The sequence below is a fragment of the Bacillus sp. NPDC093026 genome, from assembly GCF_044754665.1.
GTDB classification, from domain to species: Bacteria; Bacillota; Bacilli; order Bacillales; family Bacillaceae; genus Bacillus; species Bacillus maqinnsis.
Window position 1 is genome coordinate 1 of record NZ_JBIVPN010000007.1, and the last position, 57,671, is coordinate 57,671.

Here is a 57,671-nt window from a genome sequence, read left to right on the forward strand (position 1 = left end):
CATATATTCTGGTAATGTTCGTTTTAAGCTTTCTTGCAAGGTGCTCGTTTCTTCATCTGTGACAACGTATGCGGCAAGTGCGGTCTGACCGCCTGCATTTTGAACGGTCGTCACCACCGCTTCTTTCACTGAATCAAGTGCAAGTAGGTGGGCTTCAATTTCAGACAACTCAATACGGAATCCGCGAATTTTCACTTGATGGTCTTTCCTGCCGATATAGATCAGTTCGCCATCCTCTGTCCATTTGACAAGGTCACCTGTTCGGTACATGCGCTCTCCTGGATAAAATGGATCTGCCACAAATCGTTTGTCCGTTTCCTCTGGGAGATGCCAATAACCTCTCGCCAGTCCTTTCCCCGCAACGACCAACTCTCCAGGTACGCCTGACGGCGAGAGATCATATAAAGAACTCATGATGTAAAAGCGGGTATTGGCAATCGCTGTTCCGATAGGAAGCGTGCCTTGATTTGGTTCAATGATACCGCTTGTCGCCACAACGGTATTCTCAGTTGGTCCATAGTTATTCACAAGTGTGTAACGGACTGGCTTCACCTGCTTGAGCTTGTCACCGCCTGTGAGTAAATAGCGCAAGGAATCGTTCTCAAGCGTCATAAATTGCTCACAAAGCTGTGTCGGCAGGAATGCAATGGTGATGCCTTCTTCATTGAAATACGTATTGAGCTTGACAATATCGAGTCGAATGGCTTCATCAATGATGTGTAGCTCTGCACCGGCGATCCATGTCGGGAATATCTCCCATATGGAGGCATCAAAGCCAAAGCCGGCATATTTTGCGGTTCGATCTGCACTCGTCACCTCAAAGGCATTTTTGTGCCAGAAACAGAGATTGACAAGTGACTGATGTTCGATCATGACACCTTTCGGCTTTCCAGTCGTACCGGATGTGTAAATGATATAAGCGAGATCGGTCGGTTTGACATGGACGTGAACGTCCTGCGCTTCTCCTTCAAACGCCTCTTCCAAATAAAGTACGCAACCTGTGAACGGCAGTGGAACCGGCAAGTCTTTTTGTATCAAAAGCACCTCTGCCCCGCAGTCCTCCAGCATATATGCAATCCGCTGTTTAGGGTAATCGGCATCCATTGGCACAAAGACCGCACCTGCTTTCAAAACGCCAAGTAAAGCGGCTGACATCTCAAGTGATGGACGGGTGAGAATGCCTACCCGATCTCCTGGCTTTGTGCCAAGGGAGATTAGTTTCTCGGCAAGAATATTCGCTCGGCTGTTCAGTTCCTCATAAGTCCAGCTTGCGTGGCAGAAGGTCACCGCCTTTTGATGAGGTGTACTGTTTGCTTGTTGTTCAATCAGGGCATGAATGGTTTGATCTTCTGGGACTTCAAGGATAGGTCCTGACCAATCAGCAAGAAGTGTCTGTTGTTGTTTATTTGATAACAATTGCAATTGATCTAACGGTTGATCAGGTGCTAAAATCACCTGTTCAATTAGGTAAAGAAAATACTCCTTCCATTTCACTACCGATTCCTTTTGGAAGATAGACGTATTAAAATCAAAAACAAGCTCAATTTGATCGGCTGATTCTTTTCCTGTTAAGGTCAAATCAAATTTTGCCGTTTTCTCTTCAAATGACTGCGGCACAATGTGTATGCCGTCCATATTCAAATTACGTATATCGGCATTTTCCATTGAGAACACGACATCAAAGAGTGGATGACGGCTTGTATCTCGTACCGTTTGTACTTGATCGACCAAATCTTCAAATGGATAGAGTTGATGTTCGTGCGCCTCTAACACAAGGTGATGAACACTTGACGCAAAATCAGCAAATGGCTGATGTCCTGCTGGCTTTGTTCTCAGTGCCAATGTATTTACAAACATACCGATCACTGATTGAATATCAGGATGGGTTCTACCAACAATAGGTGAGCCAATAATGATATCTTCTTGTCTAGCCAGCTTACTTAAAAGTGTACTGTAGCATGCAAGTAGCAGTGTATAGGTTGTACAGTTGATTGACCTGACAACCTCATCCAGCCGCTTTTTGAATTCTCCATCAATCGTAAATGTAATACGATCTCCTTCAAATGTTCGCACTTTCGGTCTTGGTAGATCTTCAGGCAATATCAGCACAGGCAGCTCCCCATGTAATTGTTGGAGCCAAAACGCCTCTTCTTTGCTTTTTTGTGCAAGCTGATCTTCACTTTTTGACCAAACAGCATAATCTTTATATTGAATGGTTAAGTCCTCTAGTTGATCTCCTCGGTACAGTTTCGAAAGTTCATTGATAAGAATATTGACAGACGCACCGTCTGAAATAATATGGTGCATATCAATCAGTAAATAATGGAGATCGGATGAGACAGGAACGAGACCAACTCTTAGTAATGGTGCTTTTTCTAAATCAAATGGACGAATAAAATCCCTCATCAATTGATGAATCTCTTGACCGTCTTCTTCTATTCTTTCAATATTTACAGTGACATCTTTTTCAATTCGTTGAACAGGTTCATTTTGAACAAAACCAAAGCTCGTCCGGAATGCCTCGTGACGTTGAACAAGTTGGTCAACCGCATCAGCAAATCGTTTTTCATCAAATAATCCTTCAAGCTTCAGAACAGCAGGCATATGATAGCTTTGATCGGCATTTGTTATTTTCTGAAGAACGTACAATCTTTTCTGACCAGATGTGACTGGGTAATATGCCGCCTCTGATGCTTTTTCGATCAATTTGACCTCGGTTCGATCAGCTTGATCAACTGCAAGTGCAAATGCCTCTAATGTTGGTGATTCGAATAAAGATTTTAACGTTAATTCCACTTGCATCTCTTCATACAGCATATGCAGCATCTTCATGCCTCGTAACGAGTGTCCCCCGCACTCAAAGAAATGATCGTACCTGCCGATTCTCGGAATCTCAAGCACTTCCTCCCAAATACCTGCTAGTATACGCTCTGTTTCAGATTGAGGGGCCACATATTCGTTTGTCACTCGCTCACTCACATTAGGTGCTGGTAAAGCCCGTCTATCCACTTTGCCATTACCGGTCAGCGGAAGCTCATTCAATTGCATGAAGAACGTCGGGACCATATATGCAGGTAATTCACGTGCCACTTGTTCACGTAAATCTGCTAAAGAGACAGATTCTTTTGCTGTAAAGTATGCACACAATGTATCATTTGATTTTGCTACAACAACGGCTTCCTTCAATTGAGGATGTCGCAACAATTGGTGTTCAATTTCTCCAAGTTCAATCCGTTGTCCTCGAATCTTCACTTGATGATCCATTCGCCCAATAAATTCAACTTCCCCATTTGATAACCACCTTGCCAGATCGCCCGTTTTGTACATTTTTTCACCATGTCTGAAAGGATTCTCTACAAACTTCTCGCTTGTCAATTCAGGCTGACCATAATATCCTTTCACCAGTCCATCTCCGGCGACACACAGCTCTCCAGCAACGCATGGCGGCTGTAAGTGTCCAGACTCATCTAAAATGTAAACAGCGGTTTGACTCACTGGCTTTCCGATTGGGACAGATCGTGCTTGTTCTTCTATTTGATTCACAGGATAATAGGTTGTGAAAATTGTATTTTCAGATGGTCCATACAGATGAACGAGCTTGTCTTTCCCGATCGTTTCAAGTGCTGATACGACATGAGGTACAGAAGCACGCTCTCCGCCAAAAAGAACCTTTCTCACGTGTTTAAGACTGTCCTTTTTCACATCAATCAGTAAATTAAAAAGTGCTGTTGTCATCATCAAAATACTGACATCTTCCTTCTCAATTGCTTGAGAAAGCTCATTCATGTTTAAGATCTTGTCCTTTGGCAGAACAATGAGTTTCGCCCCATTTAATAAAGCCCCAAACACATCAAACATAAAGGCATCAAATACATAGTTTGATAGACTCATCACCGTGTCTTGATTGTGAATCGTGAGATAATTCGACTGCTTCACTGTTCTCAAAATGTTACGATGTGTCACCATATTTCCTTTAGGCAGGCCTGTTGTACCAGACGTATAAGTAAGATTCGCCAAGTCCTCGGGCGAAATGTGTACGGCTACATTGGTTTCTGGCTGCTGCTCAATTGTCAGATTTTCTGTTTCAATGATTGTTCCTTCAAAGGCTGTAAGCACAGAACGTTGTCGCAACACCTGATGGGTAAGTAAAAATTGTGCATCACTATCGAATAAGAAGTGCTTTATACGCTCATCTGGGAAGTCAGGGTCTATTGGCACATAGACTCCACCCGCTTTTAATACCGCCAGAACAGAGATGACCATTTCAGTTGACCGTTCAAAGAATAATGCAGCATTCATTCCTTTTTCAAAGCCATTTTCTTGCAAGTCATGAGCAAGCTGATTCACACGTCTATTCAGCTCCTGATAGGAAAGAACCGTGTCTCTAAATTGCAGCGCAGGCTCTTGACCGTATAGCTGAACCTGAGCTTCAAATTGTGTCACAATCGTTTCTTCCGCAGGATATGGTGCAGGTAACGGGTTCCACATTTGTAGCTGAACCTCTGTCTCATGATCTGACAGCAAACGATACGAACGAATGACTTCGTGAGGTGCATCGACCATCTGTTCAAGAAGATAAACGTAATGCTTCACCATTTGCTCCGCTGTACTTCGTTTAAATAACGCCGTACTATAGTCGAGGACAAAAGATAAACCATCACTTGAATCAACCGCCTGCAACGTCAAATCAAATTTGGCGATATGAAAATTGGTTTCCTCTACCTCCACTTTCATATCTCCAATTTGCTGTATAGACGAATGATCAGGCGTAAACGTAAAGACTGTATCAAAGAGTGGATGACGGCTAAAATCCCTTTGTAAATTCAGTTTCTCAAGCAAACGCTCAAATGGATATTGCTGATGCTCAAACGCCTGTACTGTCTTTTCCTTCACATGCTCGATCAACTGCGTCATTGTGGCATTCGATTCAACCTCTGACCGCAAAGGGATGGTCTGTACAAACATGCCGATCATCTCGTGCAGATCTGCATGCCCCCGACCGGCCACAGGTGTTCCTACCACGAATTCCTTTTGCCCCGTGTATTTCGCAAGCAATGTATAGTAAGCAGAAAGCAGTACCGTATACAGTGTCGTATGATGTTTCGTAGCAAGCTCCTGTAACTGATTTCTTAATGTATCATCTACTACTTTTGTGACACGATCCCCAATAAAGGATTGAACAGCCGGACGCTGATAATCTGTCAGTAGCTGTAAAGCCGGTATGTCACCGGAAAATTCCCGAAGCCAGAATGCTTCTTCCTTTTGAAAACCTTGATCTGATAGATGCTTTTGCCAAACAGCATAGTCTTGGTATTGGAGTGGCAATGGTTCTTTGACCAACTCCTCGTAATCATCCGACAGCTCGCGCAGGATTAAATCAATCGAAAGCCCGTCTGAAATCAGATGATGCATATCGAAGAACAAAAGATGTTCCCGATCATGTAATGGCTTCAATCCGATACGAAGAAGCGGTGCACGCTCAAGGTCAAACGGTCTGACAAAATGCTTCATGTTCTCTTCCATCGTACCGTCCGGCAACTTTTCTATTTGAAATTGAACCGACGAGGCTACTCGCTGACGAGGGACGCCTTTAATTGAATGGAAAGAAGTGCGCAAAATATCATGACGTGTCATTAGCCTTTCAAACGCTTTAGTCAGCCTCTTTACTTGCAGCTCCCCCTTCAATCTCACTACAGCCGGCATATGATACGCTGTACTTTGCTCCAATTGACTCACCATATACACCCGCATTTGCGATGGTGACAACGGATAATCGTCAGAAACAGGCGCTTTTGGAATGCTCGTTTTAAGCGATTCATCCGCTTGCGCAATAAACGCTGCCAATGCTACAATCGTCTGTTGCTCAAACAAAACAGACAACGGAACCTCTACATGAAATGCTCGCTGAATTTGTGTCAGCAAAGTCATTGCCTTGAGAGAATGCCCCCCTCGCTCAAAGAACGAATCGTACACACCCATTTTCTCTTGATCAAGTACCTCTTCCCATAAGCGTACAAGCTCCGCTTCCAGATCATTTCTAGGTGCAACATATACAGCACTAATAGCTTTGTCTCCTTTTAAAGCAGCAAGCGCACGTCGATCGACTTTCCCACTCACTGTGAGTGGGAACACATCAATTTCTTTAAAATAGAGAGGAACCATGTAAGCAGGAAGCTGATTTTTAATCCTAGCTTGCAGCGTTTCTACTGACACGCCTTCGCGAGTGGCTTGATAATAAGCACTCAATACCTTTTCACCGTCTGCTTCATTGACGACTAGTACCACTGCCTTATCAACACCATCTACCTGCTCAATCACTGCTTCAATTTCGCCTGTTTCTATGCGGTATCCTCTCAATTTCACTTGATCGTCCATTCTTCCAAGATAATCAATCGTGCCATCTGGAAGCCACCTGACGAGATCCCCTGTTCGATACATTGTCTCATGGGAAGAAAACGGGTCCGGCGTAAACACTTTTTTCGTCAACTCAGGCTGATTCAAATATCCCCGTCCAACCCCTATACCGGCAATGCATAACTCTCCGGCAGCACCATGCATTTGTAATTGCTGGTGTTCATTTAAAATATAAATACGATGATGACCAAGCGGTTTCCCAATCGAGACAGACCGCTGTTCAGATGCCGCTTGAAGTTCATTGAGATCAATTCGATGCACAGTCGCATCCACACACGTCTCCGTAGGACCATACACATTCCATAGTGTGAAGTCAGGCTGGCTCACACGAACTGCTTCAATGAGGGACTGAGCCGCTTTTTTCGGTAACGCTTCCCCGCCAATCAGCATGTGAGTCAGCGAAAGACCGTTTAAATCCTCCGCCGCCAGTAAAAGCTGCACATGTGCCGGTGTCCCGTCTGTCGCCTCTATTTGGTACTCTCTATAATAGGCTGCTAGCTGCATTCCATTTCGGGTTATTTCTCTTGGAACGATATGAAGCGTATACCCGAATAAAAGTGCGGCAAAGATTTGTTTCACCGAAGCATCGAAGTGAAACGGTGCCAAGAGCGCCATTTGAAGCTGACTTGCCCCTTGATAGATTTCATCATGCAAAGCATGGACTAAATGATGTAGCTGAAGATGCTCAATCATGACGCCCTTCGGTTTTCCAGTCGTCCCTGATGTATAAATCATATAAGCTAAATCCTGCGGTAACGCCTCATCCAGCAACTTAGGCAGCAAGCTGTCATCTGACAGAACATCCTTTTGCACCACCATTTTCTCTGTCAGATGCGGGCATCGCTCTACTAATGACTTCTCTGTTAAAATAATCGGAGCACCTGAATCTTCTACAATATATTGAATACGCTCATCAGGTAATGCTGGATCAATCGGTACATAGGCCCCGCCGGCCTTTAAAATGCCGAAAATAGCAGATATCGCATCCGCTGTTCGCTCCATTAAAACAGCGACAGGCACGTCACGCGAAACACCTTTCATCTGTAAATATCTTGCGATTTTTACCGCCTCTTGGTGCAGTTCGCCATATGTCCGTGTTCCATTCTCCGCTACAACGGCTAATTGCTTTGAATAAACCTCTGCGGCAACATCAAACAAGTGATGAATCGGTTTCGCTTCCGGCAGTTGAAACGATTTACCTTCCGACAATTGAAGCAGATACTTTTGTTCCTTCATTGTCAGAAGAGGCAATTCCCCAATCAACTGATCAGGCTGAGAGACAGCAGCTTCTAGTAAAACGGCGAGCCGCTCAAACATCAGGCTCATTTCATCTTCGCTGAACAGCTCTGTACGGTAATCCAAATCAATAGTCAATGTATCAGTATCCCAGCGATCCTTTACATGAATAGAGATATCATTCATTCCGCTTCCGCTAAAAATTGGCTCTGTGATGAAAGAGATATTCTCTTTTTTCTGCCACTGCATAACCTGATATTCTATCGAAATATCAAAAAGGCGCCCTGTAAATCCCTCTCTCTCACGCAAATCATTCATCAACAGATTGTAAGGGTATTTTTGGTGACGCAAGACTTTCATCTGATCAGCCATGACATGTTTCACGAAGTCAATAAAAGAATGAGACGCATGGACAGTTGCCCGCATAGGAATGGTCGACACAAACATGCCAATCATCTTTTTCTCTTTGGCATTTGTCCGGTTGCCCATAAAGGTCCCCAGTACAACATCCTCAATGCCGCTAAATCGACGTAAATAAATATATACTGCGGACAAAAACAGAGATAACATACTTACTTTTTGTTCTTCACAAAAAGCACGCAATTTCTCTTTTAAAGAATCAGGAATATCCCTAGAAAACCGTTCCGCATTTAAGCTCACATGATAACCCTGATGCTGCTTTAAAGAAGCAAATGCTGGGATATGTGCAAATTGCTTGTTCCAAAAAACTTGATCCTTTTGAAATCGTTTAGAAGATTCATAGGTTTGTTCACTCATGATGTGATCAACGAAGGAAATGTCCTCAACTTGGCAAACCTCTGCCCCATGCAGCATGTCATGATATAAATCCATCATGCGATTGCCCATCAGGATAATGGAAATACCATCGGCGATAATATGATGGGCTTTGCAGAAAAGCCAGCATTCTTCTTCACTGATTTGAAAGACTGTAAACTCAATCAGAGGACTGTCAATCATCGCCATCGGCTTGCGAATTTGTTCTTTCGCCCACGCCCTTACAGCCTCTTCACTCCAACCGTTCACAATGCGAATCGGGTATTTCTCATATGGTTTGATATATTGAACAGGCTCCTCCTGCTCATTTTGATAAACAAGCCTTAAACGAAGAGAGTCAGTTTGGCGAATGTATTCTTGAAGAACATCAACGACCAAAGAAGGTTTTATACCTGATACTGATCTTAATCTGGCGAACCCACCTAAATTAGAAATACTTGTACCTGGATAAAACCTTTCCGTGTAGAATACTCGTTTTTGCGCATGTGTTAACGGGTAATATACTGTATTCATTCTCATCCTCCGTCTCTTCTCTGTTTTCTCCACCAATGTGACACCCTGCATCCTCTATACCAAAAGAACCAAGTCTATTTCATTAAAATAGACGGAATTAATGGAAAAAAGGAGCCCACCCCGAATAAAACGGAGGGACTCCACTTTTTCATTCGGTAGCCTGCCGACCATAGCAAAGAAGCGTTTCACCTTAGGACATGGCTTTGCGTCTCTACGTTTCCATAGATTTGCCTTTTTCTTCTTTTCTTTTAGATATTTTCTATTTACGTACACTTTATATGAAATGATTGTTTTTTTCACCGAAAAATGGGTGTAAAGATTCATGCGTTTTGCCGAAAGTAGAGCACATGAATTTATGATATTTACCGAAAATAACTAATAATAGTTGCGTTTTGCCGAAAATAAATGAATGAACACCGCAAAAATATCATGTTTTTCCTTAATTTTCTTTATGTTCCCCATGAATGTAGGAGGGAAAACTCCTTTTATCCCTCCCATTTCCTTAAATCTTAAGTACTATATTTCTTAAAGTATTGAGTATTTTAAACATGAGAATGACAAAAAAAGAGCTGCTTTTTAAAAAGGCAGCTCCTTGTTTCTTCATTATATTTACATAACCTTAGACAAACCGATCGTTTTCTCAATGATCAGCAGCGCAATGATAGAAATGATGATAAAGATGACTGATATCGCATTGACACTTGGATCAAAAGTTTGCTCAATGTAATTAAAGGTTCTCACTGGAATTGTAATGGTTTGTGGAGATGACACAAACAAACTAATGGAGATTTCACCAAATGACGTGACAGCCGAAAACACCCCGCCTGCAATAATCCCCGGCTTAATTAAAGGTAGCGTAACTCGAAGGAACGTGCGAATGGGTCCAGCACCAAGATTCATTGAAGCCAATTCAAGCCGTGGATCAAGATTGGATACACTGACCCCCACCGTTCGGACAACATACGGAAAACCTATAATGATATGACCAATGACAAGCGCCCATATCGACCCTGTAACACCCATTGCCGTAAACAGGTAGAGCATCGCAATTCCTAAAACCACCTGTGGAATCATTAAAGGTGACAAAATAAAAGCCTGAATGGCTTCCTTTCCCTTAAAGGATAGCCTGGCCAAAGCATACGAAGCCATCGTTCCTAGTAAAACAGTAAGAGGAGTGACGATCAAAAGCAGAATGACACTGATACGCAAAGACTCCATCCATTCAGGGTTTGACACCACCGCATGAAACCAGCGCACTGATAGCGAAGTAGGCGGGAATTCAGGAAAAGCATTTGGACTAAAAGCAGAAAGGACAATGACAAGAACAGGTATTGTTAAAAACAGATAAACCAATAATCCAGCAGTCCAAATCAAGATCGAGAGCAAGCGATTGCCTATTGACTGTTTACGCATGCATTCTCGCCTCCCAACGCTTTAACAGATAGCTTAATAGACTGACCACCGCTAACACACAAACTAGTAAAGTAAATGACATCGCTGCAGCAAGCGGTAAGTTATACACCTGCATGACCTGCTGGTAAATAGAAAGCGGCAGCAGCGGCTGCATTCGTCCACCTACTAAAAGCGGGGTGATATAGCTCCCTGCCGCCAGTGAAAAGACAATAATGGCTCCAGTAATCATTCCCGGAATCGTGAGCGGTAATGTCACATGAAAAAAGGTCCATATACGTCCAGCACCAAGACTCATAGATGCCTGCCTTAAATGAAGATCCATATCTGTTAAACTCGTCGCAATAGGGAGCACTGCAAACGGCAGCATAACCTGTACATAAGCAATAATGACCGCATTCATATTCCACAGCATAGATAATGGTTGCTCAATTACATGCAAATCTATTAGTATGTCATTAATCAGACCATTTTGCGAGAGAAGGACTATCCATGCAAAAGTTCGAATGACAACACTTGTAAGCAAAGGCGAAACAAGTAAGATATAAAAAAATGCCCGTAATCGTCGATTGGGAGCCTTTACTAGCACGTACGCTGCAGGATAAGCCATCAATAAACAAATGACCGTTGTCTGGAGTGCAACCCATACTGTACTTCCAATCGCCTTCACATAAGCGTCTGTAGTGAACACATGCATATATTGAGCAAGGCTATATGTTTGTAATGTATTCATCATCGAATCGACATCTCTAAAACTGACGACGAACATCATAACGAGTGGGGCAAGAAGAAACACGACGAGAAACAAAAACGCTGGCAGCAGCATAAACCAGTGAAACCGTTGATTCTTTTTTCTGATTCGCATTATATATGCACCTTCGAATCTAAGAAAACTAAATCCTCAGGCTGCCAATTGATATGGACCGTTTCTCCAATCGTTGGCAGTTGTGGAAAGGCTGAATCTGATGCATGCACAATGATTTCACCAATCTCAAGCCCCACCACTAAACGTAATGAATGACCGATATAACTCACATCTGCTAAAACACCTGTGACATGATTTGGTCGATCATCCTCTTGCGCTAATGACACTTCAATTCTCTCAGGACGCAACATGAGTAGATGCTTCTTTTGTTCTCTCTCCGCTTCATGTGCAGCAACCTGTAACTGAACGTGTTGCCCATTTGATTGTTTTAAATGTGGAACAGTCAATGTGGAACGAATCTCATCATATTCCGCTTCAAATAAATTAACTTGCCCAATAAATTCAGCGACAAATCGATTTTTCGGCTGACGATACACCTCTAAAGGCGTCCCAATTTGCTGAATTTTCCCCTCTCCCAGAATCCCAATACGGTCCGAAAGACTTAATGCTTCTTCTTGATCATGCGTTACGAGTATTGTTGTAATACCGACATTCCTTTGGATATTCCGAAGTTCAGTTTGCATATTTTTTCTTAGCTTTGCATCTAGATTACTAAGCGGTTCATCAAGGAGGAGGACCGCCGGCTGTGTAGCAAGTGCTCTTGCAATTGCCACCCGCTGCTGCTGACCGCCACTTAGCTGGTGTGGCATACGTTTCGCATATGTCTCTAATTGAACAAGGGACAAACTCTCCTTCACCTTTTTCTCTATTTCTGCTTTCTTCTTTTTTTGAACCTTCAAGCCGTAAGCCACATTATCAAATACTGTAAGATGCGGAAAGAGCGCATAGCTTTGAAACACCATACCGGTTTTTCTTTGATAAGGAGGGAATGTCGTCACATCCTGATCCCCAATATAGACATTTCCTTTTGTAGGTTCTAAAAAGCCGCCAATAATGTTTAGTAAAGTGGATTTCCCGCAGCCGCTAGGACCAAGAAGGGAGAAAAATTCCCCCTCATTTACAGTGAGACTGATATCGTCAAGAGCAATTTGCTCGCCGAAATGCTGGCTAATGTGTTCTAAATTGATTCCGCTCATGCCATCACCTATTTTCCTCCGCCTAATACTTCGTTCCAACGATTTGTCCAATTGCCCAGCTCTGATGTAGCTGTCTCATAATCTACCCAAGTAAGCTTGTTATAATAATTCTCTCCAACCTTCACTTTGCCCTTAATCTTGTCATTGTATTTCACGTCTGAATTTGACATACCGTAATAAGATTTTTCTGAGAAATCCTCCTGAGCTTCTTTTCCACTTAAATAGTTTAATAGCTGGTAAGCAGCATCTTCATGTTGACTTCCTTTCGTTAATGCCCAGCTTGCAACCGCCGCAACCGCACCTTCCTTTGGATATGAGAAACCGATATCCATCCCTTCCTCTTCAAGCGCAAATGCACGTCCATCCCAATATGGGACTGCAACAACGTCACCACGCTCTAGTAAAGTTTGAATGGACCCTGGATTATCAGGAAAAGCCGCCACATGTCCCTTTAATTGCGCTAGGCTCTTAAATGCTTTATCAACATCCTTAGGATTTGATTCTGTCCCCCCTTGAGCGTGAACAAGCGCAGAGAAAAATTGCAGTCCGGCTGAATAGGTTGGAGAAGAAATCGCAATCTTCCCTTTTAACTCGCTGCTCCATAGATCCGTCCAGCTATTTGGTTCCTGTTTGACAAGATCTTTTCTATAAGCAATCCCTAGCTGCCCCATACTAAAACCTGCTGCATATTGCTTCCCATCAACAGTGAGTTTCTTTTGAACAGAGCGATAAAGCTTTTTCACATTAGGTGCTTTCTCTTCATCAATAGGTTCAAGGACATTTGCTGCGATTCCTCTTTGAATGGTATCAGGCTGTAAGATGAGCAAATCATACGGCGGATTTTTACCGTTTGACGCTTTTAATTTCGTGAACCATTCCGAATCTGCACCGGAGACAGTTTGAACTTTGATTCCAGTGTCTTTTTCAAACTTTTTAAGAATCGGTTTTATGTTCTTTTCCCAATCACCGCCGTATACGCCAACGATGACGGTCTGCTGCTGTTTATTTTGATCCTGTCCATTACCACCGCAGGCAGTCAGCAAAAATACCATTGATAGAACTCCTGCAAAAATGGCTGTTACCCTTCTTTTCATGATTCATTTCCCCCTTTTTGTTGACTTATTTGACGAAGTGCTTGAATTACATCTGTCTTCGTTAACGGTTCATTTCTATTACTGAAATGTGCATGAACTTTGTGTTTATAGTGCGTACGTTCATTTGCTGGATATGTACGAAGAAGAATGGCCAATTCACTGCTTGCTTCGTCTGTCCATACTTTCTCATAAGCCGCTCTTTGTTCTCCAAAATCCCAAAAGACATCAGAAGATGCAGAAGCATGAACATTTTCTCGGAGCTCACTTGTTTTTTGGTCATCGACCTTCCATTCATTGTTTGCCTTATAGACTTTGACACCATACTCTTGTAGAGCTCTTTCTTTACTTAGTAGACCTGCTTCAACTTCCTGAAGAACTTTTTCTTTCTTCCTAGTGAATGGATTTCCCCATCCCCCTCCACTTGGAGATGTCAATTGAACGATATCTCCTTTTTCAAGACGCAGGACGTCAATTTTCGGCTGGTCTATTTCTTCCCCATCTTGTGTGACGAGCTTTACCTTACCAACTGTTCCTGCTCGACCGCCCATTAAACCCCAAGGTTGGAATTTCATCCGTTCCATTCCTCGTGCTGTCACCATGGATTCTGGTTTTAGCATTTCAAATTCCAAACCAATGGCATGCCCACCTCTATTTTCCCCCGCACCTCCAGTGTCAGGTAAAATTTCATATCTATGAACATGAATATCAATGTGCTGTTCCAAACTTTCAATTGGTGTATTCTTTAAAAATCCTGATGCATGATCAATACCGTCAACTCCATCAGCATCTTTTTGAGCACCACCACCTCCGCCTAACGGTTCGACAACGGACATTTTTCTCCCACCTGTTTGATCATCAGGAACAGAGAGAACGACAATGGCTGATTGACCTGCACCAGCTGCTGGAACAGCCTCGGGCAATCGTTTACCAATTGCACCGAGCACAACATTGTACAATCTCATCGTAATAGAATGCCTGATACCAACAGACGCTGGATATTCCGGATGCACAAGCGTCCCTTTGGGGGAAATAACTTCTATCGGATAAGTTATACCACCATTGATCGGTATAAATGGATCTTTACTAATGATGTAATTAATCAGCCCTTGATATAGGAAGGAATGTTTCTGACCGTTGGTGACAAGATTAAATGCTGTCTTTACTTGCGGATCACACTCAGAAAAATCCAGCGTCAATTGTTTTCCTCTGACAGTTAGCATGACTTTTAATCGAATAGGAACGTCTGAAATCATATCATCATCCAAATAGTCAGCGAATTCACTTGTTCCATCAGGAATTGCTTCAATCACCTTCCCTGCACGATCTTCTGCTTGCTTCAGCAAATCAAACATTCCTTGCTTTACTTCATCTTTTCCAAATTTCTCAATCATTTCTTTTAAACGAATATCCGCTGTATGAACGGCTGCTATCATGGCATTGATATCGCCATCATTTAGGTGACTTGCCCGGCTATTGGCTCTTAAAAAAGATCGAACCACTTGATTCTCTTTCCCTGCTTCATAAATTTTGACGGGCGGGATTCTCAATCCTTCTTGATGAATATCGGTAGCAGTTGGTGAAATGCTTGAAGGCACAAGACCCCCAACATCACTTACATGTACGAAAGACCAAGCATAGCTAATGATTTCATCATCTACAAAAATTGGTTTAATGATATGGACATCTGGAAGGTGAGTAGCTAAACCATCTGTCGTGTAAGGATCATTTGTGATAATTATATCTCCATCCTGCAGAGGACCGCTTTCTTCAACGGCCTTTTTTATATTAAGTCCTAAAAAGATTGTCACACCGACGGTCTTCGGATAAACAAAGAAATCTCCAGATGGTGTTGCTAATGCTGTCGCAAAATCAGCAGATTCTTTTACAAAGGTTGTAAATGACGTCCGTTCGATGACATGCCCCATACCAGATGCAATGGCATTAAAATAACTACGCATCATCTCAAGCTTTGCTGGATCGGTTTTCATGTAAAGCCACCTCCCTTGAAATCACCAAGTTTCCTGAAAGATCAACCTCTCCTATCCAATTCGGCAAGATCAGTGTTGTTGTATCGTCCTGCTCAACAATGGCAGGTCCATTTACAATAGAGCCTATCTTTAAAGCACTCCGCTTGTAGATCACTGCTTCGTACTCTTTTTCTTCTATAAAAATAGGTCTATATTGATTCGGCTTTAAAGACTGCCCACTGCTTTCATCAATTGATGAGAAAGGAAGCGGCGGAGTCTCTCCTATGATTCGAACCCTTAAATGAGTAAATTCAATTTTTGCTTGATCATCTCTATGTCCGTATTGACGATTGTGTAACTCATGAAACGCTTCAATGAGATGATGAACGTCTTGTTCTTGATTTAGCCAATGAGCAGATAACGGTAATTCAATTTCAAATGCTTGCCCTTGATAACGTGCGTCAGCCAATAATAGAATGGAAGTTTTCTTGATATGATGGATGTTTTGCTGAAGGAACCAATCCGTCGCTTTTCGTGAAAGTACCTCGTAATCTTGTTTTAATTGTTCAATCGTATAATCTTGCAAGCATATCTTTTTAGATAAAACAGCGTCATGAATAAAATCAGCTGTTAGAGCTCCTAGAGCACATAATGTTCCAGGACTAGGAGGAACGACTACATTTTTCGCATGTATTTCTCTAGCAAGGAAATTTGCCAAAACAGGTCCGGCGCCGCCAAATGCTAATAAACTAAAGTCTCTTGGATCAAAGCCTTGCTGCTCCATGACATTACTTAATTCCGAGTACATATTGGCTACGGCGACTTGAATAAGCTGGTCAGCAGCCTTTTCAATCGTTTTATCCAACAGATCAGCAATTGGTTGAAACGCCTTTTTCGCAGCAGAAAGTTGCAATTGTAAATGTCCGCCGGCAAAACGGTCTTGATTGAGATAACCGCAAATGAGAAACGCATCTGTTAAAGCAGCTTTCGTACCTTTTCCGTATGATGCCGGACCAGGCTGGGAACCGACTGATTCAGGTCCTGCCTTTAACAAACCGCCTTGATCAACCCAAGCCACAGAACCACCGCCTGCACCAATTGAATACATCGCAACAGATGGAAGAATGATCGGAAAGCCTGATAACTGGTTGGACTGAGCCATTGTTGGTTGTCCATTTTGGATAATAGAAATATCTGCACTCGTACCGCCAACATCAAGAGTAATCAGGTTAGATTCGTTCGCAGATGCTGCAATTCTTGCAGCGCCGATAACGCCAGCTGCCGGACCAGAAAAAAGCGTTTTGACAGGTGAGATTGCAGCACTTTCTGCATCCATTAAACCACCATTTGATTGAGTAATGTATGGAGAAAGCGGTACACCTTCTTCTTTCAAACGAGTTTCCAAAGTTTTCAAATAATGTTTCACCTTTGGTTGAATGTACAAATTGATAACAGACATCACTGTACGCTCATATTCTCTCATTTGTGGCCATAATTCAGATGAAGTAAGCACCTCTAGCTCTGGGAATCGATTGTTTATATAGGCTTTGGCCTGTAATTCATGAACTGGGTTTTGATAACTATGTAAAAAAGAAATGATAATACCTGCTAATTTTTTAGATATGACCTGCTGTACAGCTTCATCTAACTGCTGCAAATGGAGAGTTTTTTTTATCGTACCATCATGTAATAACCTCTCTGAGATTGGAAATACATGCTTTCGTGGTATCAATGGTTGTGGCAAGCGAGAATTGAAGTCATAAGGAATTGGAAGGCGCAAACGCTGTAATGACAATATATCTTGAAAACCTTCCGTTACAAAAAGTGCTAAATTGGCCCCTTTCCGTTGTAATAAAGTATTCAGACCAATTGTCATCCCATGCACAAGATACTGGATTTTGGATAAATCAATGCCCCTTTTCTTTAGGAGATTTAAACCATTGATAACCCCTTGAGCTGGGTCATCTGTCACTGTCGGTGTTTTGAGTTCCGTGAGCTCCCCTGTTACTTCATTTATCAGCGATAAATCAGTAAATGTTCCGCCTATATCTATTCCGAGCCGATAAGAGACATCCGCCATTTGTACTCCCCTCCTGCAATGTAAATGGGATTATCATTTGTCAGATGACGACATTTCATGATATTTGACTCCATATTAATAAAGCATATCGGTCTAGTCAATTTTATTTTTCGGAATTTTCCGTATGTTAAAATCTTGAAATTAGCTCAAAAAGCGATAATAAAGCCGTTTTGTTGATCAATAAACGTTTAATATCCATCAAAATTAAAATTTTTATTATTTTATACAAACAATGAACACCTTACATGAAGAAAAAAACGTTTTTCATATTTTAAAAGACGTTTATTCAAATACAGGAGAAATTGTTAAGTCATTCTGCTATACTTCTTTTTACAAAATAAAAAGAAAGAGAGCTAGCATCTATGAAACTTCTCAAAATCATTCTCTTGCTTTTATTGATTATCATTGGCTTAGCTACAGGCTATATCCAGCTAGATCAAGGTAAACAGGAGACTCAATCATCTTATGACAAAATCATTCACTTTCCATCAGATCGATATCCAGAAACAGCTAAGCATATAGAAGAAGCAATTGATGAAGGTCATTCGTCAATTTGTACAATTGATCGTGCAAATAGCGATGAACAGAGGGATCGTTCACTTCATAGTATCCCAACAAAACGAGGATATGACCGAGACGAATGGCCAATGGCGATGTGTAAAGAAGGCGGAACAGGTGCCTCTGTGAAATATGTGAGTCCCTCAGATAACAGAGGAGCAGGTTCTTGGATTAGCCATCAATTGACAGATGATCGTGACGGCATAAGAATCAAATTTATCATTGATTAGAACCTTTATCGTTACTCAATTAAAAATTTACATATAACTGTATCACGGTAGTTCAAACACTGTTGTTGATTTTGTGGTGCATCGTGAAAATAACAAAAAATATAAAGCGATGGACACTGAAATATCTAAAAGAAGCAATTGTTGGCTCATAGCAAATAAAAAAATGGCAAGCTCTACGAAGAAAATACACAAATCAATGATCATTCAACGTTGGTTATCATTTGGTGGATCATACTAGAGATACCATCATGATTTTTTAGAAAACACTCGTGTCGCAACGAATGTCATATTAGATGGAAAAAACGCTGTTGTATAAGAGGTGACAAAAACATACAGGGAACATCATCTACTAATGAATAAAGGAGTTTTCTCATGAATGATTTGAACAATGTCTATTCTCTATCTATCTCTTATCACCAAATAACCGTTTATTCTGGAGACGATTCTCCTCCTGTCATTCATTGGACAAATGATGCCATTCGTCTAGGATTCGCAACTGGAGATAACGGTGTTTCTTTTGAAGGTGTAAACAATGGACAAGCCTCTATCATCGTGTCATTAGATCACCTTGAACATCTATCTTCTGTGGATAGGGCGGTGACAGTGACCTTTACAAATTCAAGTGATTATATTCATATCACAAGTGTCATGTCTCAAATTTTGACATATCCAATTCCAAAAGGAGATTATCAGCTTACATGCTATACCTCACTTCAATCTGATCAAGACATCTATTATTTCCATTTTCAGAGCAAATAATTTTCAGGCTGAATATTCAATTACTGTAGATCATATCAATCAAGCCACTTTACTGCAAAGTCAACAGATTCTCACATGGATAATAAATACGTATTTGCCAACCCGACTTTACCATTCTGATGGTTAGCACGCAGGACTGACAACGAATGCGAGGGTTTGTCTACACGCTAAAACCGGCATGATGATGCCGGTTAGTTTATGGGTGATGATGCTGTGGCTTTTTTAGTAATGGAACAAAGCCATTGTTTTTCAAGTGATTGTAATGTTCATCCATCCGTTTGGTGATATGTGTTCCTTGTTCCTTTGTTAATACACCATATTGCACATATTTCTCGATCACTTCTTTCCGTTTTGAAAGAATTTGTTGCTCGAGTGCCTCAATTTGCTTTTGTTGTTCAGTCGTTAATTTCACTTGATGCGTCACCGGTCGCTTTTCCATTTGAGGCGTTTCTCCATGAGCAGTTACAGCACTAAAACCAAATAACATTATCATTGATAGAACGGTGGAGCCACATATTTTTTTCATATTTGTTGTTCCCTCCTTTATTCGGCTTTATTTTTCACGCACCTTCCTTTTTTATACATTATTTTGCGCAATCAAATTGCACATAATATTCTTACTTTTTCACATTTCGTCTGAAAACGTTGTCCGAACGGAAAAAGCGTGCTATGTTTTGTTTTGTATAAAAAATAGAGGAGGATTCTTAAATGAGTCATTTTTATCATAGAAAACCTATATGGATGATGCTAGTCGTATCTGCACTCATGCTCGTCATTTCTGCATGCAGCCAATCAGGATCATCTCAATCTGACGAATCAACATGGGATCAAATGAAAAAGAAGGGGAAAATTGTGGTTGCTACCTCTGGAACACTTTATCCTACTTCTTATCATGATACATCCAACGGCAAAGATCGCTTGACTGGCTATGAAGTTGAAGTTGTCAAAGAAGCCTTCAAGCGCCTTGACGTCAAAGTGGAGTTTAAGGAAATGGGCTATGATGGCATGTTAAGCGCCATTAATTCTGGTCAAGTTGATGCTGCTGCAAACGATATCGACATCACTGATGATCGTAAGGATAAATTCGCTTTTTCTATTCCTTATAAATATTCTTACGGAACCGCTATTGTACGTAAAGATGATTTATCCGGAATTAAAACCTTGAAAGATTTAAAAGGGAAAAAAGCGGCTGGTGCCGCAACAACCATTTATATGGATGTCGCTCGTAAGTATGGTGCAAAGGAAATCATTTATGATAATGCCACCAACGAACAATACTTAAAGGATGTTGCCAATGGCAGAACCGATGTCATTCTCAATGACTATTACTTGCAAAAGCTGGCTCTTGCTGCATTTCCTAAATTGAATATTACCATCCATCCTGATTTAAAATACATGCCGAATAAACAAGGTTTTGTAATGAAGAAAGACAACACAGCGCTTCAAAAAGAATTGAATCGTGTGTTAAAAGAAATGAAAAAAGACGGAACAATGAAAAAGATTTCCGAGAAATTTTTTAATCATGCGGATGTTTCAAAGAAAATTGATACAGATGTCGCAGATGTCGACATTTCCAAATAAGGAGCCTCGAAGTGGGAGATATTCATTTAGAATATATATTTAACCCTGCACTGGCAAAGGCGTCGTTTCCGTTTGTCATGAAAGGCATCTGGCTGACGCTACTCATTTCCTTTGCCAGCATGTTTTTTGGCACGATTCTCGGTTTTTTTATTGCATTAGCAAGAATGGCGAATACGTGGGTTCTTCAGCTGCCTGCACGGCTGTATATTTCATTCATGAGAGGGGTTCCTATCCTTGTGATCTTATTTATCCTGTACTTCGGATTTCCTTATATCGGCATTGAGTTTACAGCTGTCACCGCTGCTATTATTGGGTTCAGCTTCAATAGTGCCGCTTATATCGCAGAAATCAATCGTGCGGCCCTCTCCTCTGTACCGAGCGGTCAGGTGGAAGCTGCTAAATCACTAGGTCTTAGCTATTGGCAAACCATGCGTGGTGTCATCCTACCTCAATCAGTACGAATTGCACTGCCGCCATTGGCCAATGTCATGCTTGATTTAATCAAAGCCTCTTCTTTGGCAGCGATGATTACGGTCCCGGAGCTCTTCCAGCAAGCAAAAATCGTCGGCGGACGCGAATTCGACTACATGACAATGTATATTTTGGTTGCAGTGATTTACTGGGGCATTTGCAGTGTTGTTTCATTGGTGCAAAACGTTTTAGAAAAACGTTTTGCGATATATCTTTAACAAAAAAGAGCAGATCCAATGAGTCTGCTCTTTTTTATATTCAGCGTAGATAAGATCTGCACTTTCTCTTTAATGTATCAGCCATAACCACACATATAGCCCCAATAAAGTGAGGATCAATGTTGGGATGGTCAGAATAATTCCAGCTTTCATATATGCGCCCCAAGAGATATGGACACCTTTTTTCTTTAAGACATGCAGCCATAGCAATGTCGCCAATGAACCGATTGGGGTCATTTTAGGACCAAGGTTTGAACCAATGACATTGGCATAAATCAGTCCATCTCTCATGACACCTGTTGTGTTCGTATGACCAATTGCGATCGCATCAATTAAGACGGTGGGAAGGTTGTTCATCACAGAGGACAACACAGCGGCAAGCACGCCCATAAACATTGTCCCTGCAAGTAAACCATGTGATGCTCCTTGTTCAATCCAAGCAGCCAAGATTTCTGTCAAACCGACATTCTTCAGTCCATACACCACCACATACATGCCAATAGAGAAGAAAACAATGGACCACGGTGCTTCTTTGATCACACGTTTCGTCGCCACTTGTGGGCTCTTTTTAGCTAGCCATAAGAAGATCATGGCAATGACTCCTACAATGATAGACACCGGAACACCAGATAGCTCTCCAGCAAAATACCCAACAAGCAAAAAGCCCAGCACATACCAAGACAAGCGGAACATATGGACATCTTTAATGGCAGACGCTGGTTCCTTTGCTTGTGTTACATCGTATGTTTTTGGGATGAGCTTTCGATAAAACACATATAGGACAAGGATACTTGCCCCAATAGATACGAGGTTTGGAACAAACATGTTCGCTGTATATTTTAGAAAGCCAATATGAAAATAATCTGCTGATACGATATTGACAAGATTGCTGATTACAAATGGCAATGATGTCGTATCTGCAATAAATCCACTCGCCATCACAAATGGCAGCACCATACGTTCATCCAGCTTCAGAGCTCTGACCACAGATAACACGATGGGGGTGAGAATGAGTGCAGCTCCATCATTAGCAAAGAAAGCAGCGACAACTGCGCCGAGCAGTGTTAAATAAACAAACATGCGTACACCATTGCCTCTTGCCGCTTTTGCCATATGCAGTGCAGCCCACTCAAAAAAACCAATTTCATCTAAAATTAATGAAATAATGATAATGCCAATAAAAGCAAAGGTCGCGTTCCACACAATTTGTGTCACTGCCCATACGTCGTCCAAATGAACAACACCAAAGATAAGGGCAAGAATGGCTCCACCACATGCTGACCATCCAATGGTTAAACGTCCTGGCTGCCAAATGACAAGGACGAGGGTCATGATGAAAATCAAAATGGCCAAGGTGACTGATCCCAAAGTGACCCTCCTTTCACTTTCTCATAAAATCTTTACCTATCATACAATGAAACGAATAAATTGTAATTCATTTTCGTCATGACTCATACGAAAATCCGCAGTGCCTTCACGTACCCCTGCGGCTTCAACGTTTATTGATCCTTTTTCATGAGCATCAATTCAATAAATAACTGGCACCGCTGGCTAAAATCACTTAAATCAATCGAAGTCATGTCAAGGATTTGTTTCATTCGATAGTTTAATGTATTTTGATGAATAAACAATTGCTCAGCAGCCGGCTTTAGTTTGCAATTATTCAACAAGTATACTTCAAGTGTTTTTAAAAAAGCTGTTTGGTTGTCCCGATCTTTTTCCTTCAAGAGTAACAGATCTTGATTAAAGTCATTTTTCTTCTTTTGGTGGCTATAAATTGGGTCTAAGTAACGGAATACCCCTAGATTTTCGTAATCATACGGAATCAGTTCTTGCCCTCCTACAATTTTGACGGCCTTCACCACTTCTATAGCTTCAAATCGACTTGTGCTCATTTTCATGACATCACGATATTCTCTACCCATCCCAATATATAATGGCGATTGATGTGTATGCGCTTTCGAATTGAGATGTGCAATGACATCTTCGGCGGTCGCTTTCGGTGAATGCCGATCTGACAGGCTGCCTAATATCACGACAATATCTGCTTGAACAGAATACACGTGATTGACCTTGTCTTCTAGTTGCAAGTATGTTCTAATAGTTTCCTTCACATCTTCTGCCGTCTCACTTTTGTTATCGGCGGCATGTACCACCATGACGGTAAAAACAGTTGGTAGCGGAATGTTTAAATTCTCAGCCTCCCATTTCAGTTCTTCTTCTGTATAAAAATGATCATCCATGACCTTTTTGAAAAACTCTTCAATCTTGCCTTCTTTTTTCTCCAACTGTTTTTTATTTTGATAAATGACTTTTCCAACCTGAAAGGAAGCTTCGTGCAAAAATTGCAGCTCCTCTTGAGAGAGAGATTCTTCAATGTCCTGCACCCAAATAAAGCCCACAACCTCCTGCTTATGCTTCGCACTCACAGCCACACGTTGGTTAAATCCAAGCTCATGATGACCACTGACATAAAAAGGCTCTGAATCTGTATACAGCCGTTTAATCACACCTGTTTTCTTTAACCAATCAACCACCGCCCCCGGACATTCCTTTGAGAAAATGGTTTGCTGATTGACTGGGTCAAACTGCTGAATACTGTAAGAATTATAAGCGAGCAACTGACAATCTGTGCTTTCTAAAATAACTGGCTTTTTTAAATAGCCGCTAATAAATGCAATTAATTTATCAACATCATAAAATGTGTGTAGCTTTTCTAATATCTCTTCCATCCCGATTGCTCCCTGAATTTAGTTATACATGTATCATACTGCTTTCAAGTAAGATTTGTATAGAAACAAGTAGTAGACATGCCAAAAAAGAGCAGATCACCTCTCTGCTCCTAATCGCACATGGGTCATTTTCTTTTGAGTTCTCACAGAGATAAGGATACTGAACTCATAGAGAGCAATGAGCGGACAGGTGATCATTAAATGCGTTGTGAGCTCTGGTGGCGCGATAACGCCAGCGATCACCAGTAAAAGAAAATAAGCGTACTTTCGATATTTTCGAAAGAAATGAGGCTCTATGAGCTGCAATCTTGTGAGAAACATTGTCAAAAGCGGCATTTGACAGACAAATCCGAACGGAAGTGTCGTTTGCAAAAAGAAATGTATATAATCAAACAAACCTATTGTATTTTCTACTTGAAGACCTGTATTGAATCGATAAAAAAAATGAAATGAATACGGGAACACAATGAGATATCCAAACAGAAGTCCTCCCGCAAACAGCAACAAAATCCAAGGAATGTAACGCCAAATAGCCCTCTGTTCAGATGGGTGAAGCCCTGGTTTCACAAATGCCCAAATCTGATAGCATATAAACGGGGATGCTAGGATGACACCAATCACAAAGGCAAGCTGAATAAATATCTCGAAAGCATCTGTGAGACGAAAAACATGCAACTTCATATGTGAGGACTGTGCGGCATGCTCCAAACCATGCATCAGAGGCATTGCAATGAATAAACCCATCACAAATGTCATGACCAATAAAATCAATATCCAAATCAGCCGCATCCTTAACTCCTCAACATGTAAAGCAAGACTCACTTTCTTTTCATCCATGCCTTAAGCTTCTTTGTCCTGCTGTTTCTTTTCCCCTTCATCATCCATCAATGAACCAGTTGCTTTCTTAAACTCTCTTAATGTTTCGCCAGCCGCTTTTCCTAACTCTGGCAGCTTATTCGGACCAAAAATAATCAGTGCAACTGCGCCTACAAGAATGAGACTTCCTGGACTTAACGCCATTTTTCTGCCTCCTTTTTTAATAGACCAAATATGTCACATATTCACAAAAAGTATAGGAGGGAACATGCTGAAAGTCAATCAAAAAATGAAGAGAAGAGGATCTCACGCCAATTCTCTCATTCCATCTAAAATGAGATTGACAGTAGAGAATGTGACGCTATAATAAGTTTATGTTGACATTGATAATCATTTTCAATAAGGGAGTAGGTCATCAATTGAAGGAAAAATTACCAGTCATTTTTTTGCTCTTTTTTGTTTCTTTTTCAGCTCTATTTATTCCATCTGTTCATATAATTTCAGCGAAGCAAACTAGTGAAAATGACATTCATGCTGTGATTGCCCATGTTGTCAATACAGATCAAGCACTAGATGATCATCAACTGCAAACCGCTAAGAAAGAAATAAACAAGGTCAAGAGTTGGTGGAACCAAAACAAGTCATCTATCAAAAAAAAATCTCTCTCCCTCTCGACTGAAATAGAATCCCAGCTTGCTAAGGTCTCATTAGCACTCGTCACAGATGACACAAAAGAAGCCACCAAACAGCTCGTTCAATTAAAAAGGAGCCTTGAAAACTATCGAGATGGTGCATTTGTGGACAATCAAGGAAAGACAACACTCACCTTAAAGACCTATATTCAAAAACTTGAGCATACTCGAACTCTGATTGATCAAAAGAATTGGCAAAAAGCAGAGCAAGAGGTACAATCCTTGTCTTCTCAATGGCTCAGTGTCGAAGGCGATGTTGTCAGTCAATCTCAAGTAGTCTATGACGACACTGAACGTGATTTACTGCTCCTTGTCTCTTATGTGCAAACAGAAGATAAACGTGAAAAAGCCGGAACACTCATTGATCAAATGGTCGCTGCACTTAAACCCCTTGTAGACGCAAACTATACGATGTGGGATGCTGCACTCATTCCCATCAGAGAAGGAATGGAAGCCATTTTAGTTGTTGGCGCACTATTAACACTTAGCAGAAAAGCCGAGTCAAAATATGCCGCTCGTTGGGTCATTGGAGGGTCAGCAGTAGGGATTGCCATTAGCCTGATCCTTGGTATCTTGGTCGTCATTCTTTTTACATCCAGTGCGTTTGGCACGAACAATATGCTCATTAACGGATGGTCTGGTGTTCTTGCAAGCTTCCTTCTTGTTTATGTCAGTTATTGGCTACACCGATATTCAGATATCGCCCGTTGGAATGCGTATCTCAACAGGAAATCAGCGCAAGCAATCAGTACAAAAAAAATGATCGGCTTTGCTGCCTTAGCTTGTCTTGCCATCTTAAGAGAGGGATTAGAGACGGTCTTTTTCCTTATCGGAATGGCTGGAAAAATGGAAATATCTCAGCTTGTCTCTGGCATCATCATTGGATTTGGTGTCCTGTCCATCATGACCATAATGATGATGAAATTAGGAACACGCTTGCCGTTAAAACCTTTTTTCCTCTGCTCAAGTGTGATCGTTTTTTATCTATGCTTTAAGTTTATGGGCTCAGGCATTCACAGCTTACAGCTAGCAGGCGTTTTGCCGACGAGCGTGTCAGATTATTTACCGTCCATTCAATTTATAAGTGTATATCCATCCTGGTACAGCACATTGCCACAACTTGCTTTGCTCATTGGGGCAGTCATTGTTGTCTGCATCTCAATTATTCAACAGAAACACCATTCTCAACATACGGAGGTTTCATAATGAAAAAAACCATTCTTACTTTATCAACTGCTTTCATCCTTTCAACTGGTCTGGCTGGCTGTCAATCGAATGATACAAAGAACACTGCTACAAAACAAGAAGACAGTAAGTCTGCATCCTCTTCTATTCAAAAAGACGTGACACGAATGCAAAAGGAAGCGGCCCAATTAAACACAGCTATTCAATCCAAGAACATAGATGATATCAAAAAAGCTGCTGATACATTGCATAATGATTGGTTGTCTTTTGAGAACAACGTGCGTGATTCCTTCCCGCTACTTTACACAGAAGTTGAAAAATATGAACAACCACTTTTCATGGAAGCTTACAATGAGAAACCTGATACAAGTAAAATGACTGACGATGTGAAATATCTACAAACAGCACTAAGCACATTGAAAAAAGCAAAACAGACCAAACAAAAAACATCGGCTGTTCTAACAAAAGCCGTGAAGAATTATCATACCTACGTTCAAACTCAGCTAGATGAACTCGTAAAAGAGACAACAACCTTTACCGCAGCGGTCAAAGCGAAAGACATGAAACAGGCAAAGGCTTCGTATAAAAAAGCACGTGTATATTACGAGCGTATTGAACCAATCGCAGAGAGCTTTGGGGACCTCGACCCAAAAATTGACGCTCGAATTGCCGATGTGGATTCAGAAGCAAAATGGACAGGCTTCCATCGTATTGAAAAAGCAATTTGGAAAGACAAAAATGTAGATGGTCAAGCAAAGATTGCCGATCAGTTACTCAAAAATGTAAAAGAACTCCAAGAGAAAACAAAGTCGCTTGCATTAAAACCTGAAACAATGGTTGCCGGTGCACAAGAACTCTTAAACGAAGCAGCCATTAGTAAAATTACAGGTGAAGAAGAAGCTTATTCACATATTGACCTTGTCGATCTTGCGGCAAATACAGAAGGCTCCAAAGCTGTGTATCAAGCTGTTCTACCTGCATTAGTAAAAACCAATCAAGACTTATCAGATAAACTCGATACACAATTTAACAAAATTGAAGCTACCTTACTTCAATTGAAGAAAAATGGCGAGTATGTGCCATACAACAAACTTACAAAAAAACAAATTCGCACTTTAAGTGACGAGCTTAGTCAGCTATCCAACTTAATGAAGGATACTGCCCAGATTTTATAAAACGGAGTGACGATGACATGACAGAGGAAAAACAAAATGGCTACACAAGAAGAGATATGTTGAAGTTAACTGCCGTTGCCGGTACAGGTATTGCCATTGGAGCCAGCGGTCTTGGCACACTGTTAAATGTCACGAAGTCCCTATCTCCTGAAAAAAAGACATCGGCATCTGAAGAGGCGGACACCATTTCTTTTTATGGAAATCACCAAGCTGGAATTGTCACACCACAGCAAAAATTTATTTATTTATGTGCTTTCCATATGACCACCTCAAGTCGAAAGCAGGTCATGAGCTTACTTCAAGATTGGACGAAGCTGAGTGAGGTGTTATCTAGAGGCGCTGTTCGTCAAAATACCGATAACAAGCTACTTCCTCCTAACGATACAGGGGAATCTATGGATTTACCGCCATCTAAGTTGACAATGACATTTGGGTTTGGTCCCGATTTCTTCGAAAAGAATGGCGTCGACCGTTACGGCATATTAAAACAAAAGCCCGCTTATTTAAATTCGATCCCTCATATGCCACATGATCAATTAGATTCCGCATATGTTGGTGGGGATGTATGTGTTCAAGTGTGTGCAGATGATGAACAAGTCGCCTTCCATGCACTTAGACAATTCATTAAGTCCAGTACAGGGTTAACAACTGTTCATTGGATTCAAAAAGGGTCCATTTCCTATGATGGAGGTAAAACGCCCCGTAATTTGTTCGGCTTCAAAGATGGAACAGCCAATCCTGCTCCTACCGACAAGACTTTTTACCAGAAATACGTGTGGACAAAAGAAAATGAACCTGATTGGATGAATGGCGGGACATATATGTGTTATCGTAAAATCCGTATGTTTTTAGAGGTATGGGATCGCACATCTCTTCAAGATCAAGAAGATACCTTTGGCAGAAAGAAGGACACTGGTGCTGCCTATGGAAAAGCAAAAGAACACGATACGGTCGATGTCAAAAAGCTACCGATCAATTCACATGTGAGGGTGGCAAAGGAAGCGGGACAGCCTATTTTACGAAGAGGCTATTCTTACGTCAATGGCGTGGAGGAGAAAACAGGCAATGTCGATGCCGGTCTCATGTTTATTAGCTTCCAAAAGAACCCTGAGCGACAAGTCTTGCCGATGCTCAAAGCGCTGGGTAGCATGGACGCGCTCAATGAATATACAGTGCATGTCGGCAGTGCGCTCTTTGCTTGTCCAAAAGGGATTACACAAGGTCAATATATTGGACAAGAGCTCTTTGAAGCATGATGATCTTGCCCTAAGGAAATAGTAAAGGCATGAGTCCGCTCCTACGGATTCATGCCTTTTATCATTAAAACATTTCACTAATGGTTTTTGCCTGCATGTGGAGGATTAGATAATCTGGACCGCCTGCTTTGGAATCAGTTCCAGACATTTTGAAGCCGCCGAATGGGTGATATCCAACAATCGCGCCCGTACAGTTACGGTTAAAATAGAGGTTCCCCACATGGAACTCTTGCTTTGCACGATTGATGTGATCACGGTTATTCGTAATAACAGCACCAGTTAGACCGTACTCTGTGTTGTTCGCCACTTCAAGCGCTTCATCAAAGTTTGAAACTTTTGAGAAGGCTAACACAGGTCCAAAAATTTCTTCTTGCATCAAGCGAGACGTCGGCTCAAGATCTGCAAAGATGGTTGGATGAATGAAATATCCTTCCGTATCATCACTTGTACCACCAGTGACCAAGCGCCCCTCCTGTTTACCTATCTCAATATACTCAGTGATTTTGTCAAATGAAGCTTGATCAATAACAGGTCCCATGTACACATCAGCTGAAAGCGGATTGGCTGTTGTTTTGGTTTCAGTGATCTCTTTCACACGCTCGATGACTTGGTCATACAGTTTCTCATGAACGACGGCACGAGATCCGGCTGAACATTTCTGTCCTGAAAAACCAAAAGCTGATGTGAAAATGGCATTAGCCGCTAATTCAACGTCCGCATCCTCATCTACTATGACTGTATCCTTCCCGCCCATTTCGGCAATCACACGTTTCAAGTGTTGCTGCCCCGGCTGTACCTTCGCTGCACGTTCGAAAATACGTGTTCCTACTTCTCTTGAACCAGTGAATGTAATCAGGCTTGTTTTCGGGTGATCGACTAAGTAATCTCCAACCTCTGCGCCGCTTCCCGGTACAAAGTTCACAACACCCTTTGGCAGGCCCGCTCTTTCAAGCTCTTCTACAAAACGAGCGGCGATGACTGGGGTGGCACTTGCTGGTTTTAATACCACTGTATTCCCAGTCACTATCGGAGCAACCGTTGTTCCTGCCATGATTGCAAATAAGAAATTCCAAGGCGGGATGACGAGTGTCACGCCAGTTGGTGTATACACATATTGATTACGTTCTCCCTCACGGCTGTTGACTGGCTTGCCTTTTGCCAATTCTAGCATTTGACGGGCATAATACTCTAAAAAGTCGATCGCTTCTGCTGTATCAGCATCTGCTTCATTCCAAGGTTTACCTGCCTCTTTCACTAGAAGTGCCGAGTACTCATGCTTTTTACGGCGAATGCTTGCCGCAGCACGGAATAACACGCCTGCTCTTTCTTCAGGAGAGGTATAACGCCATGTTTCAAACGCTTTTGCCGCAGCTTGGACAGCTTGTTCGGCTTCTTGCTTCCCTGCCTTTGATACAATCCCAACGACTTCATCCTTTTTCGCCGGATTGATTGATACAATCTTATCTTCTGTTTCGACTCTTTCTCCATTAATGATAAGCGGATACGTTTGACCGAGAGATTCGGTCACCTTTTTTAATGCTTGTTCAAACGCTTTGCGGTTTTCTTCATGACTAAAATCCGTGAATGGTTCATGTTTGTAAGGTGTTGTCATCTTTTCACGCTCCCAATTTAAATTATTTTCTCGTCATTCCTTTTAATGCAAATGCAATATTTGCCGGTCGTTCTGCAAGACGCCTCATGTAGTAGCCATACCACTCTCGTCCGTATGGTGTATAGACCCTCATTTGATAGCCTTCCTTGACAAGTGACTGTTGCGTTTCTGTTCTCATGCCATACAGCATTTGAAATTCAAATTGACTTGTCTGTATATTGTGTTTTTTCACAATATTTTTCGTAAATTCGATCATCTGATCGTCATGTGTCGCAATGGCTGTATAGTTCCCTGTGAGTAATTGCTTTTCGATCAGCTTTTTGTAATTCTGATCTACATCTTTTTTGTTTGGATACGCCACTTCGGCGGATTCTTTATAGGCACCCTTTACAAGCCTTAAAAAAGGCTGGAATTCATTCAGGTCATCAAGATCCTTTTCTGTTCTGTACAAATACGCCTGCAAGACCGTACTCACATACTCGTATTGAGATTTCATCTCTTTAAAAATGTCCAGCGTTTTTTGACAACGCTTTTCATCCTCCATATCAATCGTCACCATGATTCGATGCTTCTCCGCCGTATCTAAAATTTTCTTCATATTACGGTAAACGAGATCATCGTCAATATCAAGACCGAGTGAAGTCATTTTGAGTGACACGTGAGAATTGAGCTTCGCTTCGGCAATTCGCTGAATGGTTTGAACACATTCATTCGTCCGCTCATTCGCAATCTCTGTCTTTGTGACAAACTCACCAAGGTGATCAACTGTGACGGCCATTCCTTGATTATTTAATCGCTTGATCACCGGAATGGCACTCTCAAAATCTTTCCCCCCGATGATTTTCTTTGATGCAACAGCACTTCCCCAATTGCGAGCAATATGGTTCAAGAGACTGCTCTTTGACAAAAACAAGAAAAAATTTCTTGTGACCGACTCCATAAAGGGCACCTCCCACTCTTTGTAAGCTATGTCTTTATTGTAAGGCTCACAAGCTGTCCGCTACAATATTTGAAAATGACAAAAATTCAGACATTTTTTGTGATTTTATCACAATGAGGTGCAAAAAAGAGCCTGCCTTTGACCGGCTGGCTCTTCCTCACTTATGCCCACACCTCGTCAAGGGTAGACTGCAACAAATGATTCAATTCTTGATTCAGATTTTCTTTCGGCTGATTGTAGCTTTTCACCAATTCATGAAAACGGGCTAGTTCTTTAACAATAAACGGATGGACATGCGGCAGACGATTGACTATATCCATTTCTTCTCCACTTATTTTACGATTAAGTAGCTCATGGATCTCTGTTAATAGTGGTCCATGTTCTACAAGCCCGTCAAGGAGTTCATGAAAGTCCATAGGCGGAACGGTATGAAAGCGTTCAATCCACTGACAGGCAAGTAGCGGACGAAGAACATAGAAATACTTCTTCATTCGCACTTGCTCTCTCCGCAAATATTGACTTTCATTGCGCTTGGCCATATTGAGATAGTGATACATTAACGCCACTTGTGAGAACGCACGGTCCTTTAATTCTCTTAACTGCTTCGCTAACGAAAATGCTTCTGCATATATCATGTTAGAGGAAAGCCACTCCATGATTGAAGGATTCGATTTGTTGAACAACCGCAGTGCCTTTCTTAGCTCCCAGCCGCTGATGTCTAGATCGTCATCAATTGGTCGTTCAATGACATCACGCTGTTTCTCAATGGACCAATACCATTCCTTCCTAGGTACATATAAAAAACGAACATCGTAATCACTATCGGTAGAGGGAAATCCCCACGCCCTGCTTCCCGATTCAACTGCAAGGCAAATCTTTACGTCATATGTGTCTTCGATTGTTTTTAGCTCTTCCTTGATTCTCTTTCTCAACTTAGTTCAACTCTTTCTATCCGTTTTATGCATGACTTCTTCACGTTTAGGGAAAATACGAATAAGACATATATCAAAAGGAGTTGAACCTAATGTCTATATCTCGCATTATGAAATGGATCACCGGGATTTTTGAGGCATGCCTTGCCATCCCTGTGATTGGAGGACTATTTATTATCAGTAATGGCTATACCCCGCTCTTGGTGATGCTTATTCTGCATATTATCACACTTGTCTTATCAAAACGAGACGATGGACCGGTCACCGGAAGCATCATCGGGATTGTCACGTCATGCCTAGCTTGGATTCCAATTGTCGGATTTATCCTTCATATCATTACTGCCCTTGTGCTCATCATCACAGCACTAATCCCTGATGAAAAAACAAGACAAAACACCCGTTATTAAATAAAAGAGACCCTCACAGCGGTCTCTTTCAAATTTTTAACAAAGTGGTTTTCATCGCTCGAGAGCCGACAACGAGTGCGGGTGGTTTGCTACACGCTAAGAAGCCCTTACATGAACGTCTCTTCATATATTAAACAAGTAAATGCTTTCGCAAAAATGACAGCTTCTCCGTCTGAAACGCCGGTATAAACTCATGTCCAAAATAACGATAGACCTTGAGCGCTTTATCCGTTTGTAAATGATTGTACACCGCAAACACAGTAGACGGCGGTGTCACTTGATCAATGAGTCCAATCGCCATCAACGTTGGCTGTTTGACCCATCCAGCTAAGTTGATTAAATCAAAGTAGCTTAATGTCTCAAATGCTTTCTTTTCCGCCTCTGGGTCGCTGTTTCTTCTAATGTAGGAATTAATTTCTAAGTAGGGTTCCTGCAGAGCCACGTCTACTGCACGCTCAAAGTTTGATAAATAAGGGTAATCAGCGACAACAACTTTTGGAATCTCTGAAAGTGCCGCAGCTGCAATAGCTAATGCGCCGCCCTGACTCCCACCAATGACACCGATTCGGCTATGATCGATTTCAGGAAATGAACGAATGACCTCAAGTGCACGAACAGCATCTAAATAGACACCACGATAATAGTAGGTCTCCTTAGATAAAATCCCTTTCGTCATCCACCCTAATGCTTGACCACCAGGTGTCACCGTCGTATCTTCACTGCCCCCTTGACCACGAACAAGCATACCGAATGTCGCATAGCCGTGCAACGCCCAATTGACAATCTCATGAATATCGCCGTCATAGCTGTAATTATAACCATGAAATCGAACAAGTGCCGGATGCGAGCCCCCATGATCAGGGACAGCATACCAGCCTTCAATACGAGAATTCCCAAAGCTTTGATATGTGAGACGGTACACCTTTACCCCTTTTACCGGATACGAAAAAGGCTCAAGTGTTGGCTCGGCCTCAATCTTATCTAACGCTTCAAGTGACGCTCTCCAAAAGGAAGAGAAATCAGGACGTGCTGTTTTCTTTGGTTTATATACGTTGAGTTCTTCTAACGGTAAATCAAACAGTTGCATACCTCACTATTCCCCTTTGTTTTATAAGTTATGTTGTGAATTGCTCTTATCATATCATCTTTTCTCATGTAGAAAAAGGGTTATAAGCCTCTTACCCCTATATAGACAAAACCTTCTGACTTTTCTGTTGGCAAAGACTGCATAAACCTTTATGATAAAGAAACTGGCCTGAAGCACTTCTTTTTTCCGGCAAGATCAGCAGACTTAACACATATGAATCATGAATTCTGACATTGTGGCGTTTTTACGCTCATGTAAAAGGAGGAAACGACATGAAAATCGCTCTTGTTCAAATGGATATACACATTGGAAAACCAGATGTGAACTTTAAGAGAGCAGAAGCATTCTTAGAAAAAGCGATCCGTCAACAGCCTGATTTGATCATTTTTCCAGAAATGTGGAATACGGGCTATGCTTTAGAAGACGCAGATCAACTTGCGGACGTAGACGGGAAACACACAAAACAACTTTTCTCTTCCTTCGCTCGCAACCACCATGTCTATCTCATCGCAGGAAGTGTACTAAACATGCGTTCAGAAAAAAAGGAAATCACCAACACAATGTATGTGTTTAATCGTCAAGGCGAGCTTGTGTTAGATTATGATAAAATTCATTTATTTCGCTTAATGGATGAGGATCAATATTTAACGGCTGGTCATCAGCTCGGTTTATTTGATTATCATGAAGACGTGACGATTGGCACAATGATCTGCTATGATCTCCGCTTCCCGCAGCTCTCAAGAACACTCGTGAACAAAGGGGCGAAAATGCTGGTGAATACCGCGCAATGGCCGAAAGCAAGAGTCGACCATTGGCGCAGTCTGCTGATCGCAAGAGCCATTGAAAACCAATCGTTTATGATTGCTGTGAACCGAACGGGCACAAGTAAAGAGACAGAATTCCCTGGCCATTCAATGGTGATTGATCCACTCGGACACGTATTACTTGAGACCAGCAGTGATGAGAACATTTATTATACAGAGATTGATCTTCATATGGTGGATGAGGTAAGAAACCAAATCCCCGTCATAACTGATCAGCGTCTAGACATATATTAAAAAGCAGGACTCTCCCTGCTTTTTTTTGTTTAATGAAACGTTTGTTTAACTGATGATTCGTATGGTTACATGACATGTCTTATGCTTTTTTTCTTTAACCCTCTGCACATGCTCAATCGGTGTTTCATCTAAGCCTTTAAACACTACAAAATTAGAATCCATCTGTGACATCATAAGATATCATGGACAAGCTAGGCATTAGAAATAAAACACAAGTGGAAACTTGGGTGAAATCCACTGGCTTCATCAACCTGTTGGGAAGCATATTCATACTAAAACAGCAAATTGGGATATTCAAAAAGGGCAAAGAATGGGAAAGGAGGTAGAGAAAGAAGCATTAGTGTCTATTGATGAAGCGGTAAAAGACGAAGTAAGTGTCATTGCATTCTTTCAACTGTTCAAGATCGGCAAAATCAACATGTTATCGCTGGGTAAAAACGAGGTCACCAATGAAAACAAAAGGTGTGACATCAATTCATCACTCTGCCAAACACGATAATATGTTTGGCAGAGTGTCTGAATTAATTGAAATGAAACAACCATTCACCGAAAGGGCTGTCGGAAACTGGCTGTTTCATAAAGGTGTGTTAATCCCTGTCTCACAGTCCCAGACAAGTAGTTTATTTCGAGTATAAATCCCAGCCAAGCTTGAGTGTGTCCACTATGTAATTGGCCACTTCCTCAGCCTCCAAATGATCCGTTTCGACTCTTGAGTTATGAAAAGCATAAATTTCTCTTCGTTCCTCAAACAGCTCTTTCATTTCATCAATCGTACGGCTGTGGAGAACAGGTCGATTTTCAATTAAAATATCAAGGCGCTGTTTCCAATTTTCCCAAGATAAATCAAGGAAAAGAACTGTACAATGCTTCAAGCAAGATTGTTTGACTTCTTCCTGTTTGAACGCACCACCTCCAAGAGAGACGATTTTAAGCTGTGTGTTTTCACATAAGTCAACGATATAATCCTTTTCAGCCTGTCTAAAGAATGCTTCTCCTTTTTGCTCAAAGATCTCTGGAATCGTCATGTTGTACTTTTTCTCAATCTCCTGATCAACATCAATAAAATCTCTATATAACTTTTTGGCAATGAGCTGCCCAATTGTTGTCTTTCCAACACCCATAAAGCCAATGAGGACAATATTTCTCTGTCTCACAGGGATCTCTCTATTGAATTTCATATTCGTGACACGTCCTCCTTACAACAAGGAATGCTACATAATGTTTCTATTATATGATAAATGGACTGCGAAAAGATAGGCATTCTTAAAAATTGTACTTGACGACGTAGCCGAGCTGTTCAGAGAGTTGCTGTGCCTGTTTCTTCACTTTTTGCTGCAAATGAGGAATGACCTCACTTGTAAATCTGTGAGTTGGGCCGGATATGGATAAACACGCCTTCACCTCACCATGAATGTTAAAAATTGGTGCAGCTACTGCAGCCGATCCGACCTCCCGTTCATCAATACTGCAAGCTGTATTCGTCTCAAGAATACGCTTGCATTCATTTCGCCATCCATTTCTCGTCTGTTGATCGGCTTCTGACGCTAATACCTTCTGCTGAAATTCTTCGCTTTGGAAAGCAAGCAATACTTTTCCTCCAGCACCTGCGTATAACGGCAACTTCTCACCGATCTTGACAAGGTGCCTAATGGATTGAAGCCCTTCAGCCTGTTCAATACAAACCCGGCTCGTATGATCTAGTACATACAGATTGACGGTTTCCTTTGTTTCATCACGTAGTTTGTACATGAGCGGCTTTGCCAATTCTCTAAGTTGAATGGATTTCCCCGCAATATAACCGAGCAGGTAAAGCCTTTGACCGAGCCGGTACTTTAAGGTGTCTTGATTTTTTTCTACAAAATGATTCATTTCTAGTGCCTTGAGCAGTCTCGTTGTGGTGGACATTGCTAAGTTTAGCTCTTTCGAAATGTCAGTTAACGTCAGCTCCTGACGCTCTTCACTAAAACAATACAGAATATCTAATGCGCGCTGAACGGTACGCAGTCCTGATTCTTCCTTTGACTTCTTATCAGCCATATTCAGTTTCTCCTTTTCCACTTTGATTTCTTATCGACATCAATAACCAACTTTGCTATAATCCATTTTAAATGTTCCATAAAAGGAAAACAAATTCCGATAGGCGGAATTAAAACCATGTACGATGTTGTTGAAGGAGATGTCGTGATGTACTTAGTGATCTTTACACTTCTTATTAGTTTTTACATCTTCAATCAATTATTCAATATTCCGATTCTCTCTTATTTTATTGGTTTGCTTGCTGTCGCTTCGCTCATCATCTCTCTTAAGCGGGCAAATGGGCTTTATTTGAAAACAGGCGTTGTTTTTCTCTCCATTGGTTTGGTCTTATTCTTTTTGTCCGATCAGCCTTTGCACACCTTTTTTCTCCATTTTCATTCCATGCTAGGCTTGATTTCTTTATTTTTCATGTTGCCATTTATTCATTCTCTCATACATGTCGGACATTTTGATACACAGCTAAATAAACTGCTAACCTTACATACCACCAGTACAAAACAGCTTTATCAAAAGAGCTCATTCGTCACTCACATCCTTGGGATGTTCTTAAATATCGCAACCATCCCTTTATTATATACCTCCTTAAAACCTTCACTGGTCTCCCTTAAGGAAGACGTCAGACAAAATATCTATACACGCAATCTCTTAAGGTCATATGCGCTTTGCCTAAGCTGGAGTCCTGTTGAGGTGCTGGTAAGCGTCACCATTGATGCAACCAAGCTGAAATATTATCAAATTGCACCCGTTACCTTTTGTTTAATGTTGGTTGTATTGATGACAGATTGGATTCTCTTTTCTCGTAAAAGTAAGCAATTACCGGGTATCGTCCAGCTAAAGGATGCACGCACCACCCCTAAGAGAATAAAGCGAAAAACCCTTCAGTTCGCCCTCATGCTGCTGAGCTTTATCACGCTTGTCTCTCTTATAGATACATGGATTGGGAAAGGCTATTTATTCACCGTCGTCTTAACGATTGTTCCTTTTTCTCTACTATTCTCGTATGTCATCAAAAAGCGGAAACAATATATAGCGGTGTCTGTTCCACATTGGAAAGAACGAACCGTTCATCTCTCTAATTATATGTGTCTATTTTTAAGTGCTGGTTTCTTTGTCGATATGCTGATTGTTACAAACAGTATGAAGCCTGTTCAAGCATTGATTATGAGTATATCAAGTCATGCGATTTGGGTTTATTGTGTCATCGGATTGTACTTTCTCATCACGGCTCTTTGCGGCTTCCATCCACTCGTCTCACTTGCACTTTTAATCAGCATGATGGCACCTGTCCTTCATGAACTGCCCGCACTTCCAATTGCGATTATGCTCATAACAGCTGGAACGTCAACTGTGATGTTTAGTCCATTTAATGTATCCGTCTCACTATTAGCTGATTTGATGAAGGTCAATCCATACCGTATCACTCGTTGGAATATCTGGTTTGCCGTCTTTTACATTAGTATGGGATTCATGTGCGCAACCGTGATCACTGTCATCTTTTATTCGTAAACAAAGAGAGCTCATTCCTTTGAATGAACTCTCTTTTCTTTCTATGGTTTTAATTGGATACGTTCAATCTTTCCTACGATAAATATGTAGGACACCGCTCCACATACTGCAACGAGGCTAACAAATAAAATACCACCGTTATAAGAGCCTGTCACTGAAACGATCAAACCGATCATTAGCGGTGTGACGATCCCAGATAAATTAGCAAAAAAGTTAAACACGCCTCCAGCCAGTCCGACCATTTCTCTTGGTGCCACCTCAGACAACATCGTCCATGAGATATTCGACAGTCCTTGTGCGAAGGAGGCAATGGATAAGATGGTGAGAACTAATGGAATGTTGGTTGTAAAATTTGCCAAAACAATGGTGCTTGTTAGAAGCAAACCAACAACAACAGGCAGTTTCCTAGCCACATTGACGGATACTCCCTTTTTGAGTAACCAATCGGAGATGTAGCCGCCAAAAAGCACTCCAAAGAATGCAGCGATGTATGGAAGGGATGCAGCAAAACCAACCTTTAGAAATGCCATATTTTTCGCCTCAGCTAAATATGTGGGAAACCACGTTAAAAAGAAAAAGAGTGTGGATGCAACAGAAAATTGACCAATATATAATCCGATCAATTTACGATATTTCAGCAGTGCTACAAAGTCTCCCCATTTCAGCTTCTCTTGTGATGTCACCGTCAGTCCTTCCCCTTTTCGAATCAATTCTAGCTCGTCTTCATTGATCTTCGGGTGCTCTTTTGGTTCATGATAATATTTATACCAAAAGAAAGCAAATATGATGCCGAGCGCACCTGCGGTAATAAACACAGTTCTCCAATCGAAAGTGGTCATGATCCAAAAAAGAAGAGGTGTCGCAAATGCAAGACCAACATACTCTCCGGCAGTGTAGACGCCTGTCGCAAAAGCTCGTTCTCGTCTTGGAAACCAAGTGGTCACAATGCGGTTATTCGCAGGGAATGCTGGAGATTCTGTAATTCCAATAAACAAACGGCAACCGAATAAAAAAGCAAAACTGTTCGCAAACGCCTGTAAGCCTGTGAAAATCGACCAAGTAATGAGTGAGATCCCATACGTCACCTTTGATCCGAATTTATCAAGTATAAAGCCCCCTGGTATTTGCATCGCCGTATAAGTCCAGCTAAATGCCGAAAAGATCAGACCTAGTAATGCAGGATTTAATTGCAGTGAAGATTGTATGGCTGGTGCAACGATTGACACACTGGCTCTATCAATATAATTAATAGCGGTAATAAAAAACAAGAGAATCAAGATGCCAAAGCGAGCTTTTGTTGGTTTCATATAAGCGATTTGCAGTTCGTTCCCCTTCAGTTCTGAATGCACTTTCATAACCATCCTCCTTTGTCTCCGCACAGTGCGAAGCATTTGAGCTTCCTTAGATAACCCCTTTTTCTTCTAACTGTTTGCATTCTTCTTCTGTCATACCAAGCATGCTAGTTAAAATTTCATAATTATGTTCACCTAAATCAGGTGCACTGTGACGGATACTCCCTGGTGTTTTTTCAAACTTTGGAATAATTCCAGGCACTTTCACTTTGCCAAGACGCGGATGATGAACCTCGACAATATTCTCTCGTTCTTTAAATTGCGGATGCTCAAAGATATCTCGAATGCTTAGAATCGGACTCACAGGCACGCCATGTGCATCAAGAATCTCCAATACTTCATCCCTTGTTCTTGACGCAATCCACTGAGAGACGATGGCATCCATTTCGTCATTATGTTTCAGTCTGGCTTCATTCACAGAGAATTTCTCGTCTTCTAGTAAATCTAACCGATTCATTGCCTCAGCTAATCGATTAAAAGTCGAATCTGTACTGGTCACAAGTACAAGATAATGGCCATCCTTTGTTTCGTAGGTGCCAGCAGGACTCGAATGACCGCTTAGCCCCGGTGAACGCTCACGCACCTTACCAAGCTGATCATATTCAGCAATCAAGAACTCTAGCATGCGAAACACAGATTCATACAGGGCAAGATCAACCATTTGTCCCGTTCCTTCTGGATGTGTATCTCGATAATACATTGCTGTCACCGCAGCAAATGCAACATATATCCCAGCAATGTAATCCGTGAGAGAAAATGACGGACTGACAGGATGACGATCTGGAAACCCTTGTATATACGTAAAACCACTAAATGCTGTGGCAGGTGTGCCAAAACCCGCTTTGTCCTTAAATGGACCTGTCTGCCCATAGCCTGATACACGAATCATAATTAAATTAGGGTTTATTTCTTTTAAAATATCGTAACCCACTCCCCATTTTTCGAGTGTGCCTGGGCGGAAATTTTCTATGATCAGATCGACTTGTCCCGCAAGCTTTTTAAAAATCTCCTTCGCTTCTGCTTTGTGCAGATCAAGTGTGAGAGATTTCTTATTCCTTGAGAGCCCTGACCACCTAAGCGGTTCACCGTCAGCAAAAGGACCAACATGCCGCAGCGTATCCCCTTTTCCAGGAATCTCGACTTTAATGACCTCGGCACCAAAATCCCCTAAAAGAACTGCGCCGTATGGGGCAGCAATCATCGTAGAGACATCTAATATTTTGATTCCTTCAAGCGGCGTTTTCTTGTTCATTGCGTGACTCCCTTTCATAAAGAGCTAAAATGATTTTTTGTTTTAGCCCTTTGTCTTCTTTTCAGCATGCATGAAAAACCCTTGAAGTCTAGAAAAAACTGAGCACTGAACGAAATGAAACATTCGTAAACACAGTGCTCAAGATGTGACAACGAGTTCAAGGATTTGTCTACATGCAGGGGCGGCATACAACCCCACCTCTCGCCTTAATTCTTTGGTAGCTGTCCTTGCGGTGTATACAGCCAAATGAGCCATAAAGGTTCATCTCCCGTATTGACATGCTGATGTGAAACTCCATCTGGGATAAACATAAAGTCATTTTGCTGAAAGGACTGTCTTTCTCCATCACAAATGACTTCGCCAGACCCCTTAATGACATAATCAAATTCCTCTGAGCCCGGATGATTGTGAACAGAGCTTGCTTCTCCCGGCTCAAAAATGGTGAGACCTGCCATCATATGCTCTGATCCGACTGTATCTGGTGTAATGGTTTGAAACACCTTGCGAATCATTTGCTCCTCTGGATGATCTAAACCTAACCATAATGGATGTCCATCTTTAAACGGATTCAACACTTTAATTTTCATGGAAAATTCCTCCCTATATTTCATTCACACTGACATGTGAGCGTTTTGTATTTGGTGAATAAATATCATTAATATTCCAATGTCCATCTGTAGGAACAGGGTCATTTTTCATCGCCACATCAATCACACACGGTTGCTCAGAAGAAATCGCTTCGGCGAGTGCCTCTTTGAATTCATGAGCGCGGGTGATTTTAATCCCTTTCACCCCATAACCTCTTGCGATGGCAGCAAAATCAGGAGAATAGCTTTCTCCATCTTTTCTAAATACAGTGCCATAAGTCGTTTCATAGTGTGCCATTTGCAAGCCGGCAATCGTTCCAAAAGCACTGTTGTTCATCACAATCCACACAACAGGAATGTTTTCCTCCACGGCCGTTGCCAAAACAGATGGATTTTGACCGAATCCTCCATCCCCGACAAGTGACACAACAACACGGTCAGGCTGGGCGATTTTTGCTCCAAGCGCCGCTGGTGCTCCAAATCCCATGGTCGCAAAGCCCCCTGGTGTTAAAATGGTTCCAGGCGTAAGCACGGGAAATTGCTGTCCTACACCGTTTTTATTCCAACCAACATCGGTTGTGATGAAGGCATCTGCCGGCAGGACCTCACGCACTTCCTGCAAAATTCGCTGTGGCTTCATTGGGAATGAGTCATCTTGAATATTCGTCAGATTGTTCTGCTGGAATTCCTGACGATAGGCGGCAATCTCTTTTTTCAATTCAGGACGATCTAGACCTTCTGGCAGTCTCTCTCTCGCCACACGATTTAACACTGTTAATGCCTGCTTCAAATCAGCCACAGCTCCAATTTCAACAGGATAGTTACGTCCAATTTCATTCGGATCAATGTCAATATGAATCAGTTTGGTTGATGGGAAGCGGAACGTATAATCCGATTCCCACGAACTCGCATCAGCTTCAGCAAAGCGAGTGCCTAAGGCGAAAATGTAGTCCGCCTCTTTACACTGATCATTGATAAATTTCGTGCCCCAAAAGCCCGTCATCCCAAGGGTCATTGGATGGTCATCCGGCATCGCTCCTTTTCCCATCAAGGAATGAGCAACAGGGATACTCAAATGTTCAGAGAATGACTTTAATTCCTCTGCAGCATCTGCTAATAAAATGCCTCCCCCAACATATAAAAGCGGTTTTTCAGCCTGAAGCAATCGATCCATGATTCGATTTGCTGTATGATCATCAATAGATGATTTTTCAATGGTGTGTGTATGATGTTCTACTTGTTCAAACAGTGATACATCTAAGTCTTTTGAGAACACATCCATCGGAACGGAAATGAGCACTGGACCTGGACGGCCGCTTTCGGCTAATTGAAAAGCTTTTGACAAAATCTCTGGAAATAGTTCTGGAATGTCGACACGCCATGCTCTTTTCACAAACGGTCGATAAATTTCATATTGAGAAGCATCGGAATGAAGATTGATTTCTTGGTGTGGGTGCTTTCCGTAGTAATGACTTGGAACATCTCCTGCAATGACAACCATTGGAATTGAATCAAGCGCAGCATTCGCTACTCCTGTTGCCGCATTCGTGAGTCCCGGACCTAAATGGCTGAGAACGACGGCTGTCTGTTTCTTCGCTCTTGCATATCCATCCGCCGCGTGTGCAGCAATCTGTTCATGCCTCACATTCACAAATTGAATGCGGCTTTTTTCCAGTGCTGATAGAAAGGCAATATTCGTATGACCGCAGAGACCGAAAATATGCTCGACTCCTCGCTTTTCTAAATACTGAATGACCTGTGCAGATATATTTTTTTTCATCTTTCTCTCCCTCCCAAACTTTTTTTTTCATGGTTCCGCTATGACTCTTCTACACTCTCATTCTCTGAAAACACAATGGATAGAACCTGATTTAAATCCTGTATCGCCACTTGGCCGGGAGCAGAGCTCTCTTTACCCACAGCAAAGGTCATCACAGACCCAAAAAGACCGCCAATCATTCTCGTAAAAGCGCCATACTTTCCCATCGCCATTGAAATGATTGGAATTGCCAATCGTTTTTGAGCTTGACTAGTCGCTGCCAATAGCTGTAATGCTTCATCATAGGTATGAGGCATCACAGCAATCTTTGCGATGTCTGCCCCAACTGATTCTGCTTCGACGAGTATTTGTACCATTCGTTCCACCTCGGGCGTTCCTTGAAAATCGTGATAGGAAACAATCAATGTCACGCCATTCTTTTTAGCCGCCTGACCGACTTCTCTCATATGCTTGACATCCTGCATCAGTTCATAATCAATCGCTTCCACACGCTTACTTTCACAAAGCTTGACAAGTAGCGATACTTTCTCCTTCTCTGAGAGCGATATCCTTCCGCCACCTTCTCTTTCTGATCGAATGGTGAACAAGAATGGAATTCCGTTTGCCTTGTCTTTTATACACTTAAGGGTCTCTAACACACAGTCCTCGTCATTCAGGTGTGTAAAAAAATCCGCTCGCCATTCCATCACATCTGGTTTCTTCTCGGCTAACACCTCTACTTCATGCAGTAATTCTTCGTTTGTCTTCCCAATCAATGGGGTACAGATCATCGGTTGAGCGCCCGCCTGCACTGTTTTCATTCATATCTATCCCCCCTTCATATACCATTTGGAATGACGACCATTTTGGTTTCTGTCATTTCTTCAATGGCGAAACGTGGACCTTCTCTTCCAATACCGCTTCGCTTAATTCCGCCATATGGCCAATGATCTAATCTGAAATTCGACGTACCGTTGATGATCACGCCCCCAGTTTCAAGTTCTTTCGCAACATGTAAAGCCACATCTAACTGATTCGTAAATATTCCAGCTTGCAGACCGAAGCGACTATCATTAGCTTCTTTGATCGCTTCATTGATGTCTTGATAAGGGAGAATGCTGACGACCGGACCAAACACTTCCTCACAAACAACCTTTGCCTGTTTCGGTGGGTTTAGTAAAATGGTCGGTATGACACTCGCTCCATTCCTTTGTCCTCCAGATATGATCTGTGCGCCCATTTTCTCTGCTTCTTGTATCCAAGCTTCTACACGCTTTGCCGCTTGTACATCAACCATACAGCCAATATCACTTTTACTTGATAGTGGATCTCCAACGATGAGCTGTTCAACTTTTTCTTTTAGTCTGTTAGTAAATGACGTCAGAATTTGCTGGTGAACATAAATTCTTTGTACGGAGATACAGCTTTGCCCGGAGTTACTAAAACCCGTTTTCGCACAAAGGGACGTAGCTTGTTCAATATCCGCATCATGGTGAACAATGGTGGCTCCATTTCCGCCGAGCTCAAGAAGCACTTTTTTCAATCCAGCAGATGTAGAAATATGTTCTCCGCCGACTGCCCCTCCAGTAAAAGAGACAAGATTGGTTCTTTCATCAGTGACTAACTGTCTCCCTGCTTCCACTCCTCCGATAATGAGCTGTAAGCCGTTTTCAGGAAATCCTGCTTCAAGCAGCAGTTTGACAAACGCTGTGGCTACAGCTGATGCTTGCGGGGCAGGCTTTAAAATAATGACATTTCCCGACGCAAACGCAGGGCCGACTTTATGACAGATTAAATTGAGCGGCGCATTAAAAGGGGTAATGGCTAATACGACACCGACTGGCACTTTAAATGTCATGGCCATTGCTCCCTGTCCACGGGATGATACATGACCAGGAATGGTCTCACCTATTAACCGATTGGCTTCTTCTGCTGATTGCTCTAATGTTTCAATGGATCGTGACACTTCATCTCGTGTATTTTTGAGAGGTTTTCCTAATTCTAAAGAGATCAGTCTGGCAAAATACTCTTTCTGTTCTTCTAGCATAGCGGACGCTTTCTTTAAAACGATCGAACGTTCTAACGCCGAAATACTCGCTAATTGTTTTTTATTATGCTGTGCTAAGGAGAGTGCCTTTTCAATATCTTCTTTTGACGCTAAATAGGATGCACCGATCATCTCTCCAGAGTACGGGTTGATGATGCTCTCCTGTAAGCGATTTTCTTCTAGCCATTCTCCCCCTATATATGATAACGCTTTCAATTCACTCAAATTCTCTCACTCTCCTTCAAATGGCGCGTCTCATGCCCTATGTAACGAACCAGCCTTTCTTCATTTGGGCAAGGTCCCTTCACAAGAGCTCCTTTGATCAGCTCTTCGTAAGCATGCGCCACAATACCCATTCCTCTTGATAACGAGAAGATGCCTTTTGCGGCTTCAGCTGGGATGCTTAATTCACATTGAATAGCCGCTGATACGCCATCTATGTTCATCGTCATTTTTTTCCCCTTTATATTTTCCAGTTCATGCCTAATTGCTTCTGCTAAGCGCAAATAGACTCCGCTAATATCACCGTTTTGTACATATGTCTGACTCAATTCATATAACCGTCTCACCCGTGGATCATCATCATGAAGTTGATGACCGATTCCTGGAATTTTGGCCTTACAGGTTAACCATGCCTGACATATTTGCTGTGCAGCAGACTTCACATCCTTGTTTTCATCGTAGATCGCTTTGGCTTCGTAGAGCATGCGCATTGCCTTTTCACCGGCACCTCCATGAATATCTCCTAATAAATTCACCCCTGTGGCTATAGCAGAGTTAAACGAAATGCCACAGGTGACAGACATTCTAGCTGCCGCAATAGACGGTGCTCTTGGCCCGTGATCTGCACCAGCGACAAGAACACTTTCAAAAAGCTTTGCTTTGGGATCATCCAACAATTCACCAACAAGCAGTAAATAAAGCATTTGCGGATACGATAATTCACCAATGAGCTCTTCAATTGGATAACCTCGAAGCTCGATTGAATTTTTCCGAATATCACTAATCTCCGTCTCCCACCAAGCGCCTCCTTCTTTGTATAATTCCAGTGCACTTCGATTTTTCATTGTGTGAATCATTCCTTTAGCCTCTTATTTGAGTTGAAACAATCCTTTATTCCGTCTAGTGGAATTTAATTTCACTTTTTGGAATGTGGTTTCATTGTAAGCGTATTCGTTTTCATCGTCAATTGTTTTTTCTGAAAATACTGTTATTTCATCTTAAATTAAGCGAATCGAACTAATAAATACTTTATTTGATATAATCAAATATGCCCCTTTTAGTCCAACAGACTTATGTAGATCGTTCTACTTATTCAATGAACCATGATCCTTCCATCCTGTCAAATTCTCATGAATATTTCGCATTAAAAAAACCCTCCATCTCTGGAGAGTCATTTTGTTCAATGATTATTTCCACCAGTCATCAAACATAGAAGCAGGCACTTGACGTTTATGCTCTGATTGAACATAACGTTTTTCAATGGCTTCTGCCGCTTGAGCTGAGACAGGCTTCCCTTCCAAGTAATCATCAATTTCATTGTACGTTATCCCAAGTTCTGTTTCATCCGTTTGCTGAGGTTTGTCATCAAGCAAATCGGCTGTTGGTTTCTTTAAATAAAGTCGTTCCGGTGCTTGAAGTGCTTCTAGCAGACTGCGACCTTGTCGTTTTGTGAGACCTGTCAGCGGAAGAACATCTGCCCCGCCATCACCATACTTCGTGAAGAAACCGGTCACAGCTTCTGCTGCATGATCTGTACCGATCACAAGCAACCCTTCCTGTCCACCGATCGCATACTGCGCAATCATTCGCATTCTTGCTTTGACATTGCCTTTATGAAAGTCGGATAGTGTATCGTTTGTTTCTTTTTGATATTGGTCACTAAATGCCGTAACTGCAGGCTCAATATTATATTTCCATGATTTATCTGGCTGAATAAATGATAGCGCCAACTGGGCATCCTCTTCATCTTGCTGCTTCCCATGCGGCAAACGAACCGCAATAAAGACTGCCTCTTCTTTTCCTTCCTGTCGCAGCTCTTCTACAGCGATCTGAGCCAGACGACCAGCAAGTGTAGAATCCTGACCGCCGCTAATCCCAAGGACGAACCCTTTTGCACCTGTTTTTTTCAAGTACTCTTTCAGAAATCCAACCCGTTTTTGAATCTCCTGCTTCGGGTCAATTGAGGGCTGTACATGTAACTCTTGGCTGATTTTTTTTTGCAAACTCATACATTCTTCCTCCTAAGCATCCTCTACATGAAGAGAACAGGTTTTACTCTCAATTTAATTGGATTTACATCAATTTTAGAGTCTTTATTATATCATGATTTATTGATACATATCTTTTAGACGTTCCCTTTTTCATCCATGACCAAACCTTTTCAAGCAAAAGAGACCAAGTCTTTCGTGACTGGCCTTTCGTTTAATCAATTTCAACGCGTATGGATGTACAGCTTGACCCATTACACTTGCCAATATCAGCAGGGCATGCTGAAACCGCAACAATGAGGTCCATTTCCGCACGCAAGCGAATGTAGTCGCCGGGCATCGATTTTGGTGTCTCCACAGAAAGCTTGCCTTTTTCATCAATTACTGTATTCATAAATGCATTAAAAGGATAGTACATATCCTCCTTCGGAATACCAAAAGGCTCAAAGGCTGTACGTAAATTATCATAGCATGTATGCATGACCTCTAAGTGCGTTCTGCCGTATAATAACTGATACATTTCTTTCCTGCAGGCAGGCATGTATAGATCATGGCATTCTACTGTATCTTCTATTACAGTAAACATTGGCTTATATAAATTTGAGTAGAGCTTATCGCCCTTTTTCACCTTAGATGAGAACAGACTGTCCATTGTCGCGCCTTGATCAAACTTTTCATAAAAATCCTTCGCATGATAAGCCATGACATCAGCTACTTGCTGACCTTCAATATCCACAACTCTGATACACTGACCTTTACCTAATCGAAATCCTTGCCCGTCTTTTGGTAAAATGACGTATTCTCCATTCATCTCAGGCACCCCTTTCATTGACAGTATGCCCAAAATGTCACCTTGATCATGTATAAAAAAAACAGCCGGTCACAAGCTAATGGCATCGAAATGGAAAGGTGTTGCACGTACATTGAAAGAAAAATCTTTATCTTGGTGGCAGCTTTCGTTGATTGGAGTGGGCTGTACAATTGGCACCGGCTTTTTCCTCGGGTCCAGCATTGCCATTACAAAGTCAGGCTATTCCGTATGTATTTCATTTTTGCTTGCAGCGATTGGCACATATATTGTCTTTAAACATTTAGCCGCTATGACGGCTGATACCCCAGATAAAGGGTCCTTTTGTTCATATGCTCGTAAAGCGTATGGTCGCTGGGCAGGCTTTAGTAATGGCTGGGTGTATTGGTTTTCAGAAATGCTGATTACAGGGAGTCAGCTTACGGCGATTTCACTTTTTACACGCCACTGGTTTCCATCCATTCCGCTCTGGGTGTTCTCTGCAATTTACTCCGCTCTCGCCCTGTTAGTGATTATAATCGGTCTCTCTTCTTTTCAAAAGACAGAAAATGTTCTTGCGGTGTTAAAGACCGGTGCTATCTTGCTGTTTATGATTCTTGCCGTCCTTGTCCTATGCGGCACCCTCACAGATCATAAGCCGACTCTGCACCTGCCAAACAAAGATCATGAATGGATGCCACTTGGTCCGCTCGGTCTTTGGAATGGGCTCATTTATGCGTTTTATGCATTTGGCGGTATTGAAGTCATGGGGCTCATGGCCGTTCATTTAAAAAACCCTAAGGATGCAGCAAAGTCTGGACGCGTCATGCTACTTATTCTAGCGATCATTTATATTGTCTCCATTGGACTTGCTTTACTGCTTGTCCCTGTGACGGCATTTAACGAGAACAGTAGTCCATTTATTACATCATTAGAGCCATTTCACTTGTCCATCTTTCTCCATGTGTTTAATGGCATTTTCATTATTGCAGGTTTTTCTACATTGGTGGCCTCGCTTTATGCCGTCACCACACTGCTTGGCACGATGTCGGAGCATCAAGATGCCCCCGCTTGTTTTAAACAAAAAGACCCATCTCATGTCAGATGGTCCTCTATTTTATTAACAGCTGCTGGCTTGATTGTCTCGATCTTGCTTGCACTCTTTTTGTCCAAGCATATATACGAGCACCTGACAACAGCTGCCGGTCTTACGCTTTTGTACACATGGGTGTTTATCCTGTTCTCAAGTAAAAAGCTGTCAAAGCCGTCCATTCGCCAAACCTGTGAAATGATTCTTGCACTGCTCTTAATAGGGGCAGCCGTTTCAGGCACATTGACAGAGGCAAGCGGACGACCTGGCTTTTTTATCAGCCTTGGGATCATTGCAGTGATCGCCATCATGGTGCTATTCATGAGGAGAAAGTGGAATCAGGAGCAAACCGCATCATAATTTCATCATGTTTTTTATTGCAGTAAATGGACATTTGGCGGAGGCTGGTTTCTCCGCCTCTTCATCTGGCAGGAAATATTGCTTCCACTCATGATTTGTTGGGTCACCGTACCATTTTAAAGCAGGGTGTACATCTACTTGATCATACGCCTTGAGCCGCTTGCGGACGAGCTGGCTCATTTTTTGACCAAACGTGGTCGAGCCATTCATTTTCTCAAACACCCACCTTGGCTGAAAAGCCATCAATACATACGGGAAATGACGGCTTTTCCTTAGCTGATGAGCAGGCGTCGAGCACAAAATAAAATACGCTTCTCCATGAAAGCAAAACTCCCATTTATGATGATGAGGGTCTGACGGGATTTCTTCAGGCCATTTGACTTCATCCTTTTGGTGTAATCGTTGAAGCAATGACCAGAACTGATTCTCAAACTCTTCAATCGGGCTTTCTTTCAAATCCTGCGGTGTTTCAAAAAAGCAGATGAATGAAGCATATTGACCCGTTTGTCGTGCACAGCTTTGATAATCCCTTAACAGCTCTGCAAGCTCATTCACAGCGTCATCCCCCCGCAGATCACCTACAAACCCATAACGCAAATGATCTAGAAAAAATCCCTGTCTACCTGGTACACAGGGGAATGTATCTGCCTCATCGCCTACCATCTCTCCAAATTTTATGAAAGCATCTTGCTCCCAATCTTCTAGTGATCGTAGATTTTGATCAAGGTAACTTTTTGCATACAGTTGGGCCATTTCCTTTCACCTCATTTTAAGCGTCTTCTCTATAGCCTATGAGGGAGAAAAACTGTCGTGACTGTCCTGCATTTACTTTTCCATTGATCAAAAGAGCAGGAAGTTGGCTTCCTAAATCACTAGAAGATGAAAACACTATGTTTTTTTCTTTGTTAAAAGACAAAACCGTAATCCATAATGCCAAATTGCGGTGAATACATACAGCGAATGTAGATGTCAATCACATCACAAAAACAGACCGTTCTTTTCAGTTGTCCCGTGATGTCAGATATGATTCCAACGTCACGGGGCAATTCAAGTTCGTCTGTTTTCCTCATCAATGATGTCATTTGTTTGATCCTTCATCGCAGCAAAATGCTCTCTGCTATCCTCCTATCCAAACAAGGCCATGATACCTTGATAGCCAAAATATGCCCCGAAGCCCAGCAAGGATAGACCTGCAAGAACAGATAAGCTATGCAGGACGCGTTCACTCAAGTAGCGTCTAAATGTACTTGCCAGTAATGCCATAAAGAAATCCCATATGAGCATCCCGATAAAAATGGCCATACTATAGATAAGCATTTGCGATGCCCCGTACTTTTCAATGGTATTCGCTAAAATACTTCCATAAATCCCAAGCCAAAATAAAATACTGAGCGGGTTGGAAAGTGAGATGAAAAACCCTGTCATAAACGATTGTCCGATCGACGTGTTTCCCCCGTCCTTCTTTGGACTATCCTGTAAATTAATTTTGCGAAGGCTTTCAATGCCTGTATAGGTGAGAACAAAGAAGCCGAACAGCCATAAAAAGGTCTTCACAAGAGGTGCGGTCAAAAGCTGGGCGACACCAAAATAAATGAGGAGCATATACACAATATCCGCTGCCATGGCTCCTACACCAAAAATCCACGCATGCCAAAATCCACTTTTAATGCCTCTGTCTATTTGGGCTGCATTGACTGGCCCAACAGGTGCTGAAAGTGACAACCCTAAGAAAATATAACCAAAAAACACAGTCACATACACGTCCTCCTTTTGATGCTAACTTGTACATGTTATTCATAAGATTCGTGCTTTAGTACAAGTCCTGCAAAAAAGGAAAAAGCAGATTATCCATCTGCTTTGAACATAGAATGTTGATCTAAAACGTCCCCTTTTTTCCTAAAGCGATTCATTTGGATTGCAGCGGCAAACAAAAGAACAGCTAAAAAGGAAAAAACAAGAATCGCACTTGCAGCACCTGCCCATTCGAGACTAAAGCCGATTAAAAATGACAAGCACGCTCCGCCTAAACTAGCTGCGGCAATAAAATAACTCGTCGCCTCGTTGATGGCATTTTCAATCATTAATGCGGATGCGGTCAGCGCAATTGGAAACATGCCTGATGCACATAAGCCAATGAGAAAGATGAGAAGAAGCTGCACCGTTGTGTGTGTTGTGAGTGCAAATGCAATGAGCAGCAGGATCATGGAAGCTGCACTCAGCTTCAAAAAACGCAAAGGATGTAGCTGGTCTGCTTTTTTCGCAATGATAGAGCGACCGATGACAATCGCAGTCCAAAAGGTGGATACAGCTAAGAGGCTCCATGTGTCTCCCCCTTTTTCCAGCATAATGGACGGCAAAAAGTTAGCAAAGTTCGTTTCAATACCTGCATAGAAAAAGGCAAAGCAAGTCATGAGCACAACAATCATCCGATTGTTTCGATCAAAAAGCAAGGACGTTTTCTTGCCCCCGAGAGTAGGAGCAGGCATCTGCCCCTTTGGCCATTTACGAATAAAGACAAGCCAAAGAACAAGGAAAAACGTGAGAGCAGTTACCTGAAATAAAAACACATAACGCCACGTCTGCTCTGTGACAGTGAGCAGGATGAGAAGCGGGAATAAAAGCGCACCTAAGCCAAAAAAGACTTCCATGATACTAATACGTTTTGCACTATTTTCCATTGAAATCACATACGCTCCGGCCGTTGTTTCCATACTGCCTGCACCACTTCCCAGAAGAAAACCTGCCACTACAAGTGTTGTCCAGTTCGGCACTAGCCACCCAAGAAGAAGTGATACAATCATTAGCATGAGTCCCATTGTCAAAGTAGCACCGTATCCTTTTTTTCGGACAAGAATCGGTGATAAAAGAACACCCGTCAAAAAGCCAATAAACTGAAAAAAAATTAAAGAAGATAATTCCCCAGGACCCTTATCATAAGCAGACAATAAATAAGGGGTTAAGCTACCAAAAAACACATGAATGGTCCCTATAAAAAAGTAAAAAACACATCCGAAATCAAACACTTTTTTCATTTTTTCACTTCCTTTAAAAAGGAGCGGAGTCATGGGATATACTCCGCCCTATATCATTAAAATGCACTGGTAGAAACGTCAGCTTCTTCCCTCTCAAAACATGTATTTAAAGCCGCTTGCGCACGATAACCATCCTCGAAATCAGCCACTTTCATATGGGATGGATATGAAGGTGTATTGACCCAATGCATCAATTGATCACGAAATGTATCCGCCCATCCGTAAAATTCGTTTGGTGGATCTGTGAGCAGGGTTTGTGGCATTTGATGACGTTCTACACTCAAGCCATCACTGATTTCATATTCATTTTTCATATTCGTATGGTATTTAAACACCTTGTCATGACCGATGACTTCTACACTAAATCCACATTCCTGAGGCTGCGAGCTTTTGGACGTCACCAAATGGAAGAAAACATGATTTTCCATTTGTCCAAAAATCTCAGTATGATCATCGACCTGCACTTTTTTCTCTTCTTTTTCTTTTACATGTGTCAACATCTTCGTATTAAGGGAGTCGCTTTTCATCTCACTGCCAAACAAGTACCACAGCATGTCAATCAGGTGGATACCTAGATCGCCTAATGCACCGCTTGTACGCAAGCTCTCACCGCTATCTCTCCATGAAAATGTCTTTTTGCGTAGCGCACTATTTTTCTTAAAATGTGTCCGGACAGTCAAAATGTGTCCCAGTTCACCATTGGCAATCAAGTTCTTTAAAATATTTACAAAGGATAAATAACGGTAGTTAAAGCCCATACTTGCTTGCACCTGGAATTCCTTAGCAGTTTCTACCATTTCCTTTGCTTCTTTCAACGAAACAGCCATTGGCTTCTCGCACAAAATAGGCTGTCCCGCTCTCAATGCTTGCAGGGCGTGGTCTTTGTGACAAAAATTAGGGGAGGCAATAATCAGTCCATCTGATGCTTCAGCCAATGTCTCGATGCTTTGATACACCCGTCCACCGTATTGCTTAATGAAGCCTTGTGCGACGGATTCGTGCAGATCGTAGACTCCGGATAATTCTGCACCTTTGATCGTTGATAACGCTCGTGCATGTGCTTTTGCAATATTCCCTGCTCCAACAATTCCAATTTTCTTCATGAATGCGCCTCCTCATGTTTATACATCACTGTTTTCAATGTTTCATAGATTCCTTTTGCATATCCATGATGACAAATTTGATGATGGTGCCGCTTGGCCTCGGCAGTTGCGTTTTGGACAAGGTAACCGTGGGTAACAGATTGAAGCATCCGCAAATCGTTTCCACTATCACCAAAGGCAAATCCACGATCTTCAGGGAGATCATATCGGCTTAGCATAAACCGGACAATTTCATCCTTACCAGTACCAATTGGCAAAAAATCGATATCGTAACAATCTTCAGGATCACCTGCAAGCGGATTGCATTTGTTAATGTTGACAGCCACGCCACGCTCTTTGGCAAGTGTTTGAATGAATGATAGATGATGCAGATCTGTTCGTTCATCCTGCTCCTGATAATAGAAATTTCTCTTATATCTTGAACTACCAAGCTGTGTTTGCGGTCTAAGTGTCATCCCTTTTTCACGAATGGTTTGTAAGATGGCGTCAATCTTTTCCTCTGAGAAGCCCTGCTGATCTAATCGCTTAGCCCATTCTACATCAGGCTCTCCAAAATGCTCTTTCGATGTATAAACAATCTCAGTCCCTAAATTTGAAGCAATAAAATGAGGGAACTGACTGAATCTGCCCTTTTCCATTTTGCTCGTGACAGAATCTAGGCTACTTCCCGTCACCCAGCCCATCATCAACTGTCCTGCCTCGCTTTTTTCCGCTACAAACGCTTCTAAACGTTCTACATCCTCCCTTTGTTCCTCAGTCATACGGTGAGAATAATAGGTTTCATCAAAGTCACAGAAGACGATCCATTTCGGGTTTTTTGGCTGAGACAGCAATTTTTTACTGAACGGAAGATTTGATAACATGATGAACCCCCTCAATGACTTTCTCCTGATCTTGCAGAGGCATTCCTGGGTAAAGCGGTAAATTGAGCAACTGCTGTGCAGCTTTTTCCGTATGCGGAAGCGTCGTTTGTTTATATTTCTTAGATACAAGGTTCGTTTGATGCTGATGTGACAGAATCGGATAATAAACATCCGTCTCAATGCCATAGACATCTAGTAATTGCTTGGCGATCTCATCTCGATCCCCTTTGAGCACTCTGATAGGAAATAGATGCCATACATGATCATCTGTCAGCTTTGGAAGCTTAATATATCCATCTTGTTCGAGTGCTTGCAGCTGTTCAATATATTGTTTTGCTAAGTAAAAACGCTTGAAATTATGCAGCCCTAAATACTTCATTCGTTCTAATCCGATAGCTGCCTGTAAATTATCTATTTTTGCATTAAAGCCAAAGTCACTGCGCTTCATATTCTTTTTTCCAGATTCAAAGCCGTGATAGCTGATCTCTATGCATTTTTCCGCAAGAGCTTCATCATTTGTAGCAATGGCTCCTGCCTTACCGCAAACTCCTAAATTTTTGTAAGGATTAAAACTGAGAACAAGTCCATCTCCGAATGCTCCGAGCCCGCTGCTACCAATGGCCTGACAGCCATCCTCGATGATTTTCAGTCCATGTTTCTTAGCAACAGCAGAGATGGCTCCCATATCCGCTTGCTTTCCATATAAATGAACTGGGAGAATGCAGACCGTTTTTTCCGTGATATGTTTCTCGATTTCACTTGCAGCTAAGCAGTAGGATTCTGGATCGATATCGGCATATACCGGAACGGCACCAATAGCGAGCACCGCATTTTCCGTTGCGGCAAAGCTGTTAGCAGGCAGGATGACCTCATCTCCAGGATGGACCCCCGCTGATATAAGACTGATCATAAGGGCATCTGTCCCACTTGAAGTGGCAATGACATACTTTTTCCCTAAGTAATCAGCCAAGTTTTTTTCAAACAATGGGATGTATGGACCTGACGTAAAACGGCCAGAGCTCAACACTTCTTTCAACACCTGCATAATATCATCTATCTCATCCTCTGAAATGAGCTTATCAACAGGCAGGAACGGTATCTTTTTTTCCTTATTTTGTTTATAATGGAAGAGAATTTTTTCCAATCCAACTTGCTCAATATCTTGCTCAAGGAACGCTACCAGCTTTTCATTTGCCAGATTCTTTTCAACCCAATCAGACTTTACTTGAACACCTTGATTGATCATATCCAGCAAAGGTAGATAATCCTTGCTTTTACCTGATATCTTCGTCAATATTTGCATTTGATTCCCTCCAATTAATCAATTCCATTTGTTAAAATTTAACTTGATTCACATTGTAAATGATGATATCGATTTCAGAACAATAACTTTGTGTAAAGGATTTGTTAATATGTGTACAATTTATGAAATTGCCAAGCGCTGTGGGGTTTCAACGACCACCGTTTCTAGGGTGCTCAACCATCATCCATATGTGTCAGAGGAAAAGCGGCAGCTTATTTTACAAGTAATGAAGGAAATGGAGTATACACCAAGTTCAGCGGCCCGCACCCTTCGTTCACATCAGACAAAGACCATTGCTGTGTCTGTACCATCTGTGGACCATCCTTTTTTTGCCCAATTGATAAAAGGGATATCAAAGGAAGCACTGGATCAAGGGTATAAAGCTATCGTGCTCCAGACGTTTTACCAAGAATCCTTAGAGCTGGAAGGGCTTCAATTACTAAAAAGAAAAGAAGTAGACGGCGTCATACTAGGGGCATTAGAAAATAAGTGGAAAAAAATCGAGCCATTTTTAACGAATGGTCCAATTGTAATGGCCAACGAATATCATCAAACAGCAGATATCCCGATTATCGGATATGATGAGCGTGAAGCCACCTACAAAGCTGTTGATTATTTAATCAAGTCTGGGCGTCGATCGATTGGATTTTGTTTTGATACGGAAAGCAGTGAAGCACAGAAACAAAGAAGACAAGGCTACCTTGATGCTCTTACTTCACATGGCTTGCAATTAAAGGAAGAATGGCTTTTTGGTGAGGCTTTTACAATTGAAGATGGATTTCGCTTAATGAACAAGATTCACGATATGACGGAATCACCCGATGCGATTTTCACCGGCAATGATCAAGTTGCAGCAGGTCTCATTAAACAGGCCATCTCATATGGCTATCATGTTCCAAAAGACTTGGCCGTCATCGGCTATGACAATCAAGACATTTGTGAAGTCACGGCTCCAACGATTACAACAATTGATATTCCGATCGTAGAGCTTGGTCAGCGGTCTGTACAGCAGATGATCCAGCTACTGCAAGAGAAAAAGCCATTGCAGCGTGAATATATCCAGCTCCCTACCCGGCTCATTACAAGAGAATCTACATAATCAAAAAGACTGAGAGGGGATCATACTAGACGCATCTCAGTCTTTCTTTGAAACCTTTTTATGAAACTATCTCAATTGAGCAAGAATAAATGTCCAAATACACA

The 57,671-nt window shown here is 41.9% G+C and carries 48 protein-coding genes and 1 riboswitch (1 of these 49 running past the window's edge); of the genes, 13 read left to right on the forward strand and 35 right to left on the reverse strand.

Features of this window, described 5'->3' with window-relative positions; all coding sequences use genetic code 11:
- The 7 genes from ACIQCE_RS13595 to ACIQCE_RS13625 all read right to left on the reverse strand — a co-directional run.
- Positions 1 to 8,964: non-ribosomal peptide synthetase (locus tag ACIQCE_RS13595; protein ID WP_483861792.1), on the reverse strand; the 8,964-nt coding region annotated here is incomplete at its 3' end.
- 145 nt (positions 8,965 to 9,109) lie between these two features.
- A riboswitch (cyclic di-GMP riboswitch) is annotated at positions 9,110 to 9,200 on the reverse strand.
- 367 nt (positions 9,201 to 9,567) lie between these two features.
- Positions 9,568 to 10,371: an ABC transporter permease gene (locus tag ACIQCE_RS13600; RefSeq protein WP_400495463.1), complete on the reverse strand. Its 804-nt coding sequence runs from the start codon at positions 10,369 to 10,371 to the stop codon at positions 9,568 to 9,570.
- Entirely contained in the window at positions 10,364 to 11,233 is an 870-nt protein-coding gene (locus tag ACIQCE_RS13605; protein WP_400495464.1) for an ABC transporter permease, read from the reverse strand. The genes ACIQCE_RS13600 and ACIQCE_RS13605 overlap by 8 nt, the downstream gene beginning before the upstream one ends.
- On the reverse strand, positions 11,233 to 12,330 hold the full coding sequence (locus ACIQCE_RS13610; protein WP_400495465.1) for an ABC transporter ATP-binding protein: 1,098 nt from the start codon (positions 12,328 to 12,330) through the stop codon (positions 11,233 to 11,235). The genes ACIQCE_RS13605 and ACIQCE_RS13610 overlap by 1 nt, the downstream gene beginning before the upstream one ends.
- 8 nt (positions 12,331 to 12,338) lie before the next feature.
- Complete coding sequence (locus ACIQCE_RS13615; RefSeq protein ID WP_400495466.1) at positions 12,339 to 13,424, reverse strand: ABC transporter substrate-binding protein; 1,086 nt, start codon at positions 13,422 to 13,424, stop codon at positions 12,339 to 12,341.
- Positions 13,421 to 15,412, reverse strand: coding sequence for a hydantoinase B/oxoprolinase family protein (locus ACIQCE_RS13620; protein WP_400495467.1), 1,992 nt, complete (start codon positions 15,410 to 15,412; stop codon positions 13,421 to 13,423). The genes ACIQCE_RS13615 and ACIQCE_RS13620 overlap by 4 nt, the downstream gene beginning before the upstream one ends.
- Entirely contained in the window at positions 15,387 to 17,471 is a 2,085-nt protein-coding gene (locus ACIQCE_RS13625) for a hydantoinase/oxoprolinase family protein (RefSeq protein WP_400495468.1), read from the reverse strand. Before ACIQCE_RS13625 ends, ACIQCE_RS13620 begins: the two co-directional genes overlap by 26 nt.
- A gap of 362 nt (positions 17,472 to 17,833) precedes the next feature.
- Between ACIQCE_RS13625 and ACIQCE_RS13630 the strand changes: the two genes are divergently transcribed.
- Positions 17,834 to 18,259 (forward strand): NucA/NucB deoxyribonuclease domain-containing protein, encoded by a 426-nt coding sequence (locus ACIQCE_RS13630; RefSeq protein ID WP_400495469.1) that lies wholly within the window; start codon positions 17,834 to 17,836, stop codon positions 18,257 to 18,259.
- A gap of 372 nt (positions 18,260 to 18,631) precedes the next feature.
- On the forward strand, positions 18,632 to 19,018 hold the full coding sequence (comJ, locus tag ACIQCE_RS13635; RefSeq protein ID WP_400495470.1) for a competence protein ComJ: 387 nt from the start codon (positions 18,632 to 18,634) through the stop codon (positions 19,016 to 19,018).
- A 196-nt stretch (positions 19,019 to 19,214) separates the two neighbouring features.
- Here the strand turns inward: comJ and ACIQCE_RS13640 are convergent, their stop codons facing one another.
- Positions 19,215 to 19,544 carry a YckD family protein gene (locus ACIQCE_RS13640; RefSeq protein WP_353853838.1) on the reverse strand — a complete coding sequence of 110 codons (330 nt, stop codon included), beginning with the start codon at positions 19,542 to 19,544 and terminating at the stop codon, positions 19,215 to 19,217.
- Positions 19,545 to 19,783: 239 nt separating this feature from the next.
- Between ACIQCE_RS13640 and ACIQCE_RS13645 the strand changes: the two genes are divergently transcribed.
- Positions 19,784 to 20,599, forward strand: coding sequence for a transporter substrate-binding domain-containing protein (locus tag ACIQCE_RS13645; RefSeq protein WP_400495577.1), 816 nt, complete (start codon positions 19,784 to 19,786; stop codon positions 20,597 to 20,599).
- Positions 20,600 to 20,610: 11 nt separating this feature from the next.
- Entirely contained in the window at positions 20,611 to 21,288 is a 678-nt protein-coding gene (locus tag ACIQCE_RS13650; protein WP_400495471.1) for an amino acid ABC transporter permease, read from the forward strand.
- A 69-nt stretch (positions 21,289 to 21,357) separates the two neighbouring features.
- Here the strand turns inward: ACIQCE_RS13650 and ACIQCE_RS13655 are convergent, their stop codons facing one another.
- From ACIQCE_RS13655 to ACIQCE_RS13670, 4 genes are all read right to left on the reverse strand, one after another.
- A complete protein-coding gene (locus ACIQCE_RS13655; protein WP_400495472.1) occupies positions 21,358 to 22,656 on the reverse strand; it encodes an arsenic transporter in 1,299 nt (432 codons plus the stop codon).
- Positions 22,657 to 22,787: 131 nt separating this feature from the next.
- Positions 22,788 to 24,020, reverse strand: a complete 1,233-nt coding sequence (locus tag ACIQCE_RS13660) for a PucR family transcriptional regulator (protein ID WP_400495473.1) — start codon at positions 24,018 to 24,020, stop codon at positions 22,788 to 22,790.
- A 96-nt stretch (positions 24,021 to 24,116) separates the two neighbouring features.
- The gene (gene tatC / locus ACIQCE_RS13665) at positions 24,117 to 24,857 is read right to left on the reverse strand and encodes a twin-arginine translocase subunit TatC (RefSeq protein WP_400495474.1); all 741 of its coding nucleotides are present in this window, start codon (positions 24,855 to 24,857) and stop codon (positions 24,117 to 24,119) included.
- Between the two features lie 3 nt (positions 24,858 to 24,860).
- Entirely contained in the window at positions 24,861 to 25,040 is a 180-nt protein-coding gene (locus tag ACIQCE_RS13670) for a twin-arginine translocase TatA/TatE family subunit (protein WP_353853843.1), read from the reverse strand.
- 215 nt (positions 25,041 to 25,255) lie between these two features.
- Here ACIQCE_RS13670 and ACIQCE_RS13675 point away from each other — a divergent pair, with 215 nt between their 5' ends.
- Genes ACIQCE_RS13675 through efeB form a run of 3 tightly spaced genes read left to right on the forward strand, consistent with a single transcriptional unit; the run spans position 25,256 to position 29,144 of the window.
- A complete protein-coding gene (locus ACIQCE_RS13675) occupies positions 25,256 to 26,734 on the forward strand; it encodes an FTR1 family iron permease (RefSeq protein ID WP_400495475.1) in 1,479 nt (492 codons plus the stop codon).
- Positions 26,734 to 27,888 carry an iron uptake system protein EfeO gene (gene efeO, locus ACIQCE_RS13680; RefSeq protein ID WP_400495476.1) on the forward strand — a complete coding sequence of 385 codons (1,155 nt, stop codon included), beginning with the start codon at positions 26,734 to 26,736 and terminating at the stop codon, positions 27,886 to 27,888. The genes ACIQCE_RS13675 and efeO overlap by 1 nt, the downstream gene beginning before the upstream one ends.
- Positions 27,889 to 27,905: 17 nt before the next feature.
- The gene (gene efeB / locus ACIQCE_RS13685; RefSeq protein ID WP_400495477.1) at positions 27,906 to 29,144 is read left to right on the forward strand and encodes an iron uptake transporter deferrochelatase/peroxidase subunit; all 1,239 of its coding nucleotides are present in this window, start codon (positions 27,906 to 27,908) and stop codon (positions 29,142 to 29,144) included.
- A gap of 64 nt (positions 29,145 to 29,208) precedes the next feature.
- Here the strand turns inward: efeB and pruA are convergent, their stop codons facing one another.
- The 3 genes from pruA to ACIQCE_RS13700 form a co-directional block, all read right to left on the reverse strand.
- Entirely contained in the window at positions 29,209 to 30,756 is a 1,548-nt protein-coding gene (gene pruA / locus ACIQCE_RS13690; RefSeq protein ID WP_353856629.1) for an L-glutamate gamma-semialdehyde dehydrogenase, read from the reverse strand.
- Positions 30,757 to 30,778: 22 nt separating this feature from the next.
- Positions 30,779 to 31,696: a proline dehydrogenase family protein gene (locus ACIQCE_RS13695; protein WP_400495478.1), complete on the reverse strand. Its 918-nt coding sequence runs from the start codon at positions 31,694 to 31,696 to the stop codon at positions 30,779 to 30,781.
- A 161-nt stretch (positions 31,697 to 31,857) separates the two neighbouring features.
- Positions 31,858 to 32,628: a nucleotidyltransferase domain-containing protein gene (locus tag ACIQCE_RS13700; RefSeq protein WP_400495479.1), complete on the reverse strand. Its 771-nt coding sequence runs from the start codon at positions 32,626 to 32,628 to the stop codon at positions 31,858 to 31,860.
- A 92-nt stretch (positions 32,629 to 32,720) separates the two neighbouring features.
- Here ACIQCE_RS13700 and ACIQCE_RS13705 point away from each other — a divergent pair, with 92 nt between their 5' ends.
- Positions 32,721 to 33,035: a hypothetical protein gene (locus ACIQCE_RS13705; protein ID WP_400495480.1), complete on the forward strand. Its 315-nt coding sequence runs from the start codon at positions 32,721 to 32,723 to the stop codon at positions 33,033 to 33,035.
- Between the two features lie 130 nt (positions 33,036 to 33,165).
- Here the strand turns inward: ACIQCE_RS13705 and ACIQCE_RS13710 are convergent, their stop codons facing one another.
- Positions 33,166 to 34,122 carry an acetylxylan esterase gene (locus ACIQCE_RS13710; protein ID WP_400495481.1) on the reverse strand — a complete coding sequence of 319 codons (957 nt, stop codon included), beginning with the start codon at positions 34,120 to 34,122 and terminating at the stop codon, positions 33,166 to 33,168.
- A 272-nt stretch (positions 34,123 to 34,394) separates the two neighbouring features.
- On the opposite strand from ACIQCE_RS13710, the gene ACIQCE_RS13715 reads away from it, so the two are divergent.
- Together ACIQCE_RS13715 and ACIQCE_RS13720 are read left to right on the forward strand one after the other, a co-directional pair.
- Complete coding sequence (locus tag ACIQCE_RS13715; protein ID WP_400495482.1) at positions 34,395 to 35,180, forward strand: carbon-nitrogen family hydrolase; 786 nt, start codon at positions 34,395 to 34,397, stop codon at positions 35,178 to 35,180.
- Between the two features lie 223 nt (positions 35,181 to 35,403).
- Complete coding sequence (locus ACIQCE_RS13720) at positions 35,404 to 35,679, forward strand: hypothetical protein (RefSeq protein ID WP_400495483.1); 276 nt, start codon at positions 35,404 to 35,406, stop codon at positions 35,677 to 35,679.
- 121 nt (positions 35,680 to 35,800) lie between these two features.
- On the opposite strand, the gene ACIQCE_RS13725 is transcribed toward ACIQCE_RS13720, so the two are convergent.
- Positions 35,801 to 36,358, reverse strand: coding sequence for a shikimate kinase (locus ACIQCE_RS13725; RefSeq protein ID WP_400495484.1), 558 nt, complete (start codon positions 36,356 to 36,358; stop codon positions 35,801 to 35,803).
- Positions 36,359 to 36,443: 85 nt separating this feature from the next.
- A complete protein-coding gene (locus tag ACIQCE_RS13730) occupies positions 36,444 to 37,217 on the reverse strand; it encodes an IclR family transcriptional regulator (protein ID WP_400495485.1) in 774 nt (257 codons plus the stop codon).
- A gap of 117 nt (positions 37,218 to 37,334) precedes the next feature.
- Here ACIQCE_RS13730 and ACIQCE_RS13735 point away from each other — a divergent pair, with 117 nt between their 5' ends.
- A complete protein-coding gene (locus ACIQCE_RS13735; RefSeq protein ID WP_400495486.1) occupies positions 37,335 to 38,723 on the forward strand; it encodes a hypothetical protein in 1,389 nt (462 codons plus the stop codon).
- Between the two features lie 41 nt (positions 38,724 to 38,764).
- Here the strand turns inward: ACIQCE_RS13735 and ACIQCE_RS13740 are convergent, their stop codons facing one another.
- The 9 genes from ACIQCE_RS13740 to ACIQCE_RS13780 all read right to left on the reverse strand — a co-directional run bounded on the left by ACIQCE_RS13740 (position 38,765) and on the right by ACIQCE_RS13780 (position 48,741).
- The gene (locus tag ACIQCE_RS13740) at positions 38,765 to 40,078 is read right to left on the reverse strand and encodes an MFS transporter (RefSeq protein WP_400495487.1); all 1,314 of its coding nucleotides are present in this window, start codon (positions 40,076 to 40,078) and stop codon (positions 38,765 to 38,767) included.
- A 46-nt stretch (positions 40,079 to 40,124) separates the two neighbouring features.
- Positions 40,125 to 41,327 carry a CaiB/BaiF CoA transferase family protein gene (locus tag ACIQCE_RS13745; RefSeq protein WP_353853857.1) on the reverse strand — a complete coding sequence of 401 codons (1,203 nt, stop codon included), beginning with the start codon at positions 41,325 to 41,327 and terminating at the stop codon, positions 40,125 to 40,127.
- Between the two features lie 206 nt (positions 41,328 to 41,533).
- A complete protein-coding gene (locus tag ACIQCE_RS13750; RefSeq protein ID WP_353853858.1) occupies positions 41,534 to 41,914 on the reverse strand; it encodes a cupin domain-containing protein in 381 nt (126 codons plus the stop codon).
- A gap of 13 nt (positions 41,915 to 41,927) precedes the next feature.
- Positions 41,928 to 43,694, reverse strand: coding sequence for a thiamine pyrophosphate-binding protein (locus ACIQCE_RS13755; RefSeq protein WP_400495488.1), 1,767 nt, complete (start codon positions 43,692 to 43,694; stop codon positions 41,928 to 41,930).
- A gap of 38 nt (positions 43,695 to 43,732) precedes the next feature.
- Positions 43,733 to 44,494: a type I 3-dehydroquinate dehydratase gene (gene aroD, locus ACIQCE_RS13760; RefSeq protein WP_400495489.1), complete on the reverse strand. Its 762-nt coding sequence runs from the start codon at positions 44,492 to 44,494 to the stop codon at positions 43,733 to 43,735.
- 17 nt (positions 44,495 to 44,511) lie between these two features.
- The gene (locus ACIQCE_RS13765) at positions 44,512 to 45,945 is read right to left on the reverse strand and encodes an aldehyde dehydrogenase family protein (protein ID WP_400495490.1); all 1,434 of its coding nucleotides are present in this window, start codon (positions 45,943 to 45,945) and stop codon (positions 44,512 to 44,514) included.
- Positions 45,942 to 46,799: a citryl-CoA lyase gene (locus ACIQCE_RS13770; RefSeq protein WP_400495491.1), complete on the reverse strand. Its 858-nt coding sequence runs from the start codon at positions 46,797 to 46,799 to the stop codon at positions 45,942 to 45,944. The genes ACIQCE_RS13765 and ACIQCE_RS13770 overlap by 4 nt, the downstream gene beginning before the upstream one ends.
- A gap of 330 nt (positions 46,800 to 47,129) precedes the next feature.
- Positions 47,130 to 47,951, reverse strand: a complete 822-nt coding sequence (gene nadE / locus ACIQCE_RS13775; protein WP_400495492.1) for an ammonia-dependent NAD(+) synthetase — start codon at positions 47,949 to 47,951, stop codon at positions 47,130 to 47,132.
- A gap of 193 nt (positions 47,952 to 48,144) precedes the next feature.
- Entirely contained in the window at positions 48,145 to 48,741 is a 597-nt protein-coding gene (locus ACIQCE_RS13780; RefSeq protein WP_353853864.1) for a DUF1989 domain-containing protein, read from the reverse strand.
- A gap of 79 nt (positions 48,742 to 48,820) precedes the next feature.
- Here ACIQCE_RS13780 and ACIQCE_RS13785 point away from each other — a divergent pair, with 79 nt between their 5' ends.
- Entirely contained in the window at positions 48,821 to 50,167 is a 1,347-nt protein-coding gene (locus tag ACIQCE_RS13785) for an amino acid permease (protein ID WP_400495493.1), read from the forward strand.
- On the opposite strand, the gene ACIQCE_RS13790 is transcribed toward ACIQCE_RS13785, so the two are convergent.
- From ACIQCE_RS13790 to ACIQCE_RS13820, 7 genes are all read right to left on the reverse strand, one after another.
- The gene (locus ACIQCE_RS13790; protein ID WP_400495494.1) at positions 50,162 to 50,920 is read right to left on the reverse strand and encodes a YqcI/YcgG family protein; all 759 of its coding nucleotides are present in this window, start codon (positions 50,918 to 50,920) and stop codon (positions 50,162 to 50,164) included. The two genes, ACIQCE_RS13785 and ACIQCE_RS13790, sit on opposite strands and share 6 nt — an antisense overlap.
- A gap of 152 nt (positions 50,921 to 51,072) precedes the next feature.
- On the reverse strand, positions 51,073 to 51,249 hold the full coding sequence (locus tag ACIQCE_RS13795; protein ID WP_400495495.1) for a hypothetical protein: 177 nt from the start codon (positions 51,247 to 51,249) through the stop codon (positions 51,073 to 51,075).
- A gap of 43 nt (positions 51,250 to 51,292) precedes the next feature.
- Entirely contained in the window at positions 51,293 to 51,922 is a 630-nt protein-coding gene (locus ACIQCE_RS13800; protein WP_400495496.1) for a LysE family translocator, read from the reverse strand.
- Between the two features lie 89 nt (positions 51,923 to 52,011).
- On the reverse strand, positions 52,012 to 53,199 hold the full coding sequence (locus ACIQCE_RS13805; protein WP_400495497.1) for an MFS transporter: 1,188 nt from the start codon (positions 53,197 to 53,199) through the stop codon (positions 52,012 to 52,014).
- Positions 53,200 to 53,255: 56 nt separating this feature from the next.
- Positions 53,256 to 54,302, reverse strand: a complete 1,047-nt coding sequence (locus tag ACIQCE_RS13810; RefSeq protein WP_400495498.1) for a Gfo/Idh/MocA family protein — start codon at positions 54,300 to 54,302, stop codon at positions 53,256 to 53,258.
- The gene (locus ACIQCE_RS13815) at positions 54,299 to 55,165 is read right to left on the reverse strand and encodes an HAD-IIB family hydrolase (RefSeq protein ID WP_400495499.1); all 867 of its coding nucleotides are present in this window, start codon (positions 55,163 to 55,165) and stop codon (positions 54,299 to 54,301) included. The genes ACIQCE_RS13810 and ACIQCE_RS13815 overlap by 4 nt, the downstream gene beginning before the upstream one ends.
- Entirely contained in the window at positions 55,140 to 56,468 is a 1,329-nt protein-coding gene (locus tag ACIQCE_RS13820) for a DegT/DnrJ/EryC1/StrS family aminotransferase (protein WP_400495500.1), read from the reverse strand. Before ACIQCE_RS13820 ends, ACIQCE_RS13815 begins: the two co-directional genes overlap by 26 nt.
- Positions 56,469 to 56,577: 109 nt before the next feature.
- On the opposite strand from ACIQCE_RS13820, the gene ACIQCE_RS13825 reads away from it, so the two are divergent.
- Positions 56,578 to 57,567, forward strand: a complete 990-nt coding sequence (locus ACIQCE_RS13825; protein WP_400495501.1) for a LacI family DNA-binding transcriptional regulator — start codon at positions 56,578 to 56,580, stop codon at positions 57,565 to 57,567.
- A 66-nt stretch (positions 57,568 to 57,633) separates the two neighbouring features.
- On the opposite strand, the gene ACIQCE_RS13830 is transcribed toward ACIQCE_RS13825, so the two are convergent.
- A protein-coding gene (locus ACIQCE_RS13830) for an L-lactate permease (RefSeq protein ID WP_400495502.1) crosses the window boundary here: on the reverse strand, positions 57,634 to 57,671 show its 3' portion. The gene runs 1,585 nt beyond the window's last position; 38 of the gene's 1,623 nt are visible here — the last part of the coding sequence; its start codon lies off the right edge, out of view — the gene reads right to left on this strand; its stop codon occupies positions 57,634 to 57,636.

Excerpts from the sequence above, each read along its gene's own strand:
- ACIQCE_RS13600 (WP_400495463.1), bottom strand. The coding sequence starts at position 10,371 with ATGCGTAAACAGTCAATAGGCAATCGCTTGCTCTCGATCTTGATTTGG.
- ACIQCE_RS13605 (WP_400495464.1), bottom strand. The coding sequence starts at position 11,233 with ATGCGAATCAGAAAAAAGAATCAACGGTTTCACTGGTTTATGCTGCTG.
- ACIQCE_RS13610 (WP_400495465.1), bottom strand. The coding sequence starts at position 12,330 with ATGAGCGGAATCAATTTAGAACACATTAGCCAGCATTTCGGCGAGCAA.
- ACIQCE_RS13615 (WP_400495466.1), bottom strand. The coding sequence starts at position 13,424 with ATGAAAAGAAGGGTAACAGCCATTTTTGCAGGAGTTCTATCAATGGTA.
- ACIQCE_RS13620 (WP_400495467.1), bottom strand. The coding sequence starts at position 15,412 with ATGAAAACCGATCCAGCAAAGCTTGAGATGATGCGTAGTTATTTTAAT.
- ACIQCE_RS13625 (WP_400495468.1), bottom strand. The coding sequence starts at position 17,471 with ATGGCGGATGTCTCTTATCGGCTCGGAATAGATATAGGCGGAACATTT.
- ACIQCE_RS13630 (WP_400495469.1), top strand. The coding sequence starts at position 17,834 with ATGAAACTTCTCAAAATCATTCTCTTGCTTTTATTGATTATCATTGGC.
- comJ (WP_400495470.1), top strand. The coding sequence starts at position 18,632 with ATGAATGATTTGAACAATGTCTATTCTCTATCTATCTCTTATCACCAA.
- ACIQCE_RS13640 (WP_353853838.1), bottom strand. The coding sequence starts at position 19,544 with ATGAAAAAAATATGTGGCTCCACCGTTCTATCAATGATAATGTTATTT.
- ACIQCE_RS13645 (WP_400495577.1), top strand. The coding sequence starts at position 19,784 with ATGCTCGTCATTTCTGCATGCAGCCAATCAGGATCATCTCAATCTGAC.
- ACIQCE_RS13660 (WP_400495473.1), bottom strand. The coding sequence starts at position 24,020 with ATGGAAGAGATATTAGAAAAGCTACACACATTTTATGATGTTGATAAA.
- tatC (WP_400495474.1), bottom strand. The coding sequence starts at position 24,857 with ATGGATGAAAAGAAAGTGAGTCTTGCTTTACATGTTGAGGAGTTAAGG.
- ACIQCE_RS13670 (WP_353853843.1), bottom strand. The coding sequence starts at position 25,040 with ATGGCGTTAAGTCCAGGAAGTCTCATTCTTGTAGGCGCAGTTGCACTG.
- efeO (WP_400495476.1), top strand. The coding sequence starts at position 26,734 with ATGAAAAAAACCATTCTTACTTTATCAACTGCTTTCATCCTTTCAACT.
- efeB (WP_400495477.1), top strand. The coding sequence starts at position 27,906 with ATGACAGAGGAAAAACAAAATGGCTACACAAGAAGAGATATGTTGAAG.
- pruA (WP_353856629.1), bottom strand. The coding sequence starts at position 30,756 with ATGACAACACCTTACAAACATGAACCATTCACGGATTTTAGTCATGAA.
- ACIQCE_RS13695 (WP_400495478.1), bottom strand. The coding sequence starts at position 31,696 with ATGGAGTCGGTCACAAGAAATTTTTTCTTGTTTTTGTCAAAGAGCAGT.
- ACIQCE_RS13705 (WP_400495480.1), top strand. The coding sequence starts at position 32,721 with ATGTCTATATCTCGCATTATGAAATGGATCACCGGGATTTTTGAGGCA.
- ACIQCE_RS13710 (WP_400495481.1), bottom strand. The coding sequence starts at position 34,122 with ATGCAACTGTTTGATTTACCGTTAGAAGAACTCAACGTATATAAACCA.
- ACIQCE_RS13715 (WP_400495482.1), top strand. The coding sequence starts at position 34,395 with ATGAAAATCGCTCTTGTTCAAATGGATATACACATTGGAAAACCAGAT.
- ACIQCE_RS13725 (WP_400495484.1), bottom strand. The coding sequence starts at position 36,358 with ATGAAATTCAATAGAGAGATCCCTGTGAGACAGAGAAATATTGTCCTC.
- ACIQCE_RS13730 (WP_400495485.1), bottom strand. The coding sequence starts at position 37,217 with ATGGCTGATAAGAAGTCAAAGGAAGAATCAGGACTGCGTACCGTTCAG.
- ACIQCE_RS13735 (WP_400495486.1), top strand. The coding sequence starts at position 37,335 with ATGTACGATGTTGTTGAAGGAGATGTCGTGATGTACTTAGTGATCTTT.
- ACIQCE_RS13740 (WP_400495487.1), bottom strand. The coding sequence starts at position 40,078 with ATGAAAGTGCATTCAGAACTGAAGGGGAACGAACTGCAAATCGCTTAT.
- ACIQCE_RS13745 (WP_353853857.1), bottom strand. The coding sequence starts at position 41,327 with ATGAACAAGAAAACGCCGCTTGAAGGAATCAAAATATTAGATGTCTCT.
- ACIQCE_RS13750 (WP_353853858.1), bottom strand. The coding sequence starts at position 41,914 with ATGAAAATTAAAGTGTTGAATCCGTTTAAAGATGGACATCCATTATGG.
- ACIQCE_RS13755 (WP_400495488.1), bottom strand. The coding sequence starts at position 43,694 with ATGAAAAAAAATATATCTGCACAGGTCATTCAGTATTTAGAAAAGCGA.
- aroD (WP_400495489.1), bottom strand. The coding sequence starts at position 44,494 with ATGAAAACAGTGCAGGCGGGCGCTCAACCGATGATCTGTACCCCATTG.
- ACIQCE_RS13770 (WP_400495491.1), bottom strand. The coding sequence starts at position 46,799 with ATGATTCACACAATGAAAAATCGAAGTGCACTGGAATTATACAAAGAA.
- nadE (WP_400495492.1), bottom strand. The coding sequence starts at position 47,951 with ATGAGTTTGCAAAAAAAAATCAGCCAAGAGTTACATGTACAGCCCTCA.
- ACIQCE_RS13780 (WP_353853864.1), bottom strand. The coding sequence starts at position 48,741 with ATGAATGGAGAATACGTCATTTTACCAAAAGACGGGCAAGGATTTCGA.
- ACIQCE_RS13785 (WP_400495493.1), top strand. The coding sequence starts at position 48,821 with ATGGCATCGAAATGGAAAGGTGTTGCACGTACATTGAAAGAAAAATCT.
- ACIQCE_RS13790 (WP_400495494.1), bottom strand. The coding sequence starts at position 50,920 with ATGGCCCAACTGTATGCAAAAAGTTACCTTGATCAAAATCTACGATCA.
- ACIQCE_RS13795 (WP_400495495.1), bottom strand. The coding sequence starts at position 51,249 with ATGACATCATTGATGAGGAAAACAGACGAACTTGAATTGCCCCGTGAC.
- ACIQCE_RS13805 (WP_400495497.1), bottom strand. The coding sequence starts at position 53,199 with ATGAAAAAAGTGTTTGATTTCGGATGTGTTTTTTACTTTTTTATAGGG.
- ACIQCE_RS13810 (WP_400495498.1), bottom strand. The coding sequence starts at position 54,302 with ATGAAGAAAATTGGAATTGTTGGAGCAGGGAATATTGCAAAAGCACAT.
- ACIQCE_RS13815 (WP_400495499.1), bottom strand. The coding sequence starts at position 55,165 with ATGTTATCAAATCTTCCGTTCAGTAAAAAATTGCTGTCTCAGCCAAAA.
- ACIQCE_RS13820 (WP_400495500.1), bottom strand. The coding sequence starts at position 56,468 with ATGCAAATATTGACGAAGATATCAGGTAAAAGCAAGGATTATCTACCT.
- ACIQCE_RS13825 (WP_400495501.1), top strand. The coding sequence starts at position 56,578 with ATGTGTACAATTTATGAAATTGCCAAGCGCTGTGGGGTTTCAACGACC.